At 74.0% G+C, this 57,671-nt stretch carries 49 protein-coding genes (1 of these 49 running past the window's edge); 30 read left to right on the top strand and 19 right to left on the bottom strand.

Annotated elements, in window-relative coordinates; genetic code table 11:
- Positions 1-119 precede the first annotated feature (119 nt).
- The 3 genes from Cch01nite_RS18640 to Cch01nite_RS18650 all read right to left on the bottom strand — a co-directional run bounded on the left by Cch01nite_RS18640 (position 120) and on the right by Cch01nite_RS18650 (position 2,155).
- The gene (locus Cch01nite_RS18640; RefSeq protein WP_203758003.1) at positions 120-299 is read right to left on the bottom strand and encodes a hypothetical protein; all 180 of its coding nucleotides are present in this window, start codon (positions 297-299) and stop codon (positions 120-122) included.
- Between the two features lie 33 nt (positions 300-332).
- Complete coding sequence (locus tag Cch01nite_RS18645) at positions 333-728, bottom strand: hypothetical protein (protein ID WP_203758004.1); 396 nt, start codon at positions 726-728, stop codon at positions 333-335.
- Positions 729-988: 260 nt separating this feature from the next.
- Positions 989-2,155 (bottom strand): hypothetical protein, encoded by a 1,167-nt coding sequence (locus Cch01nite_RS18650; RefSeq protein ID WP_203758005.1) that lies wholly within the window; start codon positions 2,153-2,155, stop codon positions 989-991.
- Between the two features lie 87 nt (positions 2,156-2,242).
- Between Cch01nite_RS18650 and Cch01nite_RS18655 the strand changes: the two genes are divergently transcribed.
- The gene (locus Cch01nite_RS18655) at positions 2,243-2,530 is read left to right on the top strand and encodes a hypothetical protein (protein ID WP_203758006.1); all 288 of its coding nucleotides are present in this window, start codon (positions 2,243-2,245) and stop codon (positions 2,528-2,530) included.
- A gap of 7 nt (positions 2,531-2,537) precedes the next feature.
- Here the strand turns inward: Cch01nite_RS18655 and Cch01nite_RS18660 are convergent, their stop codons facing one another.
- The 4 genes from Cch01nite_RS18660 to Cch01nite_RS18675 form a co-directional block, all read right to left on the bottom strand.
- Positions 2,538-2,966, bottom strand: coding sequence for a YdeI/OmpD-associated family protein (locus Cch01nite_RS18660; RefSeq protein WP_203758007.1), 429 nt, complete (start codon positions 2,964-2,966; stop codon positions 2,538-2,540).
- A gap of 47 nt (positions 2,967-3,013) precedes the next feature.
- A complete protein-coding gene (locus Cch01nite_RS18665) occupies positions 3,014-4,654 on the bottom strand; it encodes a hypothetical protein (protein ID WP_203758008.1) in 1,641 nt (546 codons plus the stop codon).
- Between the two features lie 69 nt (positions 4,655-4,723).
- The gene (locus tag Cch01nite_RS18670; protein ID WP_239071030.1) at positions 4,724-5,434 is read right to left on the bottom strand and encodes a DUF5701 family protein; all 711 of its coding nucleotides are present in this window, start codon (positions 5,432-5,434) and stop codon (positions 4,724-4,726) included.
- Positions 5,435-5,505: 71 nt separating this feature from the next.
- The gene (locus Cch01nite_RS18675; protein ID WP_203758009.1) at positions 5,506-6,495 is read right to left on the bottom strand and encodes a DUF3806 domain-containing protein; all 990 of its coding nucleotides are present in this window, start codon (positions 6,493-6,495) and stop codon (positions 5,506-5,508) included.
- A 235-nt stretch (positions 6,496-6,730) separates the two neighbouring features.
- Here Cch01nite_RS18675 and Cch01nite_RS18680 point away from each other — a divergent pair, with 235 nt between their 5' ends.
- Positions 6,731-7,732: a M15 family metallopeptidase gene (locus Cch01nite_RS18680; RefSeq protein ID WP_203758010.1), complete on the top strand. Its 1,002-nt coding sequence runs from the start codon at positions 6,731-6,733 to the stop codon at positions 7,730-7,732.
- A 9-nt stretch (positions 7,733-7,741) separates the two neighbouring features.
- Here the strand turns inward: Cch01nite_RS18680 and Cch01nite_RS18685 are convergent, their stop codons facing one another.
- Positions 7,742-9,232, bottom strand: a complete 1,491-nt coding sequence (locus Cch01nite_RS18685; protein WP_203758011.1) for an MFS transporter — start codon at positions 9,230-9,232, stop codon at positions 7,742-7,744.
- Positions 9,216-10,286 (bottom strand): non-homologous end-joining DNA ligase, encoded by a 1,071-nt coding sequence (gene ligD, locus Cch01nite_RS18690; RefSeq protein ID WP_203758012.1) that lies wholly within the window; start codon positions 10,284-10,286, stop codon positions 9,216-9,218. Before ligD ends, Cch01nite_RS18685 begins: the two co-directional genes overlap by 17 nt.
- 233 nt (positions 10,287-10,519) lie before the next feature.
- On the opposite strand from ligD, the gene Cch01nite_RS18695 reads away from it, so the two are divergent.
- A complete protein-coding gene (locus tag Cch01nite_RS18695) occupies positions 10,520-11,797 on the top strand; it encodes an ATP-binding protein (RefSeq protein WP_203758013.1) in 1,278 nt (425 codons plus the stop codon).
- A gap of 159 nt (positions 11,798-11,956) precedes the next feature.
- On the opposite strand, the gene Cch01nite_RS18700 is transcribed toward Cch01nite_RS18695, so the two are convergent.
- Both Cch01nite_RS18700 and Cch01nite_RS18705 read right to left on the bottom strand, forming a co-directional pair.
- The gene (locus tag Cch01nite_RS18700) at positions 11,957-14,872 is read right to left on the bottom strand and encodes a helix-turn-helix transcriptional regulator (protein WP_239071031.1); all 2,916 of its coding nucleotides are present in this window, start codon (positions 14,870-14,872) and stop codon (positions 11,957-11,959) included.
- Positions 14,854-15,042: a hypothetical protein gene (locus Cch01nite_RS18705; RefSeq protein WP_203758014.1), complete on the bottom strand. Its 189-nt coding sequence runs from the start codon at positions 15,040-15,042 to the stop codon at positions 14,854-14,856. Before Cch01nite_RS18705 ends, Cch01nite_RS18700 begins: the two co-directional genes overlap by 19 nt.
- Before the next feature lie 183 nt (positions 15,043-15,225).
- On the opposite strand from Cch01nite_RS18705, the gene Cch01nite_RS18710 reads away from it, so the two are divergent.
- From Cch01nite_RS18710 to Cch01nite_RS18750, 9 genes are all read left to right on the top strand, one after another.
- Complete coding sequence (locus Cch01nite_RS18710) at positions 15,226-15,591, top strand: VOC family protein (protein ID WP_203758015.1); 366 nt, start codon at positions 15,226-15,228, stop codon at positions 15,589-15,591.
- Positions 15,592-15,748: 157 nt separating this feature from the next.
- A complete protein-coding gene (locus Cch01nite_RS18715) occupies positions 15,749-21,562 on the top strand; it encodes a beta-1,3-glucanase family protein (protein WP_203758016.1) in 5,814 nt (1,937 codons plus the stop codon).
- Positions 21,559-21,888, top strand: a complete 330-nt coding sequence (locus tag Cch01nite_RS18720; RefSeq protein WP_203758017.1) for a hypothetical protein — start codon at positions 21,559-21,561, stop codon at positions 21,886-21,888. Before Cch01nite_RS18715 ends, Cch01nite_RS18720 begins: the two co-directional genes overlap by 4 nt.
- Positions 21,889-22,035: 147 nt before the next feature.
- Positions 22,036-22,704, top strand: a complete 669-nt coding sequence (pdxH, locus tag Cch01nite_RS18725; RefSeq protein ID WP_239071033.1) for a pyridoxamine 5'-phosphate oxidase — start codon at positions 22,036-22,038, stop codon at positions 22,702-22,704.
- A 49-nt stretch (positions 22,705-22,753) separates the two neighbouring features.
- Complete coding sequence (locus Cch01nite_RS18730) at positions 22,754-23,170, top strand: SRPBCC family protein (RefSeq protein ID WP_203758018.1); 417 nt, start codon at positions 22,754-22,756, stop codon at positions 23,168-23,170.
- A gap of 167 nt (positions 23,171-23,337) precedes the next feature.
- The gene (locus Cch01nite_RS18735) at positions 23,338-23,781 is read left to right on the top strand and encodes an ATP-binding protein (RefSeq protein ID WP_239071034.1); all 444 of its coding nucleotides are present in this window, start codon (positions 23,338-23,340) and stop codon (positions 23,779-23,781) included.
- Positions 23,782-23,874: 93 nt separating this feature from the next.
- Positions 23,875-25,359, top strand: a complete 1,485-nt coding sequence (locus Cch01nite_RS18740; RefSeq protein WP_203758093.1) for a MinD/ParA family ATP-binding protein — start codon at positions 23,875-23,877, stop codon at positions 25,357-25,359.
- Between the two features lie 96 nt (positions 25,360-25,455).
- Positions 25,456-26,121 carry an RNA polymerase sigma factor gene (locus Cch01nite_RS18745; protein ID WP_239071036.1) on the top strand — a complete coding sequence of 222 codons (666 nt, stop codon included), beginning with the start codon at positions 25,456-25,458 and terminating at the stop codon, positions 26,119-26,121.
- A 179-nt stretch (positions 26,122-26,300) separates the two neighbouring features.
- Positions 26,301-27,794: a hypothetical protein gene (locus Cch01nite_RS18750; protein WP_203758019.1), complete on the top strand. Its 1,494-nt coding sequence runs from the start codon at positions 26,301-26,303 to the stop codon at positions 27,792-27,794.
- 160 nt (positions 27,795-27,954) lie between these two features.
- Here Cch01nite_RS18750 and Cch01nite_RS18755 read toward each other — a convergent pair whose 3' ends face one another.
- On the bottom strand, positions 27,955-30,024 hold the full coding sequence (locus Cch01nite_RS18755; RefSeq protein ID WP_203758020.1) for a beta-galactosidase: 2,070 nt from the start codon (positions 30,022-30,024) through the stop codon (positions 27,955-27,957).
- 204 nt (positions 30,025-30,228) lie between these two features.
- Here Cch01nite_RS18755 and Cch01nite_RS18760 point away from each other — a divergent pair, with 204 nt between their 5' ends.
- From Cch01nite_RS18760 to Cch01nite_RS18780, 5 genes are all read left to right on the top strand, one after another.
- Positions 30,229-31,551, top strand: a complete 1,323-nt coding sequence (locus Cch01nite_RS18760) for an ABC transporter substrate-binding protein (RefSeq protein WP_203758021.1) — start codon at positions 30,229-30,231, stop codon at positions 31,549-31,551.
- A gap of 76 nt (positions 31,552-31,627) precedes the next feature.
- The gene (locus Cch01nite_RS18765; protein ID WP_373309962.1) at positions 31,628-32,572 is read left to right on the top strand and encodes a carbohydrate ABC transporter permease; all 945 of its coding nucleotides are present in this window, start codon (positions 31,628-31,630) and stop codon (positions 32,570-32,572) included.
- Positions 32,569-33,465 (top strand): carbohydrate ABC transporter permease, encoded by an 897-nt coding sequence (locus Cch01nite_RS18770; protein WP_203758022.1) that lies wholly within the window; start codon positions 32,569-32,571, stop codon positions 33,463-33,465. The genes Cch01nite_RS18765 and Cch01nite_RS18770 overlap by 4 nt, the downstream gene beginning before the upstream one ends.
- A gap of 31 nt (positions 33,466-33,496) precedes the next feature.
- Complete coding sequence (locus Cch01nite_RS18775; RefSeq protein ID WP_203758023.1) at positions 33,497-34,513, top strand: LacI family DNA-binding transcriptional regulator; 1,017 nt, start codon at positions 33,497-33,499, stop codon at positions 34,511-34,513.
- 37 nt (positions 34,514-34,550) lie between these two features.
- On the top strand, positions 34,551-35,144 hold the full coding sequence (locus Cch01nite_RS18780) for a DUF4203 domain-containing protein (protein ID WP_203758024.1): 594 nt from the start codon (positions 34,551-34,553) through the stop codon (positions 35,142-35,144).
- A 10-nt stretch (positions 35,145-35,154) separates the two neighbouring features.
- Here the strand turns inward: Cch01nite_RS18780 and Cch01nite_RS18785 are convergent, their stop codons facing one another.
- Both Cch01nite_RS18785 and Cch01nite_RS18790 read right to left on the bottom strand, forming a co-directional pair.
- Positions 35,155-36,192 (bottom strand): hypothetical protein, encoded by a 1,038-nt coding sequence (locus tag Cch01nite_RS18785; RefSeq protein WP_203758025.1) that lies wholly within the window; start codon positions 36,190-36,192, stop codon positions 35,155-35,157.
- 235 nt (positions 36,193-36,427) lie between these two features.
- On the bottom strand, positions 36,428-39,331 hold the full coding sequence (locus Cch01nite_RS18790) for an endo-1,4-beta-xylanase (RefSeq protein WP_203758026.1): 2,904 nt from the start codon (positions 39,329-39,331) through the stop codon (positions 36,428-36,430).
- Positions 39,332-39,539: 208 nt separating this feature from the next.
- Here Cch01nite_RS18790 and Cch01nite_RS18795 point away from each other — a divergent pair, with 208 nt between their 5' ends.
- From Cch01nite_RS18795 to Cch01nite_RS18815, 5 genes are read left to right on the top strand one after another with little or no spacing between them, the layout of a single operon-like run.
- On the top strand, positions 39,540-40,619 hold the full coding sequence (locus Cch01nite_RS18795; RefSeq protein WP_203758027.1) for a hypothetical protein: 1,080 nt from the start codon (positions 39,540-39,542) through the stop codon (positions 40,617-40,619).
- A 10-nt stretch (positions 40,620-40,629) separates the two neighbouring features.
- A complete protein-coding gene (locus tag Cch01nite_RS18800; RefSeq protein WP_203758028.1) occupies positions 40,630-41,511 on the top strand; it encodes a hypothetical protein in 882 nt (293 codons plus the stop codon).
- Between the two features lie 7 nt (positions 41,512-41,518).
- Positions 41,519-42,466 (top strand): YkgJ family cysteine cluster protein, encoded by a 948-nt coding sequence (locus Cch01nite_RS18805; RefSeq protein ID WP_203758029.1) that lies wholly within the window; start codon positions 41,519-41,521, stop codon positions 42,464-42,466.
- A 57-nt stretch (positions 42,467-42,523) separates the two neighbouring features.
- Positions 42,524-42,748: a hypothetical protein gene (locus Cch01nite_RS18810; protein ID WP_203758030.1), complete on the top strand. Its 225-nt coding sequence runs from the start codon at positions 42,524-42,526 to the stop codon at positions 42,746-42,748.
- Positions 42,748-43,068: a type II toxin-antitoxin system PemK/MazF family toxin gene (locus tag Cch01nite_RS18815; RefSeq protein WP_203758031.1), complete on the top strand. Its 321-nt coding sequence runs from the start codon at positions 42,748-42,750 to the stop codon at positions 43,066-43,068. Before Cch01nite_RS18810 ends, Cch01nite_RS18815 begins: the two co-directional genes overlap by 1 nt.
- Before the next feature lie 381 nt (positions 43,069-43,449).
- Here the strand turns inward: Cch01nite_RS18815 and Cch01nite_RS18820 are convergent, their stop codons facing one another.
- The gene (locus Cch01nite_RS18820) at positions 43,450-43,965 is read right to left on the bottom strand and encodes a hypothetical protein (RefSeq protein ID WP_203758032.1); all 516 of its coding nucleotides are present in this window, start codon (positions 43,963-43,965) and stop codon (positions 43,450-43,452) included.
- Between the two features lie 129 nt (positions 43,966-44,094).
- Here Cch01nite_RS18820 and Cch01nite_RS18825 point away from each other — a divergent pair, with 129 nt between their 5' ends.
- Together Cch01nite_RS18825 and Cch01nite_RS18830 are read left to right on the top strand one after the other, a co-directional pair.
- Positions 44,095-45,030, top strand: a complete 936-nt coding sequence (locus tag Cch01nite_RS18825; protein WP_203758033.1) for a 5'-3' exonuclease — start codon at positions 44,095-44,097, stop codon at positions 45,028-45,030.
- Between the two features lie 163 nt (positions 45,031-45,193).
- A complete protein-coding gene (locus tag Cch01nite_RS18830) occupies positions 45,194-45,772 on the top strand; it encodes a DoxX family membrane protein (RefSeq protein ID WP_203758034.1) in 579 nt (192 codons plus the stop codon).
- Positions 45,773-45,776: 4 nt separating this feature from the next.
- Here the strand turns inward: Cch01nite_RS18830 and Cch01nite_RS18835 are convergent, their stop codons facing one another.
- Positions 45,777-46,298 carry a hypothetical protein gene (locus Cch01nite_RS18835; RefSeq protein ID WP_203758035.1) on the bottom strand — a complete coding sequence of 174 codons (522 nt, stop codon included), beginning with the start codon at positions 46,296-46,298 and terminating at the stop codon, positions 45,777-45,779.
- A 59-nt stretch (positions 46,299-46,357) separates the two neighbouring features.
- On the opposite strand from Cch01nite_RS18835, the gene Cch01nite_RS18840 reads away from it, so the two are divergent.
- Both Cch01nite_RS18840 and Cch01nite_RS18845 read left to right on the top strand, forming a co-directional pair.
- Positions 46,358-46,882, top strand: a complete 525-nt coding sequence (locus Cch01nite_RS18840; RefSeq protein ID WP_239071039.1) for a ribonuclease H family protein — start codon at positions 46,358-46,360, stop codon at positions 46,880-46,882.
- Between the two features lie 108 nt (positions 46,883-46,990).
- A complete protein-coding gene (locus Cch01nite_RS18845) occupies positions 46,991-47,299 on the top strand; it encodes a hypothetical protein (RefSeq protein WP_203758036.1) in 309 nt (102 codons plus the stop codon).
- Between the two features lie 82 nt (positions 47,300-47,381).
- On the opposite strand, the gene Cch01nite_RS18850 is transcribed toward Cch01nite_RS18845, so the two are convergent.
- From Cch01nite_RS18850 to Cch01nite_RS18860, 3 genes are all read right to left on the bottom strand, one after another.
- Positions 47,382-51,536 (bottom strand): S8 family serine peptidase, encoded by a 4,155-nt coding sequence (locus tag Cch01nite_RS18850; protein WP_203758037.1) that lies wholly within the window; start codon positions 51,534-51,536, stop codon positions 47,382-47,384.
- A gap of 179 nt (positions 51,537-51,715) precedes the next feature.
- Positions 51,716-52,348, bottom strand: a complete 633-nt coding sequence (locus tag Cch01nite_RS18855) for a protein-L-isoaspartate O-methyltransferase family protein (RefSeq protein ID WP_203758038.1) — start codon at positions 52,346-52,348, stop codon at positions 51,716-51,718.
- Positions 52,349-52,404: 56 nt separating this feature from the next.
- Entirely contained in the window at positions 52,405-52,770 is a 366-nt protein-coding gene (locus Cch01nite_RS18860) for a hypothetical protein (RefSeq protein WP_203758039.1), read from the bottom strand.
- Between the two features lie 129 nt (positions 52,771-52,899).
- Between Cch01nite_RS18860 and Cch01nite_RS22965 the strand changes: the two genes are divergently transcribed.
- The 4 genes from Cch01nite_RS22965 to Cch01nite_RS18880 form a co-directional block, all read left to right on the top strand.
- Positions 52,900-54,156, top strand: a complete 1,257-nt coding sequence (locus Cch01nite_RS22965) for a M15 family metallopeptidase (protein ID WP_203758040.1) — start codon at positions 52,900-52,902, stop codon at positions 54,154-54,156.
- 73 nt (positions 54,157-54,229) lie between these two features.
- Positions 54,230-55,417 carry an AAA family ATPase gene (locus tag Cch01nite_RS18870; RefSeq protein WP_203758041.1) on the top strand — a complete coding sequence of 396 codons (1,188 nt, stop codon included), beginning with the start codon at positions 54,230-54,232 and terminating at the stop codon, positions 55,415-55,417.
- A 70-nt stretch (positions 55,418-55,487) separates the two neighbouring features.
- Positions 55,488-55,925, top strand: coding sequence for an OsmC family peroxiredoxin (locus Cch01nite_RS18875; RefSeq protein ID WP_203758042.1), 438 nt, complete (start codon positions 55,488-55,490; stop codon positions 55,923-55,925).
- Positions 55,926-56,133: 208 nt separating this feature from the next.
- A protein-coding gene (locus Cch01nite_RS18880) for an FAD-binding and (Fe-S)-binding domain-containing protein (protein WP_444542250.1) crosses the window boundary here: on the top strand, positions 56,134-57,671 show its 5' portion. Its footprint extends 1,444 nt past the window's final position; the window shows 1,538 of its 2,982 coding nt (coding positions 1-1,538); its start codon is at positions 56,134-56,136; its stop codon lies beyond the right edge, outside the window.

Here is a 57,671-nt window from a genome sequence, read left to right on the forward strand (position 1 = left end):
CCGGTCCGTCTTCGCGGGCTTCGTGCCGCCGGAGACAGCCGCCCGCGGCCCTGACGCTGCGTCGAGCGCGCGAAACCCCGGCTGCCCTGCCACGAGGGCGGAGGGCAGCCGGGGTCCGCTCACCGGAAGTGCGAGGCCACCGCCAGGGCGACGACCAGCACCACGAAGCCCGTCAGCAGGCAGACCCCGATGACCACGATCTTGGGGGTCTTCCGACCGCGACGGGTCGTCGAGGCCAGTCCGCCGGCCAGACGAATGAGCGCGCCGTTCGGATCGGATTGGGCAAAGTCACCGTCCATGCTCACCCTCCGGATCCAGAAATCGCGTAGCTGTTACTGGGGCGAACCCACACCGGCGACCCACGTGCCGTACACGGTATAGGCGTACTGGCACGAGGCGGCGCCGCAGTAGTAGTTGTTGTAGATCGCCCGGTGCTTGTACGCGGTGGGGTTGTACCGCTTGATCAGGCCTTCGCCCGGCGCGCAACCCGAGTACACCGACGCCGCCGTCACACCGTTCTGGGTGTACTCGATCGTCTGGATGTTGCCGTACTCGTTCGACGTGACGGTCTTGTACCTGGTCACGCTGTGGGTGGCGGGGTCACTGAAAGAGACCGTGCCGACGTACTTCACGGTGTTCGCGGTGCCGCAGGGGCCCTGCAGCTTCTCGGTCCAACCCAGATACGGCTGTGCCGAGTCCGCGTTGGCGTCGATCGAGAAAAGGCTCACGCACAACGCTGTCGCAGCAAGAATGCTGAATGCCCGCTTCATCTGTTCCTCCAGTTCGACGTGTCTTTGGTGACCGTAGACTTCCGGCGGGCGCCGCGCGGGGCTTTCAACCGCTTTGCGCGTGAATCACCCGATTGGGCGTACCCGCGATGTGCGCGGCGCTTCCCGGTCGACTCGTCGACCGTCGTGGGTCACCCTGACCGGCACGAGCTGCACGGGCGCGAGCAGCCTTCTCGGCTGAGCCGGCTGCCGGCTGCCGGCTACGGCTTCGCGAGCTTGGTACCGAACGCCGTCTTGACCAGACCCTCGACGCGGAAGGCGTCGGCCTCGCTCTCGAGGTTCTCGTACACGGCCTGCATAGCCTTGCGGGTGTCCTCGGCGGACACGCGGACGTTGTCCACCTCGTCCGGGGTCGGTGACTTCTTGGCGGCCGTCTTCCAGTCGCCGAGGAGGGCCGTCAGGCCCTTGTCGACGGCCCGGTACCCCGCCAGGAGGTCCTTCTCGACCTGGGTCGGCTTCTTGATCGCCGCGAGCTTCTTGATCTTGGGCTGCACGACGGCGGGCTGCCACCTGGCGAACGTCGGGATGTGCGGCGCCGCGGGGGAGAGCGTCGAGCCCGTCTCGGCGAGCTTCCCGAGGGCCTCGTAGGCGTCGGCGTGCGCCATGAGGAAGGTGAGGAACTCCCGGTGGGCGCCGTACATGACGTCGAACATGCGGCCGGCGTGGGCGACCTGGGCGGGGTCGAGCTTGGTCGTGAACCTGGTGGCCTTGATCGCGTCGACGACGTCCTTGCGGATCGTGGTGGTCGCGACGATCTGGGCGGGCGACTTCTTCTGGTCGAGGAGCGACCGGATGACGAGGAGATCCTGGTCGGTGTGCCGGGACTCGTGGTACAGCGTCCCGACCACCTCGGTGACCTCGTCGTCGGTGAGGTGCTTGACGAGCGTCGGGGTCACGCCGGGGCGCTTGCTGAACTTCGACACGTTCACCTCGACCAGCCACGTCTTCGAGTTGAACTCCCCGAGCGCGCCGTCGCCGGTGACGAACGTCCACGCGAAGAACGGGACCCCGCTCGCCTTGAGCTCCGCGGCGATGGGCGCCATGAGGGTGTCGACGAACTCCTTGAGCGCCATGTCAGGCTGCGTCTTGCGCAGCTTGACGGCCTGGTCGACGTACTTGTCCTGGACGGGCTGCTTCTCGAGCCCGTACGGGGCGCGCTGCACGACGGGTGCGGCGGACGCCCCCGCGTGGGCCGCGAGGAACCGGCGGGTCACCTTGTTGCCGGCGGTGCGCTGGAGGTCGAGGACCGCCTCCGGGTCGGTGGGGTGCCGTCGGATCGTTCCCGCGACGTTCCGGCGGCGCGGCGCACGGACCGGACGACCGCTGTCGCCGGTCGTTCGTGACGTGTCGCTGCGGTGCGCTCGCACGGTCGGATCCCTCCGGCGGAGACCTCGTCCCCCGATCGTAGGACGGCGCTGCCGGACGGCCCGCCCGGGCGCAGGTAGGTTGACGCGGTGCCGTCCTACCGGGTCAGTGCCGCGGTCGGGCTGCTGCAGCCCGGGGTCGCGGCCCCCGACGTGCTGCCCGAGGCCGTCGAGACGGCACGGGCGAGGGTGACCGTCGAGGCGTTCGACGTGGCCGTGGTCCGCGGCCAGGCGCGCGTGACCGTGCGGTTCCAGGCGGACGACGACCAGTCGGCCCGGCGCGCCGGCTGGGCGGTGCTGGCCAGGCTCGACGAGCTCGCCGACATCAGCGGCCGGTCGGTGACCCGCCGCTACGGCAACCGCTGGTACAAGGTCTGACCGCTCGTCAGGCGAGGTCCGCGACCGCCTTGGCGATGCGGCGCTCGCGGGTCTCCGTGGTCTTCGCGGCCTCGATCGGCTCGACGATCGCCCGCTGGCGGCTGTAGGAGAGCGCGTCGAACGCGGCACGCGCCGGACCCGTGAGCGCGGCGGCGAGGTCGTCGGGCACCTCGACGGTCCGGGGCGCGTCGTCGACCTCGAGCTCGACCTCGACGTCCTGGCCGCCCTCGACGCCCGCCGCGGCCCGGTTCTCCGCGCTCAGGCCGATGAGGTTCTGCCCGTTGTACGGCGCGACGGTGCTCCGGTACGAGTGGCCGTTGAGCGTCACGACGACGGGGACCCGCTTGCCGCGGCCCAGCGCCGCGACGACGTCGTCGGGCACCGGGATGCCCGTGGCCGTCTTGCCGCTCTGCAGGATCGTCGTCCGGAAGCGCATGGCCGCAGCCTAGGCCCGGCCCGTCACGCCGGGGGACCGGGCGAACCTCAGAACGGGGGCCCGTACAGCTGCCGCACCCCCCGGTCGAGCCAGCGCGCGACGTCGCCGGGCGCGTTGACGACGTCGTCCACGTACTCGCCCGCCTTCTTGCCGGCCCACCGGCCCAGCTTCTTCGCCCCGACCCCCACCTGCGGCCCGACGTTGCCCGCGATCATCATGTACAGCGGGTTCACGGCGGGGTCCGGGGACAGGGAGTGCGCGAGGACCGGGTTCCACACCGCGGGGTCGGTCGCGAACGCGTCGATGCCGACATAGGCACCCTTGTCGACGTGCGCGACGTCGGGGATCAGGTCGAGCGCGGCCTCCCCGCGCGAGGTGCCGCCCGTGCGCACGACGTCGTCCACCGCGTCGCGGGACGCCGTGGACGCCGCCTGCGCGACCGCGATCGTCTCGGGATGCCCGCCGAGGCTCGCGTCGCCGTACGTCGTCCACTCGTGGCCGACGGCGTTGCGCACCTGGATGCCGGCGGAGTTGTAGAAGTCGTGCACCGTCTTCAGCAGCAGGCTCGGCATCTTCCCCGCCGCCGCCAGCCCGGCGGCGATGCCCGGCACCACGAGGCCGGAGGCCGTCAGCCCGAGCGGGCCCATGGCGCGCTTCTCGCACGACACGAGGGCGTTGAGGATCGCGGCCCGGTTGCTGGCCCAGTACGTCTCGCAGAGCGCGCGGCCGTCGTTGCCCGACACCAGGTGCCCGGAGGCGAAGGCGTCGGTGAGGTAGTGGTCGGCGAAGGCCGACGAGAGGTACGCCTGGCCCTCGAGCCGTTCGGGCTCGCCGGCGAGCGAGCCCGTGTCGAGCGCCGGGGACGGCGGTCCGGCGAGCTCGCCGGGCGAGCCGGGGACGGCGGCGGCCGGTCGCGCCGCGGCGTCGGCCGCGGTCCGGGTCCCCTCCCGGACGCTGGGGGCCGTCCCGGCCGCGATCGACGGGGCGGTCGCCGCCGGGTTGCGCAGCGTCCACGCACGCCGGGCCAGGTCGAGGGCGAGGCGGTGCTTCGGTCGCCAGTTCTTGCGGATGTTGTCCGGCGAGAAGTGGGCCTCGTTGGAACCGGCGAGGTCGATGAACCCCGCCTGGATGTCCGGTGCGCCGCTCTCGACGTGCTCCCCACCGGCGACCTCGCCGTGCGCGCCCGACGCAGTGTCCGCGTCCCCACCGAGGACGTCCTGGCGGGAGCCCTCCCGGTCGTGGCCGGTGGTGGCCAGCTCGTAGTCCGCGTTGTTCTGGTTGGCCTGCGCGGACGTCGGCCGGTAGACGGTCGCACCGCCTTCCGAGCGCGGTGCCGCCTCGGCGCGCTCACGGTCCATGACGGTGAGGATCGACTGCAGCTCGGAGGCGGGTGCCTTGAGCAGCGCCTCGGGTGACCGGTAGAAGTCGCCGGACAGCGCGACGATCTGCCCGTAGGTGAGCACGACGCCGTTGGGCAGGCGCACGGTGCGCTGCGCGCCGCCGCCGGCGTCGCCGAGGCTGCGGTGCTCCCACGCCTCGTACCGCTGCACGACCAGTGCGGTCGTCGCGCGGTTGCCGGCCAGCCGCTGGAGGCGGGCCAGCCCGGCGGCGCCGCCCGTCGTCGCCAGGGGAGGCCGAGATCTCGGGCGGCCGTCGCGCGCGGGGGCGGCACGGTCGAAGGTGCCCACGGCCCGACGGTAGAGGACCGGCAGGGCACACGACGTGCCCGTTCGGGCAACCGTGCGGGTGAGGGGTGGCTAGCCGGCGGTGGCCCGGCCGGCGGCGGACGCGGCGCCCAGCCACGTGTGCGGGTTGCGGTCCCAGCACCAGCCGAGCTTCGCGCGACGCTCGCTGATCCAGACGGCCGGGACACGCTGGTTCGTCCCCGTGCGGGACCCCAGCAGGGAGAAGCACTTGTTCGGGCGCAGCAGGTCGGGCCGGACCGCGGTGACGGCGACGCCCTCGTCGATCGTCAGCGGGGTGCGGGCGCGACCCGTGATCGTCACCAGCGCGTCCTCCGGGCGGACGTTGCACAGCTCCGACCCGCTGTCGACGTCGACGAGCAGGTACGGGACGCCCGGCAGGTCGAGACCGGGCAGCGGGCGGTAGGTCGGGGCCTCGTCACGGTCGATGACGGACACCCCGAGGCGCGCGCCGCGGCGCATCGCGGGGGCGGTGTCGTTGACGTCGAGACCGGGCAGCACCAGCACGAACGCGGCGCCGTCGCCGGGGACCGCCGGGGTGGCCGGCGACGCGGGGAGGGCGTCGGCGAGCGGCGCGACGCGGGCCCGGAACCCCGGCTCGTCGAGCCCGAGCAGGGCCGGGAAGCCGAGCTCGACGTACGCGGTGACCTGGCGTTCGAGCTCGGCGTGCGGTGTGGCGTCCGGGTCGAACGCGGTCGCGGCCGGGGAACCGGGCGAGGCGACCGTCGGCAGGTCGGGGTCGACGGGGGTGAGGGGGATGCCCACGGGCTCTCCTGAGGTCGGCGACGGGCCCTGTCCAACGGTCGGCGCCGGGCGAGAGTTCCGAGCGGCTGCGCTCAGAGCAGCGGAGCGCCGTTCCCGAGGACGATCGGGTCGCCGACCGGGCGGGCCGGACGGGCCCTTCCTGCACCCGCAGGGCGGGCGGGCGCGTACTCGTGGGCGACGCGCAGGCTCGGCCTGCGGGCGTCGCACGCCTCGACGAGGACAGCCGGGGCGCCGTCGTCGGGCAGCACGCCGACCCACGCGACCGCCGCGCACGACGCACCCGACGCCCGGACCCACGCGCGGGCGGCGGGGGTGTCGTCGAACTCCTCGAGGTCGGCGCGACCACCGACCTCCACGACGGCGAACGGGCGGGCCGACGGGTCCGCGGCGAGCGCGTCGAGCATCTGGCCGAGCGCCCGCAGCGCCAGGCCCTGCGCGGACGGGGACGGCGGGTACGGCAGGTCGGCGGGCGTCGGCACCGGGCCGGCCGGGGTCGCGTTCGGTGCCGCGGACCGCGCCGGCGTCACGTCGGGCCGCGAGGTCGTCACGGCCGGCGGGGGCAGCGGTGCGGTCTCGGCCGACGACCGGGGTGTCGGGACCGTCGGGGACGTCGTGCCCGTCTCCTCGGTCAGGTGCGCGGCGGCGGCCACGACGTACCCGGCCCCCCACCCGGGCGCGCACCCGGTGTCCCAGCGCGCGCGGATGTCGTCGAGCGGGAGCACCGCCGCGGCACCCGACAGGGAGACGACCGCGGGCGTCAGGCCGGACCCGGCGGTCCGCATCATCCACCGGGCGCCGGCCGCACGGGCCACCACCAGGTCGCCGAGCGCGACGCCCAGGGCGGCGACCAGACCCTCGGGGACCGGCCCGCCGGCGGCCACCCACGACGCGTGGGTGCGGTGCACGAAGGTGCCGACGGCGTCGGCGGCCGACGTGTCGACGCCCGACGAGCGGACGTGCGCGCGCAGACCGTCGAGGTGGTGGCGCTCGTTGGGGGTCAGTGCGCGCATCCCGGCCGCACCTGCGCCGGGCGCGGGCAGCGTCGGGCGGACGTCGCTCATGCCGAGCGCATCGGCGGGCCGCCCGCCGCGCTTGAGGCGGTGCCGCGGTGTTCCACCGGATGGCGGTGCGTCGCTGCCCCGACGGCCGGCGCGGGTCGGTGCGGGTCGGTGCGGACGACGTGCGCGCGCCTGACCTGCGGGCACGCCGTCCGCTGCGGGTGGCGGTTAGCCTGACGGGCGAACCGCCGCGCCTGCGGGTGCGGCGCCGGGTCGTCGGAGATCCCCGGGAGAGGTGATGGTCCACCGCGTCGTCGCCACCGCCGCCGTCGTCGTGCTCGTCGGGGGTGCCGTCACGGGTGGCGCCTGGCTGCGGGCCGACCGCGCCGACCAGGCCGCCGACGCGCGAACGGCGGCGCAGGACCGTGTCGCCGGTGCCGTGACCGCGTCGGCCGACGACCGGTCGACCCAGGTGCTCGACGACATGACGGGCGTGCGAGCGGACACCCTCGGAGCCCAGGGCTCGGCCGCCGCCGCGCTCGCCGCCGCCGTCACCGCGGGCGGCGAGGTGCTCGCGGCGTCCGACGGGGCCGTGACCGACGAGGCCACCCGTCAGGCGCTCGCGGACGAGCTGGCCTTCGCGCAGGAGTCCGCCGGGACGTCGCCGCTGGCCCTGCGGGCGGTGGTCCTGCGGGTCGCCACCGCCACGGCCGCCGTGCAGGCGTCGCACGACGCGTGGCTCCAGCAGCAGGCCGCCGCGCCGAAGCCGCCGCCGCCCGCCGGGACCACGAAGCCCACCTCGACGACGACGACGACCGCGCCCTCCTGCGAGACGACGTACACCGGCCCGCCGTTCTACACGTCGCCCCCGACCGACGGAGGCGACGGCTCCAACGGCCGGCTCCCCGCGTCCGCGCTCACCGCGATCTCCTGGGACGTCGACCCGCACGGCACGCCGTACTACCTGAAGAACGCGGCCGCCGCGGCCCTCGAACGTCTCGACGCCGCGTTCGTCGCCGCCTTCGGCCACCACCTCGACCTCGACCTCACCTACCGGGACTACGACACGCAGGTCGCCATGCGGGACGCGCTCGGCACCGTCGCCGCCGTGCCGGGGACGTCGTCGCACGGCACGGGCCTCGCGCTCGACGTCCCCGAGCTGCCCTGCGAGTACGGGTACGGGACGCCGCAGCGTGACTGGCTGGTGGCCCACGGCCCGTCGTACGGGTGGGTCGTGCCGTCGTGGGCGACGCAGGGTGGCTCGAACCCCGAGTACTGGCACTTCGAGTACCGCGGCTGACGCGCGACCTCAGCCCGGCCGGACCGCGTCGGCGCTGCTCGGCACCGTGAGCCACGAGACGACCCCGCCGCCCGCCAGCAGCCCCGCGCACACCAGGAGCGCCGCCTGGTACGCCGGCCCGAGCGTGCCGGGGTCCGTCAGCGACGTCCCGACGCCCGCGACGAGCGGCAGGACGGCGATGGCGAGCAGACCGGCGATCCGGGCGACGGCGTTGTTCACCCCGCTCGCGACGCCCGCGAGCCGGTCCGGTGCTGCCGCGAGGGCCGTGGTGGTGAGGGGAGCGACGGTCGCGGACAGCCCCAGCCCGAACACGAGCACCCCCGGCAGCACGTGGGTCACGTACGGGGCGTCGGCGCCGATCGTCGACAGCATCACCGCGCCGGCCGCGCAGACCAGCGGGCCGACGGTCATCGGCAGCCTCGGGCCGATCCGGTGGCTCAGCGCCCCCGCCCGCGGCGAGAGCAGGAGCATCAGCGCGGTCACGGGGAGCGGGGCGATCCCCGAGGCGAGCGGCGAGTACCCGGACACCACCTGCAGCGTGACGACGAGGAAGAAGAACAGGCCGGAGATCGCCGCGTAGATCAGCAGCGTCGCCGCGTTGGTGCCCGCGAACGGCCGCCACCGGAACAGCGCGGGCGGCAGCGAGGGTGCGACGGCCCGGGACTCGACGATCACGAACGCGACCAGGGCGAGCACGCCGCCGGCGAGCGTGGCGACGACGACCGCGTCCGGGGTGCCGACGGACGTCCACCTCGTGAACCCGTACGTCAGGCCGGCGAGGCCGAGCGCACCGAGCACGGTGCCGGCGACGTCCAGCCTCTTCGCGGCCTCCGGGTCGGCGCTCTCGGGCACGTGCCGCAGCGTCACGGCGACGACGAGCGCGGCGAGCGGCAGGTTGATGCCGAACACCCACCGCCACGAGGTGAACTGCACGATCCAGCCGCCGAGGAACGGCGCGACCGCCCCGGCGATGCCCCCGAGCCCGGACCACGCGCCGATCGCCCGCCCGCGGTCCTCGCCCGAGAACGTCGACTGGATGATGGCCAGCGACCCCGGCGTGAGCAGCGCCCCGCCGACGCCCTGCAGCGCCCGCGCCGCGATCAGCAGCCCGATCGACGGCGCGACCGCGCACCCGAGCGAGGCGACCGCGAACCAGACGACGCCGACGAGGAACACCCGCCGCCGCCCGAACCGGTCGCCCAGCGAGCCTCCCAGCAGCAGGAACGCGGCGAGCGTGAGCGCGTACGCGTTGACGGTCCACTGCAGGTCGGCGGTGTCGGCGTCGAGGTCCTCCGCGATGTTCGGCAGGGCGATCGTGACGACGGTCGCGTCGATGAACGCGATCGCCGAGCCGAGCACGGTCGCGAGCAGCACCCACCGGCCGCGCGCGGACGAGTAGGTGACGGCGTCGTCGGGCGGGACCGGAGCTGCCTCGTCGGGCGCGTCGGGAGCCGCGTTCTCGGGCCGGTCGTCGGGCCGGTCGTCAGCGGGGCCGGTCACGGTCCTTGCTCGGCTGCACGCGCTTCGGCTCGCCGGGCATCTTCGGGTACTCCGGCGGGTACGGCAGGTCGCCGTGCCCCTCCTCGGCCTCCTGCCGGGCGGCCAGCTCGAGCAGCGGCTCCAGCGAGTACCGGGGGGCGGCGTGCGCGACGAGCGGGGCGAACAGGTCACCGACCTCCGCGAACCGGGCGGGCATCGTCAGCACGTCGAAGTCGTCGGGGTGCACGTCGCCGACCTCGTCCCAGCGCAGCGGCGCGGACACGGTGGCGCGGGGGTTGGTGCGGATCGAGTACGCCGAGGCGATGGTGCGGTCGCGGGCCATCTGGTTGTAGTCGACGAAGATCTTCTGCCCGCGCTCCTCCTTCCACCACTTCATCGTGACCTGCTCGGGCATCCGCCGTTCGAGCTCCCGGCCGAACGCGATGGTGGCCCGGCGGGCCTCGACGAACGACCAGCGCGGCTCGATAGGCACGAAGATGTGGATGCCCCGCCCGCCCGACGTCTTGGGGGTGCCCTCCATGCCGTGCTCGGCGAGCAGTTCGCGGACGTGCGGGGCGACGCGAGCGGCGTCGGAGAAGTCGGTGCCGGGCTGCGGGTCGAGGTCGATCCGCATCTGGTCGGGGCTCTCGACGTCGTCGCCGAGCACCGGCCACGGGTGGAACGTCAGGGTGCCGAGGTTCGCGGCCCACGCGACGACGGCGAGCTCGCTGGGCGCCACCTCGTCGGCGGTCCGCCCGCTCGGGAACGCGATGCGCGCCGTCTTCACGTACTCGGGCGCACCCTGGGGGACGCGCTTCTGGTAGAACGCGTCGCCCGTCGAGTCCATCCGGGTCGCGAGCTTCGCCCCCTCGAAGACGCCCTTCGGCCACCGTTCGAGCGTGGTCGGCCTGTCGAGGAGCGCACCGAGGATGCCGTCCCCGACCGAGACGAAGTAGTTCACGACGTCGAGCTTCGTGATCCCCCGCTCGGGGAAGTACACCTTGTCGGGGCTGCTCACGCGGACGGTGCGGCCGCGGACCTCGAGCTCGACGGCGGGGGTGGCGGACGGCGACATGCAGCCAACGTAGGGCAGCCCACCGACAGCCGCCCGGCACGGTCGCCGGCCGGTGCCTTTGCCGTGCATCGGTCTGCTGCGCGTCCGGAACCGTCGCGCGCCGAGTGAACCGGACCAGCCACTCGGGCTCATCCGGGCGTTCGGCGAACGGTAGTTCAGATGGGCGGCAATCGGTAGCGTAGAATGCCTGCTAACGGTAGCGTAGAGGGCTTGCTACCGGTAGCGTAGACATCGTGCAGCCATACCAGACTCGGATCCTGGACAGCCTCCTCGACGAGCTCCACCCCGCACTCGGAGCCATCGAGCTGCACGGCCCGAAGGGCGTCGGGAAGACCGCGACGGCGCGACGGCGCGTCCGCTCGGTGGTCGCCCTCGACGACCCGTCGACGCGTGAGATCGTCGCCGCCGACCGCCAGAACCTCACTCGACTCGACGGGCCCGTCCTCGTCGACGAATGGCAGCGGATGCCGGAGGTGTGGGACATCGTCCGACGCGACGTCGACGACCGCGGGATCGCGGGGCGCTACCTGCTGACGGGGAGTGCCGCTCCCGCCGGTGCATCGATCCACTCGGGGGCGGGGCGCATCGTCGGCCTGCGACTGCGTCCGCTCAGCCTCGCCGAGCGAGAGATCGACGATCCGACAGTCTCCGTCGCGGAGCTGCTGGTCGGCGGTGCGGCCATCGACGGCAGGACCGCAGTCGGGCTCGTGGACTACGTCGAGGAGATCGTCGCGTCGGGCTTCCCGGACATCCGGCGTCAGGGCTCGCTCGTGCGAGGAGTTCGACTCGACGCCTACCTCGACACGGTCGTCCGACGCGAGTTCGCCGAGCAGGGGCACGCGGTCCGACGGCCTGCGACGCTCCGGGCGTGGTTGGCGGCGTATGCCGCTGCGACCAGTTCCACGGCCAGCTACAACGCGATCCTCGACGCCGCCACACCGGGCGAGTCCGCCAAGCCCGCCAAGACGACGACGATCGCGTACCGGGACACGCTCCAGAGCCTGTGGCTGCTCGACGAGGTCGAGGCTTGGCTTCCGACGACGAACGACCTCGCGAGGCTCGGTCAAGCACCGAAGCACCAGCTCGCGGACCCGGCCCTCGCGGCGCGTCTGCTCGGGGTCGATGCGGCCGCGCTGCTTCGCGGGGCGACCGGCGAGCGTCATCCCGGTGGCCTGCACCGGGGAACACTCCTCGGCGCACTCTTCGAGCACCTGGTCACCCTGAGCATGCGGGTGTACGCGGAGGCGTCGGGAGCGACCGTCCACCACCTGCGGACCCGCAACGGCGATCACGAGATCGACCTCATCCTTCGTCGGCCCGACGGCAGCGTCGTGGCCGTCGAGGTCAAGCTGAGCGCACAGGTGACGGACGCCGACATCCGTCACCTGCGGTGGCTCAAAGGGGTGCTCGGTGCCGACGTCGTCGACTCGGTGGTCGTGACGACGGGTGAGCACGCCTATCGTCGATCGGACGGCATCGCCGTCGTGCCGGCGGCGCTCCTCGGACCGTGACGACGGACCGACGATCGAAGCCGACGCGGCGAGGTTCATGTGGGCGTGGCCCGGCGACGCGGCGCCCCTGCGATGGGTCGCCGGTGCGGTGATCGCCTTCGGCCGGGCCGCCGTCACCTAGACGCCTGCACGGCGGGTGGACGAGAAGGCTCGTCCCGCTCAGTCCGTGCCGATCAGCCCGCGCTGGTGCGCGACCGACACCGCCTCCGCCCGCCCGGACACCCCGAGCTTGGCGAGCAGGTTCGAGATGTGCACGGACACCGTCTTGCCGGAGATGAAGAGCTTCTCGCCGATCTGCCGGTTGGACAGCCCGTGCGCGACGAGGGCGAGCACCTCGGCCTCCCGTGCGGTGAGCACGTCGGTCCCGGCCGCCCGGACGCCGGGCAGGTCGAGCCGCCCGCGGCGGGCGAGCCCCCGGAGCGCGGTGGCCAGCGGTTCCGCCCCGAGGGACTCGGCCTCGGCGAGCGCCGCGGCCACCTCGTCGCGCGCGAGGTCCCGTGAGCCCTGCTCCAGCAGGGACTCCGCGAGCCGCCACCGGGTGCGGGCCTGCTCGTAGCGGTAGCCGTAGGAGAACTCGTCGAGGGCCGCCCGCCACAGCTCGGGGTCGTTCGTGCCGACGAGCCGCGCGTGCTCGGCGTGCGCACGGGCCAGCCACCCGCGCCCCTCCGGGCCGAGCACGCCGCCGCGCGGCCGGCCGATGTCCGCGGTGCGGACCGCCCGCGCGAAGAGCCGCTCGCCGGCCTCCAGCCGAGGGGTGACGTCCTTGCCGACGAGCCGCTCCTGCGCCGCAGCGTCGGCGAGCGCGGCGAGGCCCAGCGCGCACAGCCAGATGCCGCCGAGGAAGTCGTCGGTCCAGGCGTTGCTGAGGAAGTCGATGACGCGCTCCACGAGGGCGACGGCCTCGTCGAGCTCGCCCCGCCAGGTGAGCGCGTCGACGGTCGTCCCGCCGCTGACGAGGGCGACGTACCCGTCGAGCCCCCAGGCGCGTTCGAGCGCCCGGCCCTTCTCGACGGCGTCCTCGTCGCCGCGCGCGACCGCCGAGTACAGGGCCGTGGCCTGCAGCGCCGCGACCATCTCGTCCGGCACGACCCCGCGGGTCGGCACGGGGGTCAGGTCCCCGGACGCGTAGCGGAACAGGTGCCCGAAGACGACGAGCTGCACCCCGTACGGGCTCCACGCCGTACCCGTCTCGCGGGCGCGGACGGCCCCGTCGTCGAGGATCCGGATCGACTCGGCGAGCTCGCCCGCGTAGTAGTGGTGGCTCGCCAGGTTGAACGTGCTGCGCAGCTCGGTCGCCACGTCGCCCGCGGCCCGGGCCCGGCGCAACGCGTCCCCGAGGAGCTGGGCGGCCCGGTCGGCGTCGTGCACGACGAGCACCGCGAGCGAGGTGAGGGCGTCGGACTCGGCGTCCGCGGCACCGACGGCCTTGGCCATCTCGGCGGCCTCGGTGGCGGCCTGCCCGGCCTCGTCGTCCCGGTCCGCGTTGAGGGCCGCGCGGGCGTACGTCGCGAGCGCCCACGCCCGGTTCGGCGACGGGGCTGCGGGCAGGTCGGCGAGCGCGCGCTCGGCCTGCACGAGCGCGTTGCGCACGTCGTCGAGCCCGAGCAGGTACCGCGCGAGGCACGTCCGCAGCGCGGCCTGCTGCTCGCTGCCGTCGGGTGCGGCGTGCATCGCGGCACGCGACAGCTGGACCGCGCGCTCCGGCTGCCCGGCCAGGCTCGCGGCCTCGGCGGCGGCCGAGATCACGTCGACGTGCGACTCCCCGAGCAGCGCCTCGGCGTCACCGGCCCCCTCCCACAGCCGCAGCACGACCTCCAGGTGCCGCAGCTCCTCGACGGGTGCGAGCACCTGCTGCGCCTGCGTCGCGGCGTCGCGCGACGCCCGCAGCGCCGTCGGGATGTCGGGGACCCGCACGGCGTGGAAGGCGAGCTGGGACGACGGGCCGAGCGACGGGTCGGCGGCCAGCGCCGACAGGTAGGCGCGGTGCAGGCTCGACTGCTCCCCGGGGAGCAGGTCCGTGTAGACGGCTTCCGCGAGCAGCGCGTGCCGGAACGCGATCCGGCCGTCCTCGCCGCCGAGCACGTGGTGCGCGACGGCCTCGCGCAACGCGGCGTCGACGTCTCCGGGGGTGCCGAGCAGCGGGTCGCCGACGGCCGCGACCGCGGCGCGCAGCAGCGGCTCCGAGACCCGCCGACCGGCCACGGACGCGACCCCGACGAGCCGTTGCACGGCCGGTTCGAGCACCTCGAGCCGGCTGCGGAGCACGTCCGCGAGCGACCACGGCAGCGCGTCGCTGCCGTCGCCTGCCTCGAGGAGCTCCTCCGCGAAGTACGCGTTGCCCTCGGACCGGTCCTGCACGCGGTGCAGCGTGCTCTCCGGCACCGGGCCGCCCGTCACGGCCGTGGTGAAGTCGCGCAGCTCGTCGGGCGTGAACGGGGGCAGGTCCATCCGCGTCACGCGCGGGTGCCGGGCCAGCTCGGCGGCGACGGGCCGCCACGGGTGCCGGCGGTGCAGGTCGTCCGTGCGGTAGGTCGCCACGACCAGCACGTGCTGGTCGCGCAGGCGGGCGACCAGGAACCGCAGCACGTCGCGGCTCGACGCGTCGGCCCAGTGCAGGTCCTCCAGCACGAGCAGCAGCGGGTGGCCCGGGCGACCGACAGCGCCGAGCACCTCGGCGATCCCGTCGAACAGCTGCAGCCGGCCCGCCCGGTCGTCGCCGCTCTCCTCGTCGGGCGCGCTGCCGGGCAGCAGCCGGGCGAGCGCGGGACGCTCCACGACGACCGCACCGACGGCCTCGGCGTCGACCTCACGGAGCTGCGCGAGCGCCTCCGCGAACGGCAGGTACGGAAGGCCGATCTCACCGAGGTCGACGCAGTGCGCGACGACGACCCGCGCGCCCGTGGCCGTCGCGAGGTCGGCGACGTGCCGGACGAGCCGCGTCTTGCCGACCCCCGCGTCCGCCGCGAGCAGGACGAGCCCGGGCACGCCTCGGCCCGCGCGGTCCAGGCCGTCCATCAGGTCGGCCACCTGGTCCGCGCGGGCCACGAACGGGGTGCTCATCGGGCCGCGTGCCATGCCCCCGATCCTCGCAGCAGCCACCCACGCGTGGCGCCCCTCGACGCCCGTCGAGGGTGGTCGGCCCGCGGGCGGCGTGCCCGCTTCGGGCGGCGACCGGCGGCGCGTGCGAGCTCCTCGCGGTGGAACGCGACCTGTGCGTCGAGCGCGGGTCCCCAGATCTCGGTCATGGTGTGCTCCTCGAGTGCGTCGGGCGTTCTTCCGTCGACGATGAATCTGCTCGTGAGGTGGGGGCCCGCGGATCGGTCGACCGACGGGTTGTGCGGCGTCCTTCGGTCTGAGGTCCGTCTGAGGTACCTCAGACGACGGTCCGGGGGTGTACCGCCGCAGGTCAGGGGTGCACGATGGGCGGCATGGGTCTCGTGCAGGTCGCGCAGCGCGCGACGGATCTCGACCGCGCGTCCGCCTTCTACGCGGACCTGCTCGGGACGCCGCCCACGGCACGGTTCGACCCGCCCGGCCTGCTGTTCTTCGACCTCGACGGCGTGCGGCTCCTGCTCGACGCGAACGCTCCGTCGTCGCTGCTCTACCTGCGGGTCGACGACGTCGCGGCGACCGTCGAACGGCTGCGCGGTCAGGGCGTCGAGATCGAGTCGGAGCCGCACGTGATCTTCAGCCACGAGGACGACACGTTGGGGCCGGCGGGCACCGACGAGTGGCAGGCGTTCGTGCGGGACTCCGAGGGGAACCTCGTGGGGCTGGTCGCGCAGACGCGCTGATCACCGGCGGGATCGTTCACCTGCCCGTCACACAAATCGTTGCTTCGAGTCACGAGGCTCGTGATTGGATGCTCCCGCATGTCCGTGCCGCGCCCCCGGGGTGGCGGTCTTCAGCGCAGGGGGGCGTCTCATGCACAAGGTCAGCCGTACCCGTCGGATGAGAGCGCTCTCACGCGGAGTGGGGACCCTCGTCGCCGCGACGCTCGCCGTCGTCGGCCTGGTGGTCCCCGCGCAGGCCGTGACCGGGATGCTCCCGTTCGCGGTGACGAACAGCTCCGGCCTGAGCGGCAAGACGTACCTCTACGTCATGGCCCGGGACCAGGCGTCGGGCGTCCAGGGCTGGGTGGACGGCGCCGGCACGTGGCACGCGTTCGACCTGCCCGACGAGGTCCCGGACGGCACACCACCGCCGGCGGCGCCCGACACGGCCATCGCCGGCCCGGCCAACGGCACGACCACGACGCTGCACCTGCGCGCGGGCCTGGTGTCGGGCCGCATCTACATGTCGTTCGAGAACAAGCTCGACTTCTTCCTGGCGCCCGAGGGCCTCGTCGAGCCGGCGGGCTGGGTCGAGACCGACCCGAACCACAACACCCTGTTCGACTGGGTCGAGTTCGCCCGCGACGGCTCCCGCTTCTTCATCAACACGACCATGGTCGACATGTTCAGCGTGCCGATCTCGGTGTCGGTCGTGCACGGGGACGGCCGGCCCGAGACGCAGGGCCGGCTCGTCACGAACGGTCGCAACCGGATCTTCGACGACCTCAAGGCGTACGGCTGGGGCGACCTGATCCAGTACCGCGACGGCGGCCAGCTGCCGCTGCGGGCGATGGCACCCGTCCACGGGGTCGAGGACGGCTCCATCTCGGCCGGGTACTTCTCCTCCTACGTGAACGACGCGTGGACCTACTACTCGAGCACGCCGCTGACGGTGACGACGGCTCTCGGCACGTTCACCGGGAAGGTGTCGGGAGGCAAGTTCGTCTTCACGGACGCCGCCGGTGCGCTCGTCGGGACGTTCAGCAAGCCGTCGACCACCGACCTGCTGGCCTGCGAGGGGGCGACGCAGCCCGGAGGGCAGCCCCAGCACGACGCGGCGCTGGCCGTCGGGGCGCGGCTGTGCGCCGCGTTCAACCGCGGCACCCTCTCGACGCCCGGCCACAAGCGCTCCGACGTGCAGGCGACGCACGACGCCGCGTCGTTCTACCCGCCCGGCATCGCGTCGAACCTGTACTCGAAGGCGATGCACCGCAGCGAGGCGAACGGCAACGCCTACGGGTTCGCCTTCGACGACGTCGCGGAGTTCAGCCCGAGCATCAACTCGGAGAACCCGAAGATCGCCAACATGACGGTGACCCCGTTCACCGGTGGCGCGGGGGCGGGTGGCACGGGCAAGCCGGTGACCGCGTCGGTCGAGAAGCTGTTCGGCCACTGGACGTACGGCGGGTACTCCGACGACCCGGTCAACGTGGCGACGGGCAACTTCACGCAGGCCGAGCCGGTCATCGACTTCCCGGTGCCGTGGTCGCCGAACCTGGCCCTCACGTACAACTCCCGGGACACCCGAGCCGGGCCGTTCGGGTCCGGATGGTCGTCGTCGCTGACCGAGTCGGTGACGGAGAACGATGACGGCTCGGCGAGCGTGCGCTGGCCGGACGGGTCGACCGTCGACTACGCGGTCGGGCAGGACGACGGCTACGTCACCCCGCAGGGCATCGACGCGACGCTCACCAGGACGTCGGCCGGCTGGACGACGTCGCGGCCCGACGGTTCCGGCGAGTCGTTCGACAACGCGGGGCGGGTCCTGTCGTTCCGGGACCCCGACGGCCGCGTCGTCACCGTGACCCGCGCGTGGTCGGGGCAGGTGCAGACGATCAACGGCGCGGGCGGGTACGCCCTCACGCTCGCCTCCTCGGGGGACGGGCGGATCACGTCCGCGACGTCGTCGGACGGGCGCACGGCGACCCTCACCTACGACGGTGACCGGCTCGTCGGCATCACCGACCCGGCCGGCGGGACGCGGACGTTCGGCTACGACGACGCCGGCCACCTGGCCTCGATCACCGACGCCGACGGCACGCGTGTCGTCGACAACCGGTACGACGCCGACGGTCGGGTGCTGGAGCAGTCCCGGCCCGGGCAGACCACCGAGGTCTTCGAGTACGACGACGAGCACGGCACCACACGGATCGTCGACCCCGAGGGTGCCCTCGTGGTCGCGTACGCGTTCGACGAGGACGGCCGCCTCACGGCGATGACGGCCGCCGACGGCACCACGACGACCCGCACGTACGACGCCGGCGGACGCCCTGCGGAGTCGACCGACCGCGCCGGTGCGCTGACCACGACGACGTGGACGACGACCGGGCAGGTCGCCTCCGTCACGTCGAACGGCGCGACCACGACGTACGAGTACGACGACGCCGCCCGGCCGACGAAGGTCACCGGCCCCACCGGCGAGACGGTGACGTACAGCTACGACGGCGCGGGCCGGCTCCCGACCGGCGCGAGCCTGCCCGACGGGTCCGCGGTGGCCTTCGAGGCCAGCGGGACGCGCCTCGCCGCCCTCACCGACGCCGACGGGCGCACGAGCCGGTACACGTACGACCCGCAGGGGAACGTCGCGACGGTGACGTCGCCGGGCGGGTCGGTGACGTCGTACGGGCGCGACGAGGCCGGTCGCGTCACGACGACCACCGCGCCGGACGGCGGCGTGACCCTGGTCGAGTACGACGCCGCGGGTCGCGTCGTGTCCCGCACCGACCCGTCGGGCGCGGTGACCCGGACCACGTACACCGCGGCCGGCCGTGTCGCGACCCTCACCGACCCCGACGGCCTGCGTCTCACGTACGCGTACGACGAGGCGGGGAGGGTCTCGCGGGTCGAGGGACCGGACGGCGACGTGACCCGGTACTCCTACGACGCCCGAGGGGACCTCGCCCGCGCGGTCGACCCGCTCGGCGTCGAGACGACGTACACGAACGACCTGTTCGGCCGGGTCGCGTCGTCGACCCGCGACGGCGTGACGACGACGTACTCGTACGACGCGGACGGCCGGCGCACGGCGGTGGAGACGGGCGGCCAGAGCGTCTCGCTGCAGTACGACGACGCGGGTCGGGTGATCGGGTCGACGGACGCCGACGGGAACATGACCCGGTTCGGGTACGACCCGCTCGGGCGCCTGCTCACGACCGTCGCGCCCGACGGCACGACGACGACGTCGACGTACGACGCCAACGGGAACGAGGTCTCCCGCCGGGACCCGATGGGCCGCACCTCGACCGCGACGTACTCGTCCGCGGGCCTCCTCACGTCGTCGACCGACCCGATGGGCTACACCACCCGGTACGCGTACGACGAGGACGGTCGGCTCGCGACGACGACCACCCCGGGCAACCACGTCTACGCGTACGCCTACGACGCGGCGGGCAGGCCGACGTCGGTGACCACCCCGGCCGGGCTCGTCACGCGGTACGGGTACGACGCTGCCGGACGACGGACGTCCGTGACGAGCCCGGGCTCCGGGACCGTCACCACCGAGCTCTCCGACGCCGGGCGCCCGACGTCGGTGACCGACGCCGGCGGGAGCACGGCGACGTCCACGTGGGACGACGCCGGCCGGATGGCGTCGTCGACGGACGCGGCCGGCGGCCGCACGACCTACGCGTACGACGACGCCGGACACCTCACCGCCCGCACCGACCCGCGCGGCGGCGTCACCCGGTACACGTGGACCGACGGCGGGCACGTCGCGACGGCCACCGACCCGCTCGACCGGACGACCTCGTACCGCTACGACACCCGTGGCAACGTCGTGCGCGTCGAGAGCCCCGACGGAGACGTCACGACGTACGCGTACGACCGGGTCGGCCGCCTCGTCGGCCGCACGGACCCGAGCGGGGCGAAGGCCCGGTGGACGTACGACGTCACGGGCCGCCGTACCTCGATGACGGACGCGACCGGGACGACCCGCTACACGTACGACCCGACCGGCCAGCTCACCTCGATCACGGGGCCCGACGGCGACCCGCCGTTCACGTTCACCTACGACGGCGACGGTCGCGTGGCGACCACGACGTACCCGGACGGCACGATCGTCACCGTCGGCCGCGACCCCGACGGCAACGTGGCGGCGGTCACGGACAACCGCGGCAGCTACCTCGCGTACTCCGTCGACGCGGACGGGCGGGTCACCCGCGAAGGCTCGTCGGCCGGTGCCGTGCGGACGTTCACCTACCTCGACGGCCTGCTCTCCCGGTACACCGAGCAGCTCGGCGCGCAGGCGCCCACCGTGTCGACGGGCGTCGAGCGGGACGCGAACGGCCGTGTCACGGGCCTGTCGACCGGCGGCGCCGTCACCTCCTTCGGGTACGACGCGGCCGGGCAGCTGACGTCCGTCGACGGCCCGGGGGACGACGACCGCACCTACACGTACGACGCGGCAGGCAACCGGGCGACGACGACCGCCGGCGGGACGGTCGACACGTACTCGTACGACGACGCGAACGAGCTCACCCGTGTGGAGCGCGGCGACGACACCTGGTCGACGTCCACCTACGACGGCTCCGGGCGCCTCACCGAGCGGTCGGTCGCCGACGGGTCGTCGTGGAAGGTCGACTACGACGGGTCCGGTGCCCCGACGCGTCTCGCGGTCGACGGGACGGTCGCCACGCTCACGCGGGACGGCGACGGGCGGCCGGTGACCGTCGACTGGTCGACCGGCGGGGACGACCCGGCCACCGGGTCCGTCGACCTCGGCTGGCTCACGAGCCCCGACGGGCTGCCGACCGTGGCGTCCCTCGACGACGGGACCGCCACGACCGACCTGTACCGCGGCGTCGGCGGCGCGCTGCTGCAGACGTCGACCGACACGGTCGTGGCCGACGTCTCGCGGGACGTCCTCGGGTCCGTGCTCGGCAACGACGTGCTCGGGCTGCTCGACGGCGGGTACGACGAGTTCGGCGCCCCCTCCGACCCCGCCGGCGCCCCCGTCGTCGGGCTCGGCTACCGCGGACAGCTCACCGTGGCCGGGATCCCGCTCATGGGCGCCCGCGCCTACGACCCGAGCACCGGCCGGTTCACCGCGACCGACCCGCTGCCGCCCGTCCCCGGCCTCGCGGCGACCAGCACGCCGTACCCGTACGTCAACAACGACCCCCTCGACCTGATCGACCCGCTGGGCCTGAGCTCGGTCGGCGACGCGGCCTGGGGATTCGCTGACGCGTTGACGCTCGGCGGGACGAGGTACGCCCGGCAGCACGAGTGGGGCTGGCTGACCGACCACGTCGACTACACCAGCGGCGCCTACAAGGGCGGCATGATCGCCGGCGCCGTGACAGGCACGCTCGTGGTCACCTACTTCACCGCGGGCACCGGGACCGCCCTGGTGGCGGGCGCCTACTCGGGTGCGATCGCGGCCAACGCCATGCCTGCGGTGCTCCAGAACCGGCAGGCGTCCGCCGGGGAGATCGCGTTCGGCGCCCTGACCGGCGCCGCCCTCGCGGGGGGCGCCCTGGGAGTGCAGGCAGCGTTCGCCCGAATCCCAGGCTCGCCGGCGTCCTTCGTCTCGAACGGCGTGTCGCTCGACACGAACGTGATCGTGTCGGCCACGCAGTACGGGAAGGCTGCTGCGGTGGACGCTGCGCTCGGCGGCCGACAGCCGGTCGTGACATCGACCGCTCTCGACGAGTTCCTCGCGGGAGGCGGGGCTCAGGCAGACGTCGATGCGTTCCTGTCGGCGCGAGGGGGCGGCTACGGTCCAGCCGCTTCCGACGCCGCGAGGCAGGAGCTTCTCGATCGACTCGCGACGCACAACAATGGCTTGCTCGCCGGTCAGCAACGCGTGCTCGGGCCTGGGGACCTCTGCGTGGCGGCGGAGGCGTGTCAGCTCGGGATCCCTGTGCTCACGCAGGACTCGCGGTTCTTCAAGACGATGACTGCCCTCGGAATCGATGCGGAGAAATTCGGATGAGCCTCTACAACTCGTTCCGCGCAACGATCACCTGCCCTCATTGTCAGGATGTCGCAGAGCGCGAGGTCCAGTTCCGGTACGGGCACGTGTGGCAGCACGAGTACGTCCTGGGATCGACCATCATCTGGGGGCCGGCTGCCGTCGGCGACCCCGGGCTGCCCCGCGTCGTCGTGGACGGCTGGATGGTCGAGTGCGACGCGTGCGGAGGTGACGGACGGATCGCCCTCTTCCTGCGTGACAACGTCATCTGGGGCCTGGGACCGGTCGCATGGGCGCCCGGACTGCCGAGCAACGGATGGTTGGCGGACGGCGGAGGCTCCGGCTGACCGACCGGTGGAGTCCGTGACGGACGTCGTCGCGGAGGACCGTCGACACGTGCGCGGCGTGGTCGGACGTTCGGACGGCGGACGAGGTTCTCCGGAGACGGGCAGCCGAAGCGCTGCGCGAGCCTGGATGGACGTCGAAGGGGTGACGTGCGAAGCGAGTACACGAGCGACGGGCTGGACGAGAGCGAGCTCGCACCGACGCCGCTGCAGCAGGTCCGTCGGTGGGTGGCCGAGGCGACCGCCCGGCAGGCGGACCTCGGCGACGTCGCCGAGCCCACCGCCCTGTCGGTCGCGACCGTCGACGCCGACGGGCGGCCGAACGTCCGCACGGTTCTCATGCGGTTCCTCGACGCACGGGGGCCCGGGTTCGTCACGGACCTCGGCTCGGCGAAGAGTCGCGAGCTCACCGCGAACGGCGCGGTCGCCGCGTCGCTGACCTGGGCGGCGATGCACCGGGCGGTCCGGTTCCGGGGCCGGGCGGTCCTCGTGGGGCGCGACGACATCGACGCGTACTTCCGGGCGAGGCCGTGGGGGTCGCGGATCAGCGCGTGGGCGTCGGACCAGTCGCGGCCGGTCGCGGACCGGGGGGCGCTCGTGGCGGCCTACGAGCGGTACGCCGCGCTGTACCCGGACACCGGTTCGCCGGACGACGTGCCGGTCCCGGACACGTGGGGCGGCTGGCGGATCGACTGCGACGAGGTCGAGCTGTGGGCGGGTCGACGCGACCGGCTGCACGACCGCCTCGTGTACGCACGAGTCACCGACGGCGACCTCGGCACGCCGACGGCCTGGACGGTGCACCGGCGTCAGCCGTGACCGCGACGAGGTCTGTCGGACGGCGGTCCAGCGGTGGCAGGATCGCGCCATGGACTCCGAGTCGTGGCACCTGAGCGTGTTCATCGACCGCGCGGCGTCCGACGTGTACGCGTACGTCTCGGACCCCGCCAACCTGCCGACGTGGGCGCTCGGCCTCGGGAGCTCGGTGGTGCAGGAGGAGGACGGCCGCTGGTTCGTCGCGACGGCGGAGGGCCGGGTCGGGTTCACCTTCGTGGCGCCCAACGAGCTCGGCGTCCTCGACCACGTGATCTCCCTGCCGGACGGCACGACCGTCTACGTGCCGCTGCGGGTCATCGCCGACGGTGCGGACCGGTGCGAGATCGTCTTCACGCTGCGACGCGCACCCGGGATGTCCGACCAGGAGCTCGAACGTGACGCGGGTCTGGTGAGCACCGACCTGGCCGTGCTCAAGGACGTCCTCGAGGCCGGGCCCGCCCCGGCCTGACACCGGCCGGACCTGCACGAGCGGAGCGCCCGGCCGTCACGCGGTGACGACGTCGGCCGCGGTCGACGGCGCGTCCGGAGCCCGTCCCTCGATCGGGGTGGCCGTTCACCCGCACGTGCCGGTGGTCCCGCCCGGCGGGCACGGCCGGACTCGGGCACCCTGGACGGGTGGGTGATGTCCGGGACCTCAGGAGCGCGGCGAGCGCACGGCAACGCGACGCGCACGTCGTCGACGACGAGCTGGTGCTCGTCGCCGAACGGTCGGCGCCGCGCACGGTGCGGCACTGGGTGATGCGCGCCGTCGCGGAGGCCGGCGTCGGTGGGGTGTCCAACCAGGTCGTCGAGCTGCTGACCGGCGAGCTCGTCTCGAACGCGGTGGTGCACGGGCCGGACGGCGGGTCGATCCACGTGCGGGTCCGGATCGACCGGGCCGACGTCCGGGTCGAGGTCACCGACGAGGGCGGAGGTGCCCCGAAGGCCGGCCACCCGGAGCCGACCGCGCCCAGCGGCCGGGGGCTCGCGCTCGTCGAGGCGCTGTCGTCGGACTGGGGCACCCGGGCGGTCCCGGGGGGCAAGACGGTGTGGTTCGAGGTGCACGGTGAGGCTGACTGACCGTTGCCCCGAACGTCTGGCCTGCGGTTCCGCCATGCGCGCCTACGCTGGGCAGCGTAGTTTCTGGTCGTGCGACCGAGGAGCGACGTGACGATGACCGAGGGCACCGACGACCGCGGAACCGCCACCCCCGAGCGGGTGCCGGAGATCACCGCCGAGGTGCGCGACGACGGGACGGGCGAGATCTCGGTCGACGGGGTCGTCGAGCGGGTGCAGCTGGCGACGCTGGCGGAGGCCGGTGCCGCGATCACGGCCCGGGTGGCCGAGCTGGCCGGTGAGTCGGGGCGACCGCTGCCGGTGAAGGTGCGGGACCCCGACGGGGTCTGGTCGCTGCTGATCCACCCGGACGGCGTCGTCGACGAGGCCCCGGAGGACGACCCCGCCGAGATCGTCACCACGACCAGCGGGCCGGTGCCTGCCGTCACCGCGCTCACCGCGGACTCCGCGCCGACCGCTGCCGTCACCCCGCCGACGACCTCGCTCCCGACGCCGCCGGCACCCGCCGCACCAGCGACGGCGACCGCAGCGACGGCCGCGTCGACCACCGCGGCGTCCACTGCGTCGACCACCGCGTCGTCCGCTGCGTCCACCACGGCACCGCAGACCCGCACCCGTGGCAGCGGCCAGTCCCGTGACGCAGGTCAGCTCCCCACGCTCGACGACCTGCTCGCCGCCCGGCACCCCGTCACGGGCGGTCCCGCCGAGCACGGCTGGCGTGCGGGCGTGCGCCGCGTGACGTTCGGGGCGGTCGCGCCCGGCCCCGGCCGTGCCGAGCAGCGCCGCCGGGTCGCGTCGGCCTCCGTGCGCCGCACGCTCGACGGGCCGAAGACGGTCGTGATCATCAACCCGAAGGGCGGCGCCCACAAGACGACGGCGACGATGCTGCTCGCCGCGACGTTCGGGCTGCAGCGCGGCGGCTACACGCTCGCGTGGGACAACAACGAGACCCGCGGCACCCTCGGCTGGCGCTCGTCGCACACCGACCACACGAACACGGCCGTCGACCTGCTGAGCGCCCTGCCGCGGCTGTCGGCCCGGGGGACCGTGCGCATCGGGGACCTCGACCAGTACGTGCGGACCCAGCCGACGGAGCAGTTCGACGTGCTCGCGTCCGACGAGTCCTCGGCGTCGGTGTCGAACGTCGACGCGGCGTCGTTCCGGTCGTTGCACCAGGTGCTCTCGCAGTTCTACCGGGTGCTCGTCATCGACACGGGCAACAACATGCGGGCGTCGAACTGGCAGGCCGCCGTCGGGCTCGCCGACCAGATCGTGGTCGTGTCGACGATCCGGGAGGACACCGCACAGTCCGCCGCGTGGGCGCTCGACTCCCTGCGGGCGTCAGGCCGCGAAGAGGTCGTCCGCAAGGCCGTCACCGTGCTGTCCGCCCCCGAGCCGAAGGTCGACAAGGACCTGCGCGGGCGGCTGCGCTCGCACTTCGGGGCACTCACACGCGCCGTCCTCGAGGTGCCGCACGACAAGTCGCTCGTGTCCGGCGGCCCCATCGACTACGACGCGCTGCACCCCCGGACGCGGGACGCGTGGCTCAAGGTCACCGCAGTGGTCGCGGACGGGTTGTAGAAGCTCGTCGGGCGGTACGTGCAAGATCGCCGGGTCAGGGGACACAGTGCGGGTGTGGGCCGTGGACGGCCTGCGACCGACGACCCTGGGAGCACCGTGCCGCCGCGGACACCGAGCACGCCGGACAGCCGGACGCACGACGACGTCGACCGTGCCGCGGACCCCGACGCCGTGCCCGACGAGCCCGGTGACGTGACGCCGCTCCCCGGCGACGAGCCGGACCGGCCCGACGCCGCGGTCCTGCCGCTGCGGCCGTCGCCGTCGGGCGAACGGCCGGGCCCGCCGCACGACGCGGCCTGGTTCGACCGCCTCGTCACCGCGCACTCCCGGGCCGTGTTCCGCTTCGTCGCCCGGCGCTGCGCCCGCGACGACGCGGAGGACCTCACGGCCGACGTCCTGACGGTCGCGTGGCGGCGCCGCGACGACGTGCCCGACGGCGGCGAGCTCCCGTGGCTGTACCGGACGGCGGGGTTCGTGGTCGCGAACCACCGGCGCAAGCACCGGGCCGTGCCGCTCGCGGTGGTCCCCGACGCGCCGGACGACGACGACCCCGCGCTGCGGGCGGTCCGTGACGAGCGGGTCCGGGAGGTGCTCGCCGCGCTCGGCCCCCGGGACCGGCAGATCCTGCTGCTCAACGCGTGGGAGGGCCTCACGGGCGAGGCGCTCGCGCAGGTCCTGGGCATCGGGCGCGGCGGAGCGGACGCCGCCCTGAGCCGCGCCCGCGCCCGGCTCCGCGACGCGTGGGCCGCCCAGGACGCCTGACGACGCCCCGCCCCGCCGACGACCCGAACCCCCTCCCGCCGCCCGGCACCGCGTCGGCCCCTGCCCGGGCCGGTCGCAGCACGCCGGCCAGGTCGTGGGTCGGGTGCAAGAGGTGGGCGGGTCGGGACATAGAGGGGGCAGGAGAGCACGACGCCTCAGCGACGTCCCGGAGGGACACCATGAACGACGACCAGACCCCTGCACCGTCCGACGCCGACGACCCGGCCTTCGCGCGGCTCCGCGCGGCGGACCCGGCGGCCGGCGTGGAGCCGGACCTCGCCCGGGTGCGCGCGGCGCTGACCGGTGTGACGGCAGACGTCGCAGCGGGCGCGACGGCCGCACCGGGCGCATCGGGCGCGGCCGGCGGGACCAGCCCGGCCGGCGACGAGCGCGTCGTCGTCGAGGAGATCACGGTCGACGAGCTCGGTGCGGCCCGCGCCCGCAAGCGCCCGGCGCGGTGGCTGCAGGTCGCCGCGGCCGTCGCGGGTGTCGTCGTCATCGGTGGTGCGGGGTACGTCGCGGGCGACGCGGCTCGCGGCGGCGGCGCGACCGGGACGGCGGAGCCAGCGATCGCGCTGCAGAACCCGGCGGTCGCCCCGGAGGCGGCGCGCGACTCGGCGGGGACGGCCACGTCGATGTCCACCGACAAGGCGTCGGCCTGGTTCGGTGGGCGGACGGTGTTCTCGTCGCGCGGGCTGTCCGACGAGGGTGGTTCGGGTGACGCGTGGGCGCTGGACGCGGCGGGCGTGTTCTCGGCGGCGACCGCGGCGCACCTGGCGGAGGTCCTGCACGTGACCGGGGAGCCGGTGCTGCAGTACGGGTCGTGGACGGTCGGACCGCAGGACGGGGCGGGGGCGTCGGTGACGCTGTCGCCGGACGGCACGGCGAGCGTGTCGTACTACGACCCGACGCGGGACCCGTGGGCATGCGTGCGGTCGGCGCCGGACAAGGTCCAGGGGACGACGACGGACGAGGGTGCGAGCGCCGGCGGCGGCGCCGGCAGCTCGACCGGTGCGGCGATCGCGCCCGGAGAGCCGACCGGGCCGTCGGGGTGCACGCCGAGCGGCGCACCGGCGCCGGACGCGGACGCGGCGAAGGCCCAGGCGCGCGACCTGATGAGCGCGCTGGGCGTCGACCCGGCGGGGTACGAGCTGGAGGTCGTCGACTCGGGCACGCCGCAGGCGGCGAGCGTGTCGGCCTACCAGGTGCTCGACGGTGCCCGGACGGGTGTGACGTGGAGCTTCACGGTGCTGGGCGACGGCGTGCAGGCGGCGTGGGGGTCGCTCGCGCCGCTCGTCGAGCTCGGGACGTACGACGTGGTGAGCCCCGTCGAGGCGGTCGAGCGGCTCGGTGACCCGCGGTTCGGCGGTGCGTCGGGCGGGATGATGCCGCTGGCGGCGGACGCCCGGGCGGTGGACGGTGCGACGACGGAGATGATGCCGGCACCCGAGGCGACGCCGACGGTCCCGGCCACGCCGACGGCGGGCGCGAAGCTCGGCTGGCCGGTGCAGGAGGTCGTCATCACGAAGGCGCGCCTCGGGGTGGCGCTGACGACGCTGCCCGACGGTGCGTCCGTGCTGGTGCCGACGTACGAGCTGTCCGACGCGGACGGGTCGACGTGGACGGTCATCGCGGTGGTCGACGACCAGCTCGACTTCTCCCCGGTGGGCTGAGGGGCCACCCGAGGGGAGGACGGACGAGGCCGGCCGGCGCTGGAGGGAGCGCCGACCGGCCTTTCCCGTGCCCGGGGGTGGTGCCGGGCACGTCCACCGCCAGGGGGAGCGGTGGGGTCGCGGTGCGGGCCGCGTGACCGGCCCGGCCGCGAGTCGACGCTCAGTCGGTCCGGGCCTCGCGGACGAGGGCGTACCCGCCGCCCGGCACCTTGACGGACCGGTCGACGACGTCTCCGGTGAGCAGCGAGGTGCCCCGGGCGGGCACGTCGACGGGCTGGTCGCCGTGGTTGAGGACGACGAGGTAGTCGGCGTCCGCGCCGCGCCGCCGGACGACCTCGACCTCGCCGGGCAGCGGGCTCGGGGTGATGCCCGCGTCCGCGTACGCGTCGGCGAGGACGACGCCGAGGCGCTCGACGTCGAGCCGTGTGGACACGTACCAGCCGGCGCCGGCGCCGTGCGCGTTCCGGGTGACCGCGGGCCGCCCGGCGGCGGGGCCGTCGACGTAGGTGGCGACGACGTCGGCCCCGTGGAGCACGATGTCGTCGGTCCACACGTCTCCGACGAGCTCGGTGTGCCGGTCGCTGCCGGCGCGCCAGTCCAGGTGCACGGCGTCGCCCGCGCGCAGCGGCAGGAACTCCTCGACGGTGAGCCCGAGGGCCGTGCGCAGGGGAGCGCCGTACCCGCCGGGGTGCACGGCGTCGCGCTCGTCGACGATGCCCGAGAAGTAGGACGCGACGAGCGTCCCTCCGCCCTCGACGTACGCGGCGAGGTTCTCCCCGGCGGCCTCGGTGAGCAGGTACGACGCGGGTGCCAGGACCATCCGGTACGCCGAGAGGTCGGACGACGGGTGGGCGAAGTCGACGGTCACGCCGTCCTGCCACAGCCGCTCGTAGAACGCGTTGATGCGCTCGCGGTGGTCGAGGTCGACGCTGGGCCGCCACTCGAGGTCCTGGGCCCAGAACGACTCCCAGTCCCACAGGATCGCGACGTCGGCCTGCACGCGGGACCCCTGGAGCTCGGCGAGCCGGCCGAGCTCGGCGCCGAGCGCGGTGACCTCGCGCCACACCCGGGAGGACGTGCCGGCGTGCGGCAGCATCGCGGAGTGGAACTTCTCGGCGCCGGACCGGGAGGCCCGCCACTGGAAGAACAGGATCGCGTCGGCGCCTCGGCCCAGGTGGGCGTACGCGTTGCGCGCCATCTCGCCGGGCCGCTTCGCGACGTTGCGGGGCTGCCAGTTCACGGCGGACGTGGAGTGCTCCATGAGCATCCACGGCTTGCCGCCGGCGACGGAGCGGGTGAGGTCGGCGGCGAGCGCGAGGCCGACGTGGCCGCGGCGGTCGGCGGCGGTGAGGTAGTGGTCGTTCGAGACGACGTCGACCTCGCGGCCCCACGCCCACAGGTCGGTCGACGGGCAGGCACCCGCCATGAAGTTCGTCGTGACCGGCACGGACGAGTGGGCGCGGATGGCGTCCCGCTCGGCGACGTAGCACTCGCGCAGGGCGTGGTCGGTGAACCGGGCGAAGTCGAGCCGCTGGGCGGGGTTGACGACGCTCGCGGCGACGGCGGGGACGCCGACGTGCTCCCAGTCGCCGTACCACTGGCCCCAGAACGTGGTGCCCCAGGCGTCGTTGAGGGCGTCGAGCGTGCCGTACCGGTCCTGCAGCCAGGTGCGGAACGCGGCGGCGGACGCGGGCGAGTAGTCGTCGGAGACGGGGGCGCCGTACTCGTTGTGCACGTGCCAGAGGGCGACGGCGGGGTGCGTGCCGTAGCGGCGGGCGAGCTCGGTGGTGATGCCGACGGCCGCACGGCGGTACTCGGGCGAGCTGGGGCAGGCCATGCCGCGCGAGCCGAAGCCGAGGACGGTGCCGTCGCGGGTCACGACCCGGGCGTGCGGGTAGGTGGCGAAGAACCAGGCGGGCGGCGACGCGGTGGGGGTCCCCAGGTCGACCCGGATGCCGTTCGCGTGCATCAGGTCGAACAGCCGGTCGAGCCAGCCGAACTCGTACTCGCCCTCCCGCGGTTCGAGCAGCCCCCAGGAGAAGATCCCGACGCTGACCATGGTGACGCCGGCCTCGCGCATGAGGGTGACGTCCTCGAGCCAGACCTCCTCGGGCCACTGCTCGGGGTTGTAGTCGCCGCCGTAGGCGATGCCGTCGAGCCCGAGCGGCCACGAGGGCGCCGGTGCGTGGTGCTGGTCGGACGCGGTGCCCGATGCGTGCAAGTCGGACATGACACCCCAGTTTCGGGTCGGGCGGGCGAGAATGTGTGAACGGTCCCAGGGGACTGTGATCGTTCACAACGAAGAGATAACACTACGAACGCCCTGTTGACAATCGTTCGAACCTGATCGTTACTGTGAGCGTGCACAGGTAAGGCGGCCGGTACGGCGCCCCCGTCCGGCGCTCCCCGCGACGGACCATGACAAGGAGGTCAGATGCGTCTGCACACCAGCTTGAGGCTCGCGGCAGTCGTCGCCGCGACCGCGCTCCTCGCCACCGCCTGCTCGTCCGGCGGCGGCGACGAGACCACCGACGGCTCCACCGGATCGGGCGAGAAGGTCGAGCTGACCTTCTGGACCTGGGCACCGGGCATGGAGGAGGTCGTCGACGCGTGGAACGCGAAGAACCCGAACATCCACGTGACCGTCAACAAGCAGGACGGCGGCGACCCGGCCGTCACCAAGCTGCTCACCGCCATCAAGGCCGGCTCGGGCGCCCCCGACATCTTCCAGACCGAGTACCAGAAGATCCCCACCCTGGTCTCGTCCGACGCCCTCGCGGACATCGCCGACGTGCTGCCCGACGGCACGAAGGACCACTTCGCCGCCGGCACCTGGGAGGCCGTGACGCTCGGCTCCGACGCCGTCTACGGCGTGCCCCAGGACTCCGGCCCCATGGAGTTCTACTACCGCGACGACGTGTTCCAGCAGCTCGGCCTGCAGGTCCCGACCACGTGGGAGCAGTACGCGGAGGTCGCCGAGCAGCTCCACACGGCCGACCCGACGAAGTACCTCGGCACGTTCTCCGCGACGGACGCCGGCTGGTTCACGGGCCTCACGCAGCAGGCCGGTGCCTCGTGGTGGGGTATCGACGGCGACGCGTGGTCCGTCGAGATCAACAGCGTGCAGACGCTCAAGGTCGCGCAGTACTGGGGCGACCTCGTCGAGAAGGGCGTCATCGACAACAAGCCGATGTACACCCCCGAGTGGAACGCCGCGCTCAACGACGGCACTCAGGTCGGCTGGCTGTCGGCCATCTGGGCGCCGGGCGTGCTCGAGGGCAACGCCCCCGACACCGCGGGCAAGTGGAAGATGGCGCCGATGCCGCAGTGGGACGGCGACAACGCCACGGGCAACTGGGGCGGCTCGGCCAGCTCGGTGACGAGCCAGTCGAAGCACGCGAAGGAGGCCGCGCAGTTCATCGCGTGGATGAACTCGGACCAGGAGGCCGTCAACATCCTCGTCTCGGCGGGCGGCCTCTACCCGGCCGACATCCCCGGCCAGGCCGAGGCGCTGGCGAACCCCCCGGCGTTCTTCTCGAACCAGCCCGACTTCTACACGCTGGCCGGCCAGATCGCCCAGACCGTCACGCCGTTCACGTACGGTCCCAACGTCAACGTGGCGTACTCCGCGTACAACGACGAGTTCGGCAAGGCCACCGAGGCCAAGAAGGCGTCGGCGTTCACGGACGCCGTCCAGGCGATGCAGACCGCGACCGTCGACGACCTGAAGAGCTCCGGCTTCACGGTCAAGGACTGACGCGACCGGGGTCGCCCGGCGCCGGCACGGCTGCCGGCGCCGGGCGACCCCTCGCCTCAACGGGAGGGAAACACTTGTGACCACCACTGAGCTCGCGGCCTCCGCCGCTGCCGTCCGACGACGCCGTCGGCTGGCCCCCTACGGCTTCCTCGCCCCCGCGATGGTGCTGTTCGCGCTGTTCCTCGCCCTGCCCATCGGCTACGCGCTCTACCTCAGCCTGCGCACCGTGAAGGTCAGCGGCCTCGGCCTGGGCAAGGGCGCCCGCACCGAGATCTGGGCCGGCTTCACCAACTACACCGCCGCGCTGACCGACCCGGAGTTCATCGCGTCCGTCGTGCGCGTCACGCTCTACGGCCTGCTCCTGGTCCCCACGATGCTCGGGCTGGCCCTGCTGTTCGCGCTGCTGCTCGACTCGCGGCGCACGTGCGGCAAGGGCGTCTCCAAGATCGCGATCTTCCTGCCGTACGCGGTGCCTGCGGTCATCGCGTCGCTGCTGTGGGGCTTCCTCTACCTGCCGGGCGTGAGCCCGTTCTACTACGTGTTCGAGAAGCTCGGCTGGGACGTCCCCGACATCCTGTCCGCGCAGTGGGTCGTGTTCGCGATCGCGAACATCGGCCTGTGGGGCGGCGTCGGGTTCAACATGCTCGTCATCTACACGTCCCTCAAGTCGATCCCGTCGGAGCTCTACGAGGCCGCGCGCCTCGACGGCGCCTCCGAGATCGGCATCGCCCTGCGGATCAAGATCCCGATCGCGATGCCGTCGCTGATCCTCACGTTCCTGTTCTCCATGGTCGCGACGCTGCAGGTGTTCGCCGAGCCGATGACGCTCCGGCCGCTCACCAACACGATCTCGTCGACGTGGAGCCCGCTCATGAAGGTGTACCGCGACGCGTTCACGCGTGACGACATCTACTCCGCGTCCGCGACCTCGGTCGTCATCGCCGTCGCGACCTTCGTCCTCTCGTTCGGGTTCCTGCTCCTCGTGCAGAACCGCGCCTTCGCCCAGGAGTCCCGCTCATGACCACCACGCTGACCCGGCCGTCGCCGACGCCCGTCCCCGTGCGCACCTCGCTCGACCAGCGGCGGCACCGCCCGAGCGCCCCCGCGACGATCACCCTGCTGCTCGGCGCGCTGTACTGCCTGCTCCCCGTGGTGTGGGTCGTCATGGCGTCGTCGAAGAGCGCGGGCGAGCTGTTCTCCACGTTCACGTTCGCGCCGTCGACGCACCTGTGGGACAACATCCAGGAGCTGTCGACGTACCGCGGCGGCCTGTACTGGCGGTGGATGGTCAACACGGTGATCTACGCCGGCGTCGGCGGCGGGCTGTCGGTGCTGATCTCGGCGATGGCCGGCTACGGGCTCGCGAAGTACCAGTTCGTCGGCAAGAAGGCGATCTTCTACGTCATCCTCGCGGGCGTCCTCGTGCCGGGCGTCGTGCTCGCCGTGCCGCAGTACCTGCTGCTCGCGAAGGTCGGCCTGACGAACACGTACCTGTCGGTGCTGCTGCCGAGCCTGATCAGCCCGTACGGCATCTACCTGTCGCGCATCTACGCCGCGGCGGCCGTGCCGGACGACGTGATCGAGGCCGCCCGGACCGACGGCGCGGGGGAGCTCAAGACGTTCCTGCAGATCGCCGTGCCGATGATGAAGCCGGGCCTCGTGACCGTGTTCCTGTTCCAGTTCGTCGCCATCTGGAACAACTTCATGCTGCCGTACATCATGCTCGGCAACGACCGGCTGTTCCCGATCACCGTGGGCCTGTCGGGGCTGCTCAACCAGGGGGCGTCCCAGCCGGCCATGTACACGTCGGTCATCACGGGTGCGCTGCTGTCGATCATCCCGCTCGCCGCCCTGTTCCTCACGCTGCAGCGGTACTGGCAGGTCGACCTCGCCGCCGGTGCGGTGAAGGCCTGAGTCCGGCACCGGCGTCCTAGAGTTCGCTCCGATGGAATCCACAGCCCAGCCGCGCAGGCGGCCGACGATCCGTGACGTCGCGGCGGCCGCCGGCGTGTCCCGCGGCACGGTCTCGCGCGTCATCAACGGCGGCCACTGGGTCTCGCCCGAGGCGCTCGCCGCCGTCGAGGAGGCCATCAGGACCACCGGCTACTCGACGAACCAGCACGCGCGCAGCCTCGTCACGGGCCGCTCGAACTCGGTGGCGTTCCTGCTCACCGAGCCGCAGCACCTGCTGTTCGAGGACCCCACGTACTCGATCCTGCTGCGCGGCGCCGCCCAGGCGCTGGCCAGCCGCGGGATGCCGCTGCTGCTCATGGTCGCGGGCACCGCCGACGAGCGGAAGCAGGTGCTCGGGTACGTCGGCGCCGGCCACGTGGACGGCGTGCTGCTGATCTCGTCGCACGCGGGCGACCCGGTGCTCGGGGCGCTCGTGAAGCAGCAGATCCCGACGATCTCCTGCGGCACGCCGCTCGGCTTCGAGTCGGAGATCGGGTACGTCGCGGCGGACGACCGCGGCGGCGGCGCCCGGATGACCCGGCACCTGCTGGACTCGGGCCGCACCCGGGTCGCCACGATCACCGGTCCGATGGACACCCCGGGCGGGCGGCAGCGGCTCGAGGGGTACCGCACGGAGCTCGGCGACCGCTTCGACGCGCAGCTCGTCGCGCACGGCGACTACACGCGCGCCGGGGGAGCCGCCGCGATGCGCGAGCTGCTGGAGCGCCGCCCGGACCTCGACGCGGTGTTCGTCGCGTCCGACCTCATGGCGGCCGGTGCGATGCAGGTGCTCCGCGAGCAGGGCCGCACGGTGCCCGACGACGTGGCGGTCGGCGGGTTCGACGACTCCGGCCTCGCCGCGACCCTCGACCCGGCGCTGACGACGATGCACCAGCCCCTGGAGCGGATCGCCCACGAGATGGTCCGGCTCCTGCTGGAGGTCGTCGAGGGCAGCGACCCCGCGGCCATCACGCTGCAGACGCCCCTGGTGGTCCGCGCGAGCGCGTGACCCTAGCCTGGGCGGAAAGCCCAGGAGAGGGGCGGCGATGACCGGCGTCGTGGTGCTGCTGGTGGGTGTCCTGCTGTGCTTCTACGGCATCCGGTCGGTGAACCTGGCGCTGCTCGCGTCCGGGTTCGCCATCGGCTACCTCATCGCCGACGCCGTCGGCGGGACGGGGTGGACGGCGGTGCTCGTCGGGCTCGGCGCGGCGCTGCTCGTGTGGGTCGTCGTCACGCTCGTGTTCCGGTTCGCCACGTTCGTCGTCGGGCTCGCGACCGGTGCCGTCATCGGGGCCAAGTTCTGGTCCGCCCTGGCGAACGAGGGCACGAGCGTGCTGCTCGGCGTCGTGCTCGTGGCGGCCGTCGCGTTCCTCAGCGCGTTCCTCGCGGAGAAGTACGCGAAGCGGATGCTGCTGTGGCTCACCGCCCTCGGCGGCGCGAGCATCATCCTGTCCGGCCTCGGCATCCTGTGGCCCGCCGTGTTCGACGTGCTGCGGCACCCCGACGACGGCGTCGAGCAGACGGTCATGCTCCTCACGTGGCTCGTCGTCGCCGGGCTCGGCTGGTACGTGCAGCGCAACCTGTTCCGCAAGCAGCTCGGGCTGCCCCCCAAGGAGCCGAAGCAGCCCGCGACGGCGTGACCGGCGGCCGTCAGCGCACGAGCGTGCCGGCGGCGACCTCGGCGAGGTGCCGCCACGTGCGGTACCGCTCGACCGCGATGCCGCGGTACGCGTCGTCCCCGCGCAGCGCCTCGTCGACGAGCCGGGCCTGCGAGTCGAGCGCGAGCACCCCGTCGTCGAAGAACGTGTGCTCCGGGCCGCCCGCGACGAGCGGGGAGTCCGTCTCGAGCCCGATCGTGTACGGCACGCCGGCGTCCCCGGCGGCCCGGCGCGCGTCCGCGGAGAGCGCCAGCACCCCCTCGTCGCCGAGGGCGGTGTCCCGGTAGGTGATGAGGGCGACGGAGTCCGCCCGGCTCAGCACGTGGTCGAACAGCGTCGCGCCCCGGCCGTCCGGGACGCCGGCGAGCCAGTAGGGCGCGTCGACGCCCAGCGCGACACCGTCGGGGAGCGCGGCCCGGACGGCGTCCGTCGCGGCGTCCCACTGCGCGACGGCGCGGTCCCGGTCCGTCTGCCACAGCGGCAGGGCCCACGGCTCGAGGGAGAGCTGCACCCGGTCCACGCCGCGCCCGTGCAGCGCGTCGCGCACCCACCGGGCACCGAGGGACGGGTCGCCCAGCCACGTCGCGTCGCCGCCGAGCAGGGCGACGTCGACGCCCTCGCCGCGCAGGACGACGACCATGTCGTCGACCCAGGCGGCGACCGGTCCTTCGTCGGAGGCCCACGGGGCCGCCACGTACACGGTCGAGACGCCGTGCTCGTGGGCGAACGCGGCCACGGTGGGCGGATCGGCGTCGACGAAGTCCCGGCCGCGCGCGTCGTGGGTCACGTGCACCGGGTTGTCCCACAGCCACATGGCCGTGTACGGCGACGAGCCCTGGAACGGGGACGTCGCGGCACGAGGGGCGGGAGGCAGGCCCGGCTGGACGTCGCCGCGGCTCACGGGTGGGGGGTCGGGGCGTTCGAGGGCGACGGCACGGACCGCTGTCGTGGCCAGCAGCCCGAGGGCGACGGCCGCGACGACCGCCACGGCCGCCTGCTCCCGGCGCGGGCGGTTCGCGCCCGTCGGCACCACTCCTCGACCTCCGCGACGTCGGCGCCCCCACGCAGGGCGCCCTCCGGTCGGGAGGTGGCGTCAGGGTCGTAGGACCCATCGGCGCCCGGAGCGGGACCGTGATGGGCCGAAGGGCTGACGCGGGGCCGCGGGCGGCTCAGGCGGAACGGGAGGATCCGCCGCTCAGCGGGCGTACCGCCCCGAGGGCGGGTCGAGGGCGAAGGGCCCGACCCGTCCGACGCGGCCGCCCCGGCTATCGCGTGACGCGCAGCACCGCCTCGTGCGTCGTGGCCGTGCCCGACGCGTTCCGGAACACCGCCCGGTACCGGTCGCCGTCGTCGTGCGCGCCAGGCGTGAGCGTCAGCGACGTGCTCGTCGCGCCACGCACGTCCGTCCACCCGCACCAGGGCCACGGCCCCGTCCGGCGCTGCCACTGCACCGTCGGCGCCGGCGAGCCGGTCGCGGCGGCCGTGAGCGTGACCGGCGCGCCCGCCGAGACGGTCACGGACGCCGGGTGCGTCGTCACGTGCGGCGCGGACGGCGCGACGAGGTGCGCGACCCCCCACCGGGACGTCGACTGCCACGCGTCGTTGACCGGGTCGGCCCACGCGTGTGCGGCCCACCGTCCGCCGTCCGCGGCGTCGTTCACCAGCACGTCGAGGCCCTGGAACGCGTCGGCCCCGCCCGTGCCGAGCAGCCCGACCGCCGCCTCGACGACGTACCCGTGGTCGGTGCGCCGGGTCGCGCTCGTCAGGCGGGCCCGCTGCGCGGCCTCGTCCCCCTCGCCGAACGACTGCTCGTTCGTCGCGCTGACCCGCAGCTGCGCGTCGCCCTCCCGGTACGGGCCGGCCTTCGCGTTGCCGGTGTCGACGAAGATCTCGAGGGAGTCCTGCTCCCACGGCTGGTCGGCCGAGACGTCGACCGCGGGGTCGGTGACGTCGGCGAGGACGTACAGGGTGTCGCCGCGCCACAGGGTGCGGACCTCGGCGGTCGCACCGCCGTCGGAGCCGAACAGGTCCTGGTCGGTGCGGACGACCGGGGCGTCGGCCCAGACCGTGTCCGTCGTGCCGTCGACCGTCGGCACCTTCGCGGCCCGGGGCACGTCGAGAACGGACAGCGGCTCGACGAGCTCCAGCGTGCCGAGGCCGCCGGGGGAGGCCCAGCCGGTCGTCGCCGACCCGTCGGTCGCGCGCACGTCGAACTCGAGCGTGTCGCCCTCGGCCACGCCGTCGAGCGGGAGGGAGACGACGGCCGTCCAGCCGCCCCGCTGCTCGGCCCGGACACCGTCGAGGTCGCCCCGGCCGCGCTTGCGCCCGAACGTGTACGTCTCGTCGCCGACGGTGAACGCCAGCCCGTCCGCCCGGTCCTTCGTCGTGTCGTCCACCCGCACGTACGCGGTCAGGTGGTCCGGCGACCAGCGGAGCTGGAACGCGGCGGCGTCGCCGAGCGGCCGCACCGGGAGCTCGCGCCACTGCGTCGCCGCCGTGTCGAGCGGCGGAGCGCCTGCGAAGACCTGCGCGGACGGCTGCTGCGCGGGCAGGTCGTCGCCGACGACGCCGTGGTACGCGGGTTTCGCCTGCAGGTCGTCGTCGAACAGCAGCGGCGCCCCGGAGTCGCTCGCCCAGCTCCGGCCGTCGGTGAGGCCCCAGACGCTGACCGAGTACAGGTCGTGCGCACGGAACACCGCGAACGCGTCGCGGTACCAGTACGCCTGGTCGAGCAGCCGTGCCGTGGTGACGGGGGTGCCGGTCGGCACGTCGAGCTCCGTGACGGCCTGCACGACGGGCAGGTCGTCGAACGCGTCGAGCGCCGCCGCGACCTGGTCGACCGGGGTCGACAGGTTCACGTGGAACTGGTGGCCGACACCGTCCACGGGCACGCCCCGCGCCAGCAGCCGGGCGACCAGGTCGTGCAGGCGCGCCTGCTTGCCGGTGTCCTCGGTGCTGTAGTCGTTGATGAGCAGCGTCACCGGGCGGTCGGTGCCCGGGTCGGCGTACGTGTCGTTGAACGCCTCGTCGGCGAGCTGGAACGCGAGGTCGACGAAGCCCTCGCCGAGCACCTGGAACCAGCGGGTGTCCCGCATCCCGCCGGGCGTGCCCGGGGTGTCGGAGACGACCTCGTTGGTCACGTCGAACGCCGTCACCGGGTTGGTCGCCGACCCGAACGGCCCGTACCGGTCGGCCAGGTACGCCGCGACGTGGTCGATGTGCGCGCGCAGCCGGTCGGTGAGGACCTGCTGGTCGGCCGGGCTGTCGGTGAGGTCGTGGCCGTCGTCGTCCTGGAAGAACCAGTCGGGCGTCTGCTCGTGCCACAGCAGGTTGTGGCCGTAGAGCCGCAGGTCGTGGGCCTGTGCGAAGTCGGCGACGGCGTCCGCCTCGGCGTTGCGCGCGACGAAGGAGTGGTCGGCGGCGTACCAGGTGGCCGGCTTCATCGCGTTCTCGGGGGTCACCTGGTCGAAGTGCCGGGTGAGCAGCTCGGCCGCAGGGCCGACGGTCTCGCGCGAGTCGATCGCGACGCCCACCGGGGCGTCGAGCGTGTCCTTGATCGGCGTGACGTCCTGCACCTGCGCCGGCGGCAGCGCCGTCACCGTGAGGTCGTCGAGCAGCAGGTCGGACGTGTTGCCGGAGCCGTCCTCGTACCAGGTCGTCTCGACGTACAGCAGCGCGGAGTCGGCCACCGGCATGGTGAACCGCGCGGACAGCTCCGCCCAGCCGGTGTCGCCCGGGTCGCTCAGGCTGCCGAGCGACCGGTACGACGTCGTGCCGCCCGTCGTCGTCGCGAGCGTCAGGGAGACGCCGTCCGTCGGCTGCCCCGGCGCGAACCGCACCCAGCCGTCGAACTGGTAGGTCGTGCCCGGCTGGAACGTGCACGTGACGTCGTAGCCGAGGCCGTCGCTCTGGGCCGTGCGACCCGTGACGAGCACCGCGTGGGCGCTGTCGTGGCCGTCCGTGCCGGTGACGGCGGCGGTCGACGCGCCGTTGCCGGCCCACCCGTCGAAGCCGTCCTCGAAGTCCGCGTCGACCACGGTGCCGCCGGGCGGGTACTGGCAGCCGTCCGGCGCGGCGGTGCCCGGCGCCGCCGGGAGGAGCAGCGCGCCGACCACGGCGGACGCCGTCCCGATCGTGACGAGGCTGCGTCGAACCGTGCCGTGCCGCATGCGCGCTCCCTTGCGCCGAGCTGTCCGGGGTACCAGCGGAACGTAGCGGCGGCGGCGTGGGCGTAAACCTTTCGTCACCCGCTGCCCTTTCGGGCACGGCCGGTTGCCCCGGACGGCAGCCGCGCGTGCGTTGTCGTCACGGACGTCCGTCCGGCAGCGTGGAGGTGTCTGCCCGCCGCAGGGCGGGTGACCGACGAGAGGACTGGCGATGGGTCAGGCCCGCAGCCACGGCGACGTCGACGTCGACGCCGTCGGGCGGTCGAACGGCCCCGACCGTCCCGAGCGGGCGCAGCCGGCTGCGGGCACCGGCAGCGCCGGGCTCGCGGCCCTCCAGCGGACCGCCGGCAACCGCGCGGTCGCGGGCCTGCTCGGGGCACGCGACCCTCGCCCGGCGGGTGAGGGGGCCCGGTGGGGCCGGGAGACGCCCCGTGCGCGGCCCGAGACGCTGTTCGGCCAACGCCGGGACGTGCAGCGGTACACCACCACGGACAGCGTCCTCGCGAACGTGGCGTCGCTCGTCGGCGCCGGAGGTGCAGCCGGGTCGCTCGTCGGTGCCGTCACGTTCGACTCCAGCGCGTTCAACGCGGCCGTCGGCAAGGCCCTCGTCATCACGAAGGACGCCGCCGAGCTCACCATCGACGCCCAGACGTACACGGCGAGCGGCACCGTGAAGGCGTCCGGCCCGAAGGCGAGCGTCGGCAACTACGAGATCGGGTTCCTGCAGACCGTCTACGAGTCGTCCCGGAACTTCTACTACGAGCCGACCGGTCACACGCCCGGCCTGCTGGCGACGATCGCGCCGTCGATCTTCGGCGAGCGCAAGAAGCAGTCCGACACGTGCACCGTCCTGCCGGTGCGCGACGGCGACGCCGGCAAGCGGCCCTGGTACGGCATGGAGACGGTGCTGCCGTTCGACAAGACGGACCCCAGCACGAAGAACACGTCGATGCAGGACACCCCGGGATCCCACAACCCGTGGACGTTGGGGGCGGGCGTCGACAAGCAGCACCTCGTCAAGACGGACGGCCGCGACCGGTTCCGCAGCTGGCTCGCCGTCAAGGAGAAGAGCACGACGAACGCGATCATGCTCAACTACGCCGACTGGCTCGTGGACTACGGCACGACGATCGCGTTCAACGCGGCGTCGCCCGCCGCGAGTGTCGTCACGCCGACGGCGACGTCGGGTGCCAAGGTCACGGGGACGGGCGACGGCAGCGGCGGGCAGTGGCCGCTGCACGGCGACCCGGTCGCGAACGACGTCACGACGATGACCGACGCGAACTGGTGAGTGGAGGGCGATGAGGTCGCGGCGCAACCCGGGGCAGCCGTCGTGGCTGACGGTCGTCGAGGGTGCGACGGCCGCGTTCACGGGGACGGCGCGCGTGGTGGGCGACGAGCCGGCCGACGCGGCGCAGACGTCGGGACGTGGGTCCGGCTACCTGGTCACCGCGTCGGTCTCGCCCGGCGACGCCGTGTTCGGGGCCCTGCCCGACGCGGCGCAGACGGTGACCGGCGAGACGTCGCGGCCGCCCGAGCGCAGGCTCGACCCGGACGGACCGCGGTTCCCGCCGGACACGCTGCGGGACGTGCCCTTCTGGGACCAGGCGCGACCCGGCGTCGACGCACCGGTGCTCGTCGTCGCGTCCGACCCGCCGGTGGTGCGGGCCCTGACCGGTCCGGACGACGACCTGCCCGCGGCCGTCGCGACGATCCGCGGCTGGACCGACGGCGACGCGGACGTCGAGCGGGACCTCGAGCAGGATCTCGAGGGGGGTGCGCCGGCCGTCTGCTACGTCGCGGGCTTCGAGCTGCTGGCCCGCACGACGTCCGACCTGCCCGGACTGGCCGAGCGGTTCCTGCGGATGCCCGACAGGCCCGGCGCCGCGGTGCACGGGATCATCGCCCTGCTGGGCCCGCGGACGGGCGCGCTCCCGGACGACGAGGTCGCCGACCTGGGCCGCCGCCTGCTGGGGGTGCTGGCCGACGAGCAGGACCCCGAGGCCCTCGTCGCGTTCCTCGGCTGGTTCGACGCGCACCGGGCCCGCCTCGACAAGGGAGTGGTCAAGGTGCTGCCCGGCCAGGCCGCACGGGCCGCCGGTCTGCGGTTCGACGGGCCCGACGGCGACGCGTGGACCCAGGAGGTCGCGCGCTTCGCGGAGCCGCTGACCGAGGGCGCGTGACGCCGCCATGACCGCGGTCGCGACCCGCCTCACCCTCGCCGACGCCCGGCGCTCCCCGTGCCTGACGTGCTCGACGACCCCCTGCTGCACGCACCTGCCCGTCCACACGTTCCGGATGACCACCCTCATGGACCTCGACGAGGCCCGGTATCTGCTCAACTTCGACGGCATCGAGCTGGGCCTGTCGTCGTCGGGGGAGTGGAGCGTCTACTACGGCCGCCCGTGCCGGTTCCTCGACACCGCTGCGGGCCTGTGCACCATCCACGCCACCGAGCGCCAGCCGCAGATCTGCCGGACGTACAACCCGTACACCTGCTGGTACAAGCGGGCGTTCGGCGGCGAGAGCGACGAGTTCGTCTGGGTGGACCGGGAAGCGCTCGACCGGATCGGCGAGCAGGTGGCGTTCGACGAGCACCGCACGATCGTCGAGGTGCCGTCCTGGGAGGACCTGCTCGCGTCGGCTGCGCCGCCGCCGGTGGCCTCTGCCGCCGCGGTGTCGCGTGCGGTGCCGCTGACGCTCGGCCCGACCCGCCTCCGGTCGGACGCCCCGGCCGAGCCGCAGCCGCACTCGTACGACGACCTGCGCCACCCGTGCGACGACTGCGGCGCGTACTGCTGCACCCGGCTCGTCTTCCCCAAGCCCCGCCCGGCGACGAACGTCGAGCTCGACTTCTGGCGGTTATGCCTCGGCTTCCCGGGCGTCGAGGTCGGCATCGGCGGCGACGCGTGGTCCCTCATCGTCGAGACGACGTGCCGCCACCTCGACGCCGGCGGCCGCTGCTCGGTGTACGGCTCACCTGAGCGCCCCCTGCGGTGCTCGTACTACGACGAGTGGAAGTGCGCCTACAAGCCCCGCTTCGGCGGCGGCGACACCGGCTTCCTGCGGATGGGCCTCGACGAGTTCGACGCCTTCCTCGCCGACCTCACGTTCGACGCCGCGGGCCGGGTGCTCTGACCGGGCGGGGTCCTGATCCCTGGACCGAGCGTGTAGACGATCTGTAGACTCCCCGCCATGTCTGACACCACGACGGTCCGCGTCCGGACCTCCACGCGCGACGCACTGAACGCCCTGAGCCGTGAGCGCGGCGAGCCCGTCGAGGCCGTCATCCGCGAGGGCATCGACCTCCTCCGCCGTGAGGAGTGGCGACGGCAGGCGGAGATCGACGCACGAGCGGCCGCCGCCGATCCCGCAGACCGCGCAGAGGTCGCCTCCGTCCTCCGTGACCTCCTCGGCTGATGCGGGGAGACGTCTACCGGCTCAAGGCAGGCAGCACCAGGGGGCACGAGCAGGCCGGCCCGCGCTTCGCGGTCGTCGTGCTCGCGTCCCGCTTCGACCACCTGAGCACGTGGCTCGTCGTCCCGACCTCCCCCAGGGCCAACCCCTACGTCTTCCGACCCCAGGTGACCGTCCCGGGGCACGGCGAGACGCTCGCCCTCTGCGACGCGCTCACCGCGGTCGACCCGCAGGCGCGTCTCGGCGACACGGTGGGCTTCTTGTCCCTGGCGGACCTCGGTGCGATCGACCGTGCTCTCGCTGGCCTGCTCGACCTGAGCTGACCCACTGCGGCACGTGCCGCGCGTGCCGGTGGAGGAGGAGATCGACGTGGACGACGACGCCTACCTGGGCATCACCGGATATGTGCCGACCTGGCTGCGCGGGCTCGCACGCGTCCAGGAGCTCATGCCGGGCGCCTCGCAGCGCTCGTCGGACGCCGCCTCACCCGCGCGTGGCTGCTCTGGGATGTCGAGGACGACGCCTGGTTCGCGGACGCGCCCGTCCTGCTCGACTTCGACGGCGACGGGATGCTCGCGGTCCACCTGCGTTTCGCGGGCGCGCAGGTCACGATCGAGAACGCTCTGGACGAGAACGGGTTGGCCTTCGGTCCGCCCGCTGCGGACTACGCCGAGCACTCGGTGGGCCGAGCCCGCGGGTCACGACTACGTGCTGACCCAGCAGTACAGGCCGGCGCCCTCGTCGCGGGCGTCGCGCGCGAGCGCGGCCAGGCGGGCCACGAGGTCGGTCAGGACGAGCGGGTCGCCCTCGCCCCAGAACTCCTCGGTCTGCGACCAGCGGGTGGCGACGTCGGACAGGTCGGAGCCGGCGGCGTCCGCGAGCGCCGCCACCAGGGTCGGGGTCAGCCGGACGACGAGGCACCCGCCGTCGTCGACGGAGGCGATCACGTCGCTGCCCTGCACCGCGTGGTCGTGCGGGCGGCCCGTCAGCACCGCCTCGAGCTCGCCCATCTGTACGACGGGCTCGACCCCGCCACCGTCCACCGTCCGGAACGCGACGGCCGGGACGGTGGGCGCCGGGTCCGGGCGCCGGCGACGGAAGAGCGACCGCTTCTCCGGCACGAGCTCCCCGCTCGCGTCCGACGGCCCACCCACCCGATGCACGACGGCGGCCGCCTCGACGTCCGACGATGCGACGAAGTACTCGCAGATCAGCCCCATGACCAGCCATGGTGGCAGCCCCGGGACCGGCGAGACCAACAGGAGTGTCGTCGCGAGGGTCGCCAGCAGCACTCATGTTGTCTCGCGGCTCGGACACCGTGCGCGGGCGGGGGCTGCCAGACTCCCAGCATGACTGCCGGACGACTGCTGCTGCTCGACTCCGCCTCGCTGTACTTCCGGGCGTTCTTCGGGGTCCCCGACTCGGTGAAGGCACCCGACGGCACCCCGGTGAACGCGGTGCGCGGGCTGCTCGACATGATCGCCCGGCTCGTCGTCGACCGGCGGCCGACCCGGCTGGTGGCGTGCTGGGACGACGACTGGCGGCCGGCGTTCCGGGTGGCGGCGATCCCGTCGTACAAGGAGCACCGCCTGCAGGCGGGCAGCACGACGGTCGAGGAGGTGCCGGACCTGCTGCTGCCGCAGGTGCCGGTCATCGTCGAGGTGCTGGAGGCGCTGGGGATCGCGCGCGTCGGGGTGCCGGGGTACGAGGCGGACGACGTGATCGGCACGTTCGTCGCCCGCGAGCGGACCGGTGCGGGGGACGCGGTCGACGTCGTCACGGGCGACCGGGACCTGTTCCAGCTGGTCGACGACGAGCACCACGTGCGGGTCCTGTACACGGTGCGGGGGATCAAGGACCTCGAGGTCGTCGACCAGGCGCGGCTCGCCGAGCGGTACGCGGTGTCGTCGGGGGCGGGGTACGCGGACATGGCGGCGCTGCGTGGCGACCCGAGCGACGGGCTGCCGGGCGTGCCGGGGATCGGCGAGAAGACGGCCGCGGCGCTCGTGCACCGGTACGGGTCGCTCGACGGCATCCTTGCCGCCCGCGACGCGGGCGACCCGGGGCTGACGGCGACGCAGCGCAAGCGGCTCGTCGAGGCCGCGGACTACCTGGCGGTCGCGCCGCTCGTCGTGCGGGTCGCGCAGGACGCCGCCGTCGGCGACGTCGACGACTGGTTGCCGCGGGTCGTGGCCGACCCGGAGCGGCTCGTCGCGCTCGCGGAGCGGTGGGGGCTGGCGTCGAGCGTCAAGCGCGTGGTGGACGCCCTGGCCAACGCGCACTGAGACGCTCCTGGTCATTCGTCCGGGTGAAGCCTGAAACCCGGCGTATCAGACATCGGGAGCTGCCCTCCTGCTGGGACGTGCGCCGCCGACCGGTGGCCGCAGCCCCCGCCGGAGACCACCGGCGTCACGGCCCGACGCGGGCCCCACCCGGAAAGGCACCACCATGTCCTCCACCACCGCGCCCGCAGACGTGCGCAACCCCGCACGCACCGCGACCGGCACCGTCCCGGACAACACGTTCCCGCCCGGACCGACCAAGCAGGAGCGGAGCACGACGCTCGCGGCCCGCGCCGACGACGCCGTCGACGTCCTCGCCCGGGTGCTCACCCGCTACTCGGTGACCGCCCTGCGGATCGCCCTCGGGCTCGTGTTCCTCGGGTTCGGCGTGCTCAAGTTCTTCCCGGGCGTGAGCCCCGCGGCCGAGCTGGCGGAGCGGACCATCGGGGTGCTCACGCTGCACCACGTCGGTCCGGGTGCGGCGCTGCTGCTCACGGCCGTCATGGAGACCGTCATCGGCCTCACGCTCGTCACCGGCAAGTTCCTCAGGTCCGGTCTGGTGCTCCTCGCGTGCGCGCTCGTCGGGATCATGTCGCCGCTCGTCCTGTTCTTCGGCGAGCTGTTCCCCGCGGGCGGGCCGACGCTCACCGCCCAGTACGTGCTCAAGGACGTCGTCCTGGCCGCCGCGGCCGCGGTCGTCGGAGCCGTCGCCCTCGGGGCCCGGCTGCGACTCCCGCAGGAGTGAGGCGTCAGTTCTTGACGAACAGCTGCGGACCCGCTTCGCGCCAGCCCTCCGAGGCGGCCGGGGCGGGTCCGCCGTCCGTCACGAGCTTGAGGTCGGTGCCCGTGAACGTCATGCCGCGCACCGCGTGCGCGCACCCGAGACCGGGCAGCTCACCGGCGACGACGGTGACGACGCACAGGTCGCCCGACGTGTTGACCGCCGCGTACTGCGCGCCCGTCGGGGTGTCGACGAGGTACCGCGTCGTCGACGTGTCCAGGCCGAGACCCTGCAGGTCGGCGTCGGGGAGCACGTCCGCCGGCCGCTGCGGGGCGGCGAACACGTCGAGCAGCGTGACGGCGTCGACGGGCTCGGCCGTCGACGGGCCGGCCTGGACGCCGCGCAGCCACACGAGGCCCGCGCCGACCAGCGCCACGCCCACGAGCAGCACGAGCGCGGTCAGCCACGCCGGGTGCCGGCGGCTCGTGCTCACGTCGCGGAACCCGCTGAACGTCTCGCCGAAGAGGTCGACGTCGTCGATCGTCGTCATACCGTCTCATCGGCCTGTCTGGCCGGTGACATGAGCCCCGCAGGGCAGAATGTCTCCCCGTGATCACGGTCAGCACGGACGGCTCCTGCCTGCGCAACCCCGGAGGGGCGATCGGCTGGGCGTGGGCGAACCACGACGGCACGCACGCGAGCGGCGGTGTCGCGTCCGGGACGAACCAGATCGCCGAGCTCATGGCGGTGCTCGAGGCGATCACCGCACACCCCGGCGACGAGCCGCTGCGCATCGAGGCGGACTCGCAGTACGCCATCAAGTGCGCGTCCGAGTGGGTCCGCGGCTGGAAGCGCAAGGGCTGGCGCACCGCGTCCGGCGGGCCCGTGCAGAACCTCGCCCTCGTGCAGGCCATCGACCGGGCCATCGCCGAGCGGCCCGGGCCCGTCACGTTCTCGTGGGTCCGCGGGCACCAGGGCGACCGGTTCAACGAGCGGGCCGACGAGCTCGCCGGCATCGCCGCCCGGGAGGCCCGCGACGGTCGGGTCGGCCCCGCGAACGCGGTCACGGAGGTGATCCCCGTCGTCGCCGTCGCAGCACCGGCCCGGGTCCTGGCGGAGGACACGCTCTTCTGACGACGCCGCCGAAGCCGCTCCCGGCCCGCCGGGGGCGACCCGGTCCTGGCGTCGTCGGGCGCAGCGACGTGTCAGGACGCCGCGTCGCTGCGGTTAGGGTCATGGCCCATGACGGCCCCTCCCGATCGCGCACCCTCGGCCACCGGTCTCGGTTCCGAGGCGCGTCGTGAGGCGCGCGAGCTCCCCGGCGACGTCGCCGACGGGTTCCTCGGTGATGCCGCCGTCGTCCTGATCGGTGCCGCGGCGTTCGTGGTCCTCGTCGGCGGTGCCGGTCTGCTCGGCTGGCTCGTCGGCGGCGCGACTACGGCGGTCGTCGGTGCCCTGGTCGGGTTCGGGCTGTTCGTCGTCGCGGCCGTCGTCGTGGTCGTCGTCGCCGGGGCGGGCCTGCTGCGCCGGTGGCGCGCGACGAGACGCTGACCGGGCGGGACGCCCGACCCGGCCCCGACACGACGAGGGCCCCGGGAACGGCGTCCCCGGGGCCCTCGCCGTCAGGCAGGTGCTACTGGACGGTCAACGTCCGGCCCATCGCCCCGAAGAAGTGGTTCTGGTCCCCCGGGTAGACGGCGATGACGATCTGGCTCGACTGGACCGCCGGCAGGGTCACGGTCGCGACCCCGTTGACGAGCGGCGCCGTGCCGACCGCGCGCAGGCCGAGCAGCACGGTCACGCTGCCCGTCGGTGCCGGTGCACCCGCGACGTCGCCGGTGACGGTGACGGTGATGACCGGCCTCGACCCTGCGGGCACCGTCCACGACGGCGTCGAGAGCACCACGTGCGACGACACCTTCGTGACGTGCAGCGTGGTGCCGCCCTTCGAGGTGGACACGTCGGCCGTGCCCGGGAACACCGCGGTGAGCTTGTGCGTGCCGGTGTTCAGGGTGCGCGGCAGGTCGATGACGGCCGTGCCGACCAGCCCGCTCACGGTCAGCGTCCCCGTGGCGACCACGGTGCTGCCCTCACGGATCTCCACGGGTCCGGTCGGTGCCGCCGACTTGCCCGTGACCGTGACCGTCGCCTTGACGAGCGTCCCGTAGGGCACCGTCGACTTCGACAGGGTCACCTTCGTGGTCGAGGCGGACGGTGCGATGTCCACCGTGACCGCGTTCGACGTCGACCCGAGGTACCAGGGCGTGTCGGGTGTGAACACCGCGGTGAACGTGTGCGACCCGCCGGTGGCCTCGATCTTGGCGACCGCCGTGCCGTGGTCCACCGGGGCCGTGGCCACCGTGGTCGTGCCGTCGACGAACGCCACGCTGCCGGTGGCCGCCGCCGGGGCGACGGTCGCGGTGAGCGTGAGCGTCTTGCCGGCGATCTGCGTCCCGGTGACGCCGAGCGTCGTCGTGGTCGCCGTCGCCACGGGCACGGTCACGTCGACGACCTGGGCCCGGGAGACCGGGGCGCCGTTGGCGTGCTGGAAGACCAGCAGCTGGTCGTCGGCGGCACCGGTGCCCTTGTGCACCGGGATCGACGTGTCGCCGGCCCCGAGCGAGGAGAACGTGCCGGTGATGTCGTTCTCGAACCAGAACGGCGGGTCGTACGGGTTGACCGTGAAGTCGTCCGCCTGGTCGAGCACGTTGCTCGGGTCCTCCGCGTAGCCGGAGAACGTCCACGTCGAGACCGTCGGCGTCGACCCCTCCGGGAAGAGGGCGACCGGGATCGGCGCGACGAGCACGCTGTTGTCGAAGATGCCCGCCTCGACGTCGCCCGCGAACTCGTTGACGAGCTCGACGGCCAGGGTCGCGCCGGTGTTGAAGTCGAACGTCGCCGCGACGGTGATGTCCTCCGAGTCGGACAGCTTCTGCACGACCGTCTCGAGGTCCGGGGCGCCGTCGCCGTCCACGTCGATGTCGATCACCGGCAGGAACGTGGAGTTGGACGAGCCGCCGCCCGCGAGCGACGCCCAGTTGCCGTCGGTCGCGATGCCGATGCCGAGCAGGCCGTCCGCGGGGTCACCGCCGCCGGCTGCCACCTGCGGTGCGGTCGACGCCCACCCGACGAACCGGATGTCGCCGGACGCCCGCACCGAGTCCGACGTCTGCAGCCCCGGCGAGTCCTCGAGCTTCGGGCTCGTGGTGCCGAGGATCAGCGGCGTGGTCAGCGAGTACCAGCCGCCGGACGCGACACCCGTGCCGTCGAGGTCGAGACCGGCGGTCGCGACGCCCGGGTCGGCGAACGCGACCGGGTTGGCGTGCAGGTCGCTCACGAGCCGCGGTGCGGCCTGCACCGGGACGCGCAGCTCCTGCGAGCCGGACGTGAGGACGAGCCGGCCGGCGACCTCTGCGACGTACTCGCGGGGGACGCCGCTCTGCACGGCCTGCGACGTCGGGTCGAGGTCGCGCTGCAGGGTGGCCGGGTCAGCCGTGAGGGTGAGCGTGACGAGCTGCGTCCGGCCCGCGGCGAGGGTGAAGCTCGCCGGGGTGGCCGTGATCGTCGCGCCGCCCGCGGTGGTCGCCGTCGTGACGGAGGCCGTGAACCGCTGGCTCGTGGTGCCGAAGTTGCGCACCGACACGGTCTTCTTCTGCACGACCGGAGCGGTGCCGACGTCGACCACGCCGAACGACACGGACGTGAGCCGCGGGTTCGCCGAGTTGAACGCGACGACGTTCGTGGACACCGCGTTCAGGGCGTCCACGCGGCCGGAGCCGACGCGCTGCGGCCCGTACTTGTCACCGGACTGGTTCGGGCCGGTGAACACGTCGTGCGTCGCGGTGTTGACCACGGCCGCCTTGACCTCCGGCTGGTCCCACGAGGGGTGCGCCGAGCGGACGAGCGCCGCGATGCCCGCGACGAGCGGTGAGGCCATCGACGTGCCGGACAGCTTGTTCGGCGCGTTGCCGGTGCCCGACGCCGCGGAGAAGATCTCCGTGCCCGGCGCCGCGACGTCGACCTTGGCCCAGCCGAGGGACCCGTGCACGCCACGCGACGAGCCGGGGTTCAGGGCGTCGCCGGTGACGCTCTCGACGACCGCGCCCGCGAGCGACGGGCCGATGTGCAGCGACAGCGTGCCGGCCTCGATCTCGGGGAGCAGCAGGTCGGTGACGGGCGCCGTCATCTGCGAGCCGGGGATCGTCGCGTTGCCCGCGATGCCCGCCGGGAACACCGTGCTCTCCGTGGGGAGCACGACGCCGACGGCACCCGCCGCAGCGGCGTTGTTGAACCGGACCGCCGACCCGCACGCGCGCGTGGAGTCGTTGTCGTCCCACCAGAGGTAGGCGATCTTGCCGGCGACCGTGGCGGCCTGGGCCGCGGTGAAGGCGGTGCAGCCGGAGAACCGCGAGCCGACGAAGGCGACGGGCGCCGTGACGTCCGGGCCGCCGTAGTTCACGGAGTTCTGCGCGGCGTGCAGGCCGAGCAGCGAGGCGTCGGCCGCGGCCGTGACCTCGATGCCGTCGTGCGACTGCGGGTCGCCGACGGAGTTCGCGACGGTGATCGCCGACTGCGCGTTGCCCGGGCTGCCGCCGATGTCGGTGACGTCGCCGGCGTTGCCCGACGAGATCGCGACGACGGTGCCGAGGGTGCTGAGCTGGTCGATCAGCAGGTTGTCGGGGTCGTCGGCGGGGGAGCCGTCGCTGCCGAGCGACAGGTTGAGGATGTCGAGGCGGTCGCTGAAGTCGCCGTCGCCGTTCGGGTCGGCCGCCCGGTCGAGGGCCAGCGCGGTGAGGTCGGTGGACCCGCCGATGTCGCCGAACACCTTGAGCGAGTAGATCTCGGCTCCCGGTGCGGCGCCCGGGCCGACCTCCCAGTCGGACACGTCCGTCAGGGAGCTGTAGTCGCCGCGGAAGGTGGTGCCGTCCGGCTGCACGCCGAAGCCGGTCGCGGTGCCGGCCACGTGCGTGCCGTGCCCGCTGTTGCCGGACAGGTAGACGGCGTCGATCGGGTTCTCGTCCGGCGTGGGCACCGTGGTGGAGCCGGGCTCGTCGCCGCTCGCGTCGTAGAGCGGTCCGGCGAAGTCGTACCCGCCGATGAACTTGGTCGGGTCGAACAGGCCCGGCTGCACCGGGTCGGACCCGTCCTCGCCGTACGCCTCCTCGTAGGCCGCGACGGTGCCGGGGCCGCCGAAGTCGGCGTGCGTGTAGTCGAGCCCGGTGTCGATGACGCCGATCCGGACGCCCTCACCGGTGACCCCGGTGTCCTGCCACGTCTGCAGCGCGCGGACGAACTCGACGCTGTGCGCGTTCGTGGCCTTCTTCGGCACGACGCGGTACACGGCGACGACGTCGGGCGACGCGGCGAGCTCCTGGACCTGCGCGGCGTCGCCGGTGACGATCGTGCCGGCGACGAGGTTGCCGGTGGTGCCGATCCGCTGCGGCTCGGCGGACGTCACGGTCGCCGCGCTGAGCTCCTGGGGGACCACGTCGGCGGCGAGCGCCTCGGCGTCCTGCACCGCGTCCTGGACGGCGGCGGTGCTGCCACCGGCGGCGGCGACCTCGGCCCCGGACTTCGCGTCGAGCTGGACGAACGCCGTGACCTTGCCCTTGGCGGTCGTCAGGTCGTTCGACAGCTTCGAGACGACGGCCGGGTCCAGGCTGTCCGAGCTCCCGGCCTGCGGCCCGCCTGTCGGCGGAGCCGCGGATGCCGCCTGCACCCCGACGAAGGCGGTGCTGACGGACAAGGTCACAGCGGTGACGGCGGCAAGCAGTGGACGACGCGACATGGGCACATCCCCGGGCTCGTGCGGATCGGCAGGCGCGCGTGTCACAGGTCACACACCGCGCCTCGTGCACCGTACTGACCAGTTACACCATTCGTCACCTTCTGGGCGCATATCGGTGCGACCTGTTGTGACTCCCGGGACGTCCGCCGAGGTCAGCCCGGCGAGTCGCGGCCAGGCCGTCAGCGCAGGGGGACGAACGTGTACGAGCCGTGGGTGGTGTCGTCGACCTCGTCGCCGCGTCGGACGACGAGGTGCATGGTCGACCGGACCGGGATCACGAGCCGGCCGTGGTCCGCGAGCTGCGCGACGAGCTGGGGCGGCATCCGCATCGGGGCGGCGGACACGAGGATCCGGTCCCAGCCGCCGTCGACGGGTCGCCCGAGGACGCCCGGCCGGGCGCGCTCGACGACGGCCCACGGCATCGCGCAGGCGGCGACGTTCTGCGCGCCCCAGACGGCCAGCTCGGGGTCCAGCTCGAGCCCGAGCACGGTACCGGTCGGTCCGACGAGCCGGCCGAGCAGAGCCGTCGTCCAGCCCGACCCGGCGCCGACGTCGAGCACGCGGGCGCCGACGGGGACCTCGAGCAGGCGCAGCATCGCGGCGACCGTGCTCGGCTGGGAGCTCGTCTGGCCGTGCCACAGCGGCAGCGGGTGGTCCTCCGCCGCCCGCGACCGCACGGCGGCAGGGAGGAACCGGGTCCGGTCGAGGGTCCGCATGGCCTCCGCGACGTCGTCCGCGCGTGCGGGGTCGTGCGCCGGGCCGGGTGCGGGACCGGGTGCCGGACCAGGTGTGGGACGGGGCCCTTCGCCCATCCCCCGAGCCTAGGACGCGGTCAGCGGGAGGTGACCGCGCCCGGCGCCGAGGTGTGTCAGGTGTGTGCGGCGGAGGTGGTCCCGGCCGGGACGGCGGGCGTGGTGGACGTCGTCGTGACGACCGTCGGGTCGGGGCCCGTGCGGGCGACGTCGGCGGCGACGGGTGCCGGCACGAACTTCGGCTTGCGGCCGGGCCGTCCCTTCGCGCGGCGGTCCTCGATGCCCTCGAGGGTGGTCGCGCGCCACACGGCGCCGCCGTTGAGCCGGCCGTCGGGGCGGGGGAGCCACGGCACGTTCCGCGACAGCCACACCCGGATCGTGGCGTGCTCGACGCCGAGGCGGGTGGCCAGGCGGCCGATGTCGTACAGGTCGTCGAGCCCGTGCTCAGGGGTCGGGGCAGGGGGGTCCTCGGCGGGTGGCACGGCGCAGATCCTAGCCCGGTGAACCTATGAATTGTGTAACGGCTGCGTGACGCGATCCTTACAACTCCTCCCCGCCGTCGCACCACCCTCATTGCTGGACGGCCGTCCGGCTCCTTTAACGTGTAACGCGTGAGTGACAGATTGCCGAACCTCAGGCGTCGGTCCGAGGGCGGCAAGCACGTCGCCTCGACCGCGCCCCGCCCGAGCCTCGCCGCGCTCCTGCCCCGCGGTGGGAGCGCATCCACGCGCGCCGCGCAGGGTGCCGTGGTCGCCGCCCTGACCGTGGCGCTGTGCGCGACCATGGGCCAGGCGACCGCGCGCGACCACGCCGCCGCCACGGCCGACGCGCAGGAGGCCGCCGTCGTCCGCCAGGCGCGCATCGGCGCGATGACCGTCGCCGACGACGCCGTCCAGATCGCCGAGGCGACGCACGCCGAAGGCACGCAGGCCGCGGTCGACCCGACGGCCCTGGAGGCACTGGACCACGCCGCCGCGCACCTGAACGACCTCATCGAGCAGGCCAAGGACTCCACGGCTGAGGAGACGCCCGCCGCGAACGCCGCGCCCGACGCCACCGCCGGCGCCGCCGCGACCGGCGACGCCGCGGGCGACACCACGGCCGCCGGCGACGACAAGGCGGTCCCGCCCGCCCCGGCGACCACGGCCGCCGCCCCCGCCGCTGCGACGCCCGCCCCGGCCGGCGACGCCACCGCGACCGGCACGGCCGCCGCACCGGCCGCCACGCCCGCTGCGACCGCCCTCACGGTCCCGGCCACCAAGGGTCCCGAGGACCGCACCACCAGCAAGATCCGTGCCGCCGTCGCCAAGGTCGCGACCCTCGCCACGCAGGTGCACGAGAGCGCCGAGGCCAACAAGGCCGCGCAGGCCGCGGCCGCCGCGCAGCAGGCCGCCGACGCCGCCGCCGCCCAGGCCGCCGCGGCCGCCGCCGAGAAGGAGGCCCAGCGGGCCGCGTGGAAGGCGTCACTGCTCGGGTACGCCAACGGCCGCATCCCCGCCTCCGCGCTGTGCGGCGTCTCGTTCGACCCCGCCGTGCAGCTGCGCTGCGACGCCGCCGAGTCCCTCGAGGCGCTCAACGCGTCGTACGCCGCCGCGTTCGGCACGAACCTCACGGTGTCCGACTCCTACCGCTCGTACGGCGGGCAGATCGCGTGCCGCCGCACCAAGGGCCACCTGTGCGCGACCCCCGGCACGTCCAACCACGGCACCGGTGTCGCGGTCGACCTCGGCGGTGGCATCCAGACGTTCGGCACCGCGCAGTACCGGTGGATGTCCGAGCACGCCGCCGAGCAGGCGTGGGCGCACCCCGCGTGGGCCGAGCCGCGCGGCGGGAAGCCCGAGCCGTGGCACTGGGAGTACCAGGGCTGACGCGACCCGCGAACAGCCCGGGCCGCGGGTGAGATATGCCCGGTAGGTCCGCTACGGCTCTACGATCGGGCGCATGAGCACCTCGGCCGAGCCGGGGCGGACCGGTCCGCTGGTGGGCCGGGCCGCCGAGCTCGACGACCTCGACGACCTCCTCTCCACGGCCGCCGGGGGTGACGGGGGGACCGTCCTCCTCGAGGGCGAGGCGGGCATCGGCAAGACGAGCCTCGTCGAGGCGCTCGCCTCGAGCGCCCGGCTGCTCGACGTCGAGATGCGCACCGCGCGGGCGTCGTCGATGCGGTCGGCGTCGTTCGCGCTGCTGGCGGACGCGCTGCTCGCCGACTCCCGGATCGGCCGGGGCGCAGGGGCCCGCGGACCCGTCGAGGGCGAGCTCACCGACCTGATGGAGGCCCTGCACGGCGAGCCCGCGTCCGCGTGGGGCTCGTCGGCGTCCTCGGCCCGTCGCGAGCGCGCCGTGGAGCTGTTCGCCGCGCTGCTGCGCCGCCGGGGCGACGCCCGGCCGTGGGTGCTGGTCCTCGAGGACGTGCACCTCGCCGACGACGCGTCGCTCGACGTGCTGCTGCGGCTCGCGCGCGAGGGGGCCGTGCCGCGCGCGCTCGTCGTGCTCACGCTGCGGCCCGTCCCGTACCGCCCTGCCCTGTCGCCCGTGATCGCCGCCTGGACCCGGGCGGGTGCCCGGTACGTCGAGCTGCGGCCGCTGTCGCCGTCCGCGGTCGTCGAGCTCGGCGAACGGCTCGCCGGGGGTGCGCTCGGCCCGTCGCTGCGCGGGACGCTGTCGATGACCGGCGGCAACCCGCGGCTCGTCGCCGACGTCGTGCGGACCGCGCAGGCGGCGCAGGCGCTCTCGGCCACGGGGGGCGTGCTGGACACGAACGGCAGCGGCTGGCTCGAGCCGCTGGCCACGCTGATCCGTTCGCGCCTCGACTACCTCGGGCCGGACGTGCTGGAGCTGCTGCGGCAGGCGTCCGTGCTGGGGGCCTCGTTCGTGGTGTCCGACCTCGCGTCGCTCGTGGGCGACCCGGTGCCGGACTGCTGGCGGACGCTGCGGCACGGGCTCGCGGCCGGTGTGGTGCGGGCTCGCGGCGACCGGCTGGTGTTCCGGCACGAGCTCGTGCGCTCCGCGCTGTACGACGGGCTGGAGCCGACCCGCCGTCGCGCGCTGCACGCCCGGGCGGCGTGGGCGCTGCGGGAGGCGGGTGCCCCCGTCGAGATCGTCTCGGGGCACCTGGAACGCGCGCGCTGACGTCGTCCGCCTCCTACGGTGGCCGGGGGGTCGGGGAGCGACCCCTCCGACTGCGACTCGAGGAGCACGCATGCCCACGCGCACCGCACACACCGCCTGGACCGGGACCCTGCAGGAGGGCAGCGGCACGGTCGACCTCGTCAGCTCGGGCGCCGGCTCGTACGAGGTGTCCTTCCCGAAGCGCGCGGCCGAGGAGGCCGGCGGCACCACGAGCCCCGAGGAGCTCATCGCCGCGGCGCACTCGTCGTGCTTCGCGATGCAGCTCTCGGCGGTCATCGCCGAGGCGGGCGGCACCCCGGTGTCGCTCGACGTGAAGGCCGACGTCACCCTGCGGCCCGACCCGGCCGGCGGGTTCCGGATCTCGGGGATCGCGCTCACGGTCCGTGGTGCGGTCGAGGGCCTCGACGCCGACGGGTTCGCGCAGGCGGCGGCCGCCGCCAAGGCGACCTGCCCGGTCAGCAAGGCGCTCACGGGCACGGAGATCACCCTGGACGCCGCCCTGGCCTGACGGGCGACCGGGCGCGGAGCCGCGCGAGCCAACGGTCCCGCGCGAGCCGACCGCCGCGCGCCGCCCGGACCGGCCTTCCGCTGAAGACTTCGTCGCGCCACGTGCGGCGAGGTCTTCAGCGGGCCCGGAGGCCGCGCCGGTGGCGGGCAGGTGTCCACGACGCGGGGCGACGGGCGGACCTGGCGCCGGGCGGTGCGAGACTGCACCCGTGGTTGCCCCGACCGACACCGCCGCCTCGCCCGCCGGACGCCCGCCCGCGAGCGACGTGCCCGCCGCCGACGTCGTGACGGCCCTGCGCTCCGCGATGCGCGGCGCCGTCGACGACTCGAGGCGCCGGCGCGCCGAGTACTCGACGGACGCGTCGAACTACCGCGTGGTCCCGCAGGTCGTGGCGTTCCCGCAGGACCCGGACGACGTGCTCGCGGCGCTCTCGGTGACCCGCGAGCTCGGGGTCCCGCTGACGGCCCGCGGCGGCGGCACGTCGGTCGCGGGCAACGCGGTCGGCACGGGCGTGGTCCTCGACTTCAGCCGCCACGTGAACCGCATCCTCGAGATCGACCCCGAGGCCCGGACCGCGCGCATCGAGCCCGGGGTCGTGATGGCGGCCCTGCAGAAGGCCGCGGCCCCGCACGGCCTGCGGTTCGGCCCGGACCCGTCGACGCAGGCCCGCGCGACGCTCGGCGGCATGATCGGCAACAACGCGTGCGGCCCCCGGGCGGTCGCGTACGGGCGGACGGCCGACAACGTGCTGGAGCTCGACGTCGTCGACGGCACCGGCCGCCGGTTCACGGCCGGGCACGGGTCGCTCGACGCGGTGCCGGGCCTCGACGCGCTGGTCCGCTCGCACCTCGACGTGATCCGCACCGAGCTCGGCCGGTTCGGTCGTCAGGTGTCCGGCTACTCGCTCGAGCACCTGCTGCCCGAGAAGGGCGTCGACCTCGCGAAGGCGCTCGTCGGCACCGAGGGCACGGTCGGCACGCTGCTCGGCGCGACCGTCCGGCTCGTGCCCGTGAGCGCGGCGCCCGTGCTCGTCGTGCTCGGCTACCCGGACATGCCGACGGCCGCCGACGCCGTCCCGGCGCTGCTCGCGCACGCGCCGCTGGCGATCGAGGGCATGGACTCGCGGCTCGTCGACGTGGTCCGCCGCGTGCGCGGTGCCGCGGCCGTGCCGCCGCTGCCCGAGGGGGCCGGGTGGCTCATGGTCGAGGTGGGCGGCGACTCCCTCGACGAGGCGATGGACCGGGCCCGGGCGCTGGCGGCGGACGCGCGCACGACGGCCGTGGGGGTGTTCCCGCCCGGGCCGCAGGCGGCGGCGATGTGGCGGATCCGGGAGGACGGCGCGGGCCTCGGCGGCCGTACGCCCTCCGGCGAGCAGGCCTGGCCGGGGTTCGAGGACTCGGCCGTCCCGCCCGAGCGGCTCGGTGCCTACCTGCGCGAGCTCGAGGCGCTCATGGCCGACCACGGCGTCGACGGGCTCGCGTACGGGCACTTCGGCGACGGGTGCGTGCACCTGCGGCTCGACGTGCCGATGGAGCGGTCGGGCGACCCGCTGCGCGCCTTCATGACGGACGCCGCGCACCTCGTCGCGTCCCACGGCGGCTCGCTGTCGGGCGAGCACGGCGACGGCCGGGCCCGCTCGGAGCTGCTGCCCGTGATGTACAGCGAGCGGGCGATCGGCCTGTTCGAGGCGTTCAAGGACCTGCTCGACCCGCACGACCTGCTCAACCCCGGGGTGCTCGTGCGGCC

The organism is Cellulomonas chitinilytica (assembly GCF_016862675.1).
GTDB lineage: Bacteria > Actinomycetota > Actinomycetes > Actinomycetales > Cellulomonadaceae > Cellulomonas > Cellulomonas chitinilytica.

Bases quoted from the DNA above. Each gene is read 5' to 3' on its own strand.
- Cch01nite_RS18640 (WP_203758003.1), bottom strand. From the start codon at position 299: ATGGACGGTGACTTTGCCCAATCCGATCCGAACGGCGCGCTCATTCGT.
- Cch01nite_RS18660 (WP_203758007.1), bottom strand. From the start codon at position 2,966: ATGCGCTTCCGGACGACGATCCTGCAGAGCGGCAAGACGGCCACGGGC.
- Cch01nite_RS18675 (WP_203758009.1), bottom strand. From the start codon at position 6,495: ATGAGCGACGTCCGCCCGACGCTGCCCGCGCCCGGCGCAGGTGCGGCC.
- Cch01nite_RS18680 (WP_203758010.1), top strand. From the start codon at position 6,731: ATGGTCCACCGCGTCGTCGCCACCGCCGCCGTCGTCGTGCTCGTCGGG.
- ligD (WP_203758012.1), bottom strand. From the start codon at position 10,286: ATGTCGCCGTCCGCCACCCCCGCCGTCGAGCTCGAGGTCCGCGGCCGC.
- Cch01nite_RS18700 (WP_239071031.1), bottom strand. From the start codon at position 14,872: ATGGCACGCGGCCCGATGAGCACCCCGTTCGTGGCCCGCGCGGACCAG.
- Cch01nite_RS18705 (WP_203758014.1), bottom strand. From the start codon at position 15,042: ATGACCGAGATCTGGGGACCCGCGCTCGACGCACAGGTCGCGTTCCAC.
- Cch01nite_RS18710 (WP_203758015.1), top strand. From the start codon at position 15,226: ATGGGTCTCGTGCAGGTCGCGCAGCGCGCGACGGATCTCGACCGCGCG.
- Cch01nite_RS18715 (WP_203758016.1), top strand. From the start codon at position 15,749: ATGAGAGCGCTCTCACGCGGAGTGGGGACCCTCGTCGCCGCGACGCTC.
- Cch01nite_RS18720 (WP_203758017.1), top strand. From the start codon at position 21,559: ATGAGCCTCTACAACTCGTTCCGCGCAACGATCACCTGCCCTCATTGT.
- Cch01nite_RS18730 (WP_203758018.1), top strand. From the start codon at position 22,754: ATGGACTCCGAGTCGTGGCACCTGAGCGTGTTCATCGACCGCGCGGCG.
- Cch01nite_RS18740 (WP_203758093.1), top strand. From the start codon at position 23,875: ATGACCGAGGGCACCGACGACCGCGGAACCGCCACCCCCGAGCGGGTG.
- Cch01nite_RS18750 (WP_203758019.1), top strand. From the start codon at position 26,301: ATGAACGACGACCAGACCCCTGCACCGTCCGACGCCGACGACCCGGCC.
- Cch01nite_RS18755 (WP_203758020.1), bottom strand. From the start codon at position 30,024: ATGTCCGACTTGCACGCATCGGGCACCGCGTCCGACCAGCACCACGCA.
- Cch01nite_RS18760 (WP_203758021.1), top strand. From the start codon at position 30,229: ATGCGTCTGCACACCAGCTTGAGGCTCGCGGCAGTCGTCGCCGCGACC.
- Cch01nite_RS18770 (WP_203758022.1), top strand. From the start codon at position 32,569: ATGACCACCACGCTGACCCGGCCGTCGCCGACGCCCGTCCCCGTGCGC.
- Cch01nite_RS18775 (WP_203758023.1), top strand. From the start codon at position 33,497: ATGGAATCCACAGCCCAGCCGCGCAGGCGGCCGACGATCCGTGACGTC.
- Cch01nite_RS18780 (WP_203758024.1), top strand. From the start codon at position 34,551: ATGACCGGCGTCGTGGTGCTGCTGGTGGGTGTCCTGCTGTGCTTCTAC.
- Cch01nite_RS18790 (WP_203758026.1), bottom strand. From the start codon at position 39,331: ATGCGGCACGGCACGGTTCGACGCAGCCTCGTCACGATCGGGACGGCG.
- Cch01nite_RS18795 (WP_203758027.1), top strand. From the start codon at position 39,540: ATGGGTCAGGCCCGCAGCCACGGCGACGTCGACGTCGACGCCGTCGGG.
- Cch01nite_RS18800 (WP_203758028.1), top strand. From the start codon at position 40,630: ATGAGGTCGCGGCGCAACCCGGGGCAGCCGTCGTGGCTGACGGTCGTC.
- Cch01nite_RS18805 (WP_203758029.1), top strand. From the start codon at position 41,519: ATGACCGCGGTCGCGACCCGCCTCACCCTCGCCGACGCCCGGCGCTCC.
- Cch01nite_RS18810 (WP_203758030.1), top strand. From the start codon at position 42,524: ATGTCTGACACCACGACGGTCCGCGTCCGGACCTCCACGCGCGACGCA.
- Cch01nite_RS18815 (WP_203758031.1), top strand. From the start codon at position 42,748: ATGCGGGGAGACGTCTACCGGCTCAAGGCAGGCAGCACCAGGGGGCAC.
- Cch01nite_RS18820 (WP_203758032.1), bottom strand. From the start codon at position 43,965: ATGGGGCTGATCTGCGAGTACTTCGTCGCATCGTCGGACGTCGAGGCG.
- Cch01nite_RS18825 (WP_203758033.1), top strand. From the start codon at position 44,095: ATGACTGCCGGACGACTGCTGCTGCTCGACTCCGCCTCGCTGTACTTC.
- Cch01nite_RS18830 (WP_203758034.1), top strand. From the start codon at position 45,194: ATGTCCTCCACCACCGCGCCCGCAGACGTGCGCAACCCCGCACGCACC.
- Cch01nite_RS18835 (WP_203758035.1), bottom strand. From the start codon at position 46,298: ATGACGACGATCGACGACGTCGACCTCTTCGGCGAGACGTTCAGCGGG.
- Cch01nite_RS18845 (WP_203758036.1), top strand. From the start codon at position 46,991: ATGACGGCCCCTCCCGATCGCGCACCCTCGGCCACCGGTCTCGGTTCC.
- Cch01nite_RS18850 (WP_203758037.1), bottom strand. From the start codon at position 51,536: ATGTCGCGTCGTCCACTGCTTGCCGCCGTCACCGCTGTGACCTTGTCC.
- Cch01nite_RS18855 (WP_203758038.1), bottom strand. From the start codon at position 52,348: ATGGGCGAAGGGCCCCGTCCCACACCTGGTCCGGCACCCGGTCCCGCA.
- Cch01nite_RS18870 (WP_203758041.1), top strand. From the start codon at position 54,230: ATGAGCACCTCGGCCGAGCCGGGGCGGACCGGTCCGCTGGTGGGCCGG.
- Cch01nite_RS18875 (WP_203758042.1), top strand. From the start codon at position 55,488: ATGCCCACGCGCACCGCACACACCGCCTGGACCGGGACCCTGCAGGAG.